We start from the raw sequence: 56,385 nt of genomic DNA, 5'->3' as shown, positions 1-56,385 counted from the left end.
TACAAGATGGAAGCATTGAATGAACATCTAACGCAATGTCACCTGTCCCTGGAGGTAAATCTAATAATAAATAATCTAATTCTCCCCATTCAACTTCTGTAAAGAAGCTTGTCAGCATTTTACCAAGCATGGGACCACGCCAGATAACTGGTGAATTATCCTCAACAAAGAATCCCATTGAGATTACTTTAACCCCTAATCTTTCTACAGGAATAATACGTTCTCCTTGTACCGTAGGACGCTGTGTAATCCCCATCATATCCGGAACGCTAAATCCGTAAATATCAGCGTCAATTAAACCTACTTTTTTTCCTAAACGTGCTAGAGATATCGCTAAATTTACAGAAACCGTTGATTTCCCTACGCCACCCTTACCACTCGCAACTGCGATAAATTGCGGAGGGTTAAGACTCGTAAGTAAGTTACCATCGTTCTTTTGCTCAGCGCGAAATGGTGCTAATTCTTCAGGAGTAAATTCAATAAAGCGAATTCCTACTGTTGCAGCACCAATTTCTTTTAGTTTTTCAACGATAGTTGATTGTAATGAAAGTTGTTCGCTCGTACCTGTTTTAGCTACAGCAACTTTTACACTAATATGCTTTTTCTCTTCTTTGATTGAAATTTCTTTAATTGCATCTGTTTCGTTTAATGATCTGTTTAAAAATGGATCTACAATTTCCCCTACTGCATCTTTTACCTGTTGTTCCGTAAGCATATTCCCACCACCATGTTAAAAGTCATTTTCCACTTTTAGTATACCATACTCTAATACATACAAGGTTACATGTTACCCTATTTTGCTTTTTCACCTGCAAAATAGCGACTTACTCCTTCATAGATAGATTCTGATACCTTTTGCTGATACTTTTCAGTTTCTAACAGCTCACGTTCAGAAGGATTGGATAAAAACCCGACTTCAACTAAGGCACCCGGTGGATCTGCATGCTTTAATAAGTAGAGAGTTTGCATGACTTTAGCTTCTCTTGTTGTGTTCTCTAGGTTTGCTTTTAGTTCATTTTGAATTAACTTCGCTACTTGTTCATTCTCTTTTAAAGAACCATGGTAAAACGTTTGAGCACCTCTCCAAGCTGGAGATGGAATAGCATTAAGATGTATGGTTAAATACAAATCTGCATTTGATTCATTAATGATATCAAGTCGCTTTTTTAAATCTTCAACCTTACGCCTGCTATATCCTTTTGTTTCTTTTTCAGCTAAATCCTTGTCTGTTTCTCGCGTCAATATCACTAAAGCACCTTGTTCTTGAAGGTAATCTCTGAGTTCAAGTGACATTTTTAACGTAATATCTTTTTCCAACGTTTCTTTTCCACCAACAGCTCCACCGTCAGGACCTCCATGACCAGGGTCAATTACAATGATTTTCCCACTTAGAGGCAAAGAGAAAGAGCCTGACGATATCTTGGTACCAAATTGATATTGAATGATAAATGCAATAACAACAAACGCTAATAGCCCGCTTATAATTTTTACTTTAGACAAAAAATCCCCTCCCATTCCCACATACCTATTTACTTCTATATGGGACAAGGGGGCAATTTATGATTATTTTTTAACTAAGGCGAAGACGATGTCTACGAATACCCGTTTCGTATCCTTCATTCCACCACTCTTCTACATAAGACTGGCACAGATAATAAAGGCTGTCCTTAGAAACTTCATTTGAAGCGGAACATAGTACTTCAAATAGCGTGTCTGCTAACAGCTTCTCTTCATTTACACTGCGCAGCTTTGATTGTTCTGCTGTTTCTCCCCAAGTGAAAAACTTACTTGTTCTTGCTCCTAGCAAAAACGATTCAATAGCAATATCCATACAGTACTCTTCAACGTGGTATTCGCTCATCACATGCCACTGAAAAATAGGTCGGAATGTTTTATCAGCTTTTCTGTGTAGTTCCTCAATGGACAAATCTCGTAAGATTTTGCGCTCATACTTCATTTCTTTTTCGTATCGCTTCTCTTTAAACGTGTTCGCTTCATACATAAATATGCAAGACTCCTTTTTCTCATATTGTCTACACAACCTGTAATCTCATTCATTAAAAGCTAAGACAATATAAAAAAACCCTCGGTCTTTGAGACCAAGGGTTGAAACGATAATAGAAATTAACGTTTTGAGAACTGAGGTGCACGACGAGCGCCTTTAAGACCGTATTTTTTACGTTCTTTCATACGAGCGTCACGAGTTAATAGGCCAGCGCGTTTTAATGTTACGCGGTATTCTGGATCAGCTTCTAATAAAGCACGAGAAATACCGTGACGGATAGCACCAGCTTGACCTGCGTAACCTCCACCATCAACGTTTACAAATACGTCATAGTTACCTACAGTTTCAGTTAAAGCAAGTGGTTGCTTTACTACTTCACGTAGTGCAGCGAATGGGATGTACTCTTCGATTTCACGACCGTTAATTACAACGCGACCGTTACCTGGTACTAAACGTACACGAGCAACAGAGCTTTTACGACGACCAGTTCCATAATATTGTACCTGTGCCAAGATAATAACCTCCTTATTAATTATCCGCGAAGTTCGTAAACTTCTGGTTTTTGAGCTTCATGTGGATGTGTGTTACCAGCATATACATGAAGTTTTTTGAACATTTGACGACCTAAGCTACCTTTTGGAAGCATGCCTTTGATTGCTAATTCAAGCATTTTTTCAGAGTAGTTAGTACGCATTTCTAATGCTGTACGTTGCTTTAAACCACCTGGGTGCATGCTGTGACGGTAGTAAATCTTGTCAGTTAATTTCTTACCTGTTAATTCGATTTTCTCAGCATTGATAAGGATAACGTTATCACCAGTATCAACGTGTGGTGTAAAAGTTGGTTTATGTTTACCGCGTAAGATAGATGCTACTTCACTAGCAAGACGACCTAAAGTTTTACCTTCAGCATCAACAACATACCATTTACGCTCTACTTCGTTTGCTTTCGCCATGAAAGTTGTACGCATGAGTTTCCCTCCTAATTTTCATCAATAATAAAATTATTTCAACCTTATATTTCAACACGATTAATTTCCGGGGCTAACCGTGGGGTTAAAATACATACCATATGATATATTATATGTTTACACTACTAATGTCAAGAAAATGTTACACCAGGTTTAGTTGTCATAGAAAACTTGCCACAAATAGAGCCCTTCCGCCGGAGCTGTTTTCCCCGCTAAAGGCCGTGATTTGCTCTCTAATACTGCTTTTATATCAACAGGATCTATTTTACCTTGTCCTACATCTAACAATGTACCAACAAGAATACGTACCATATTGTATAAGAAGCCATTTCCCTTAAACGTAAGTACAAGTTGGTTACCCTCTTCGACCAAATCTATATTATAGATTGTCCGCACCTTATCTTCCACTTCTGTTTTTGCAGAACAAAAACTCGTAAAATCATGAGTGCCGATGAGATAATGACTTGCTTCTTTCATCTTCATGTAATCAAGCTTATAAGGATAGTGGTATGCATAATAACGAGTGAAAGGATTGCGATTTTCCTGCCTATCAATATAATAACGATACTCTTTCGCCTTCACATTGAAACGAGCGTGAAACTCAGAATCGACTTCACTTACATACTTAATTACAATATCATCTGGGAGCATTGAATTCAATGCTTTTTTCCACTTATTGAGTGGAATATTTAGGTCTGTATCAAAGTGAATAACTTGACCTTCAGCATGAACCTGTGCATCCGTTCGACCAGATGCATAAATGGTTATTTTCCTTTTATGCATCTGTGTTAAAACCTTCTCTATTTCACTTTGAACTGTTCTTTTCTCCGGCTGTACCTGATACCCAGCAAAAAGAGAACCATCATACGCCACGATACATTTTAAGCGTTTCATTTTTTTCACCAAACCAGTTTAATTTCGAATAAATAATAGACCCACGGCTAAACAAACGAGCGTAATCAGCATAATGGTATCAGCTGCTCTCCAGGTTAGCTGTCGATACTTTGTACGCCCTTCTCCCCCTCTATATCCTCTAGCCTCCATTGCAATGGCTAGCTCTTCAGCTCGCTTAAACGAGCCAATAAAAAGTGGGACAAGCAACGGAACTACTGCTTTTAGTCGATCCATAATAGGTCCGCTACTAAAGTCGACACCACGAGCTGTTTGAGCCTTAATAATTTTATCTGTTTCATCCATTAAAGTAGGAATAAAGCGTAATGATATAGACATCATTAATGCTAGTTCATGAACAGGGAATTTTAGCTTCTTTAAAGGGCCTAGTAAACTCTCAATACCATCTGTTACTTGAATTGGCGTTGTTGTTAACGTCAGCAAAGTGGTAATTAAGATTAAAAATAAAAAGCGCAGAGATATTAATAAACCTTGAATAACTCCACCTTGATGGACAGATAAGAAGCCTAATTCAAGCAAGACAGGTCCTTCTTTAGTCATAATGATATGCAAGATAAACGTAATAATAATAATCCATATAACCGGCTTTAAGCCTCGTAGGATAAATGAAAATGGAACCTTGCTCATAAAGACCAACAGGGCTGTATAGGCTCCTAGTAACACATAACCACCTGCATTATTAGCGAGGAAAACGATTAGGATATAAGCAAATACGAGTAAAAGCTTAGCTCGAGGGTCCATTCTATGAACAACTGACTCCCCCGGGACATACTTCCCTATAATCATGGAATTCATCATGGCTTCTCACCCTTTAACATTAATCCTTGTACCTGCTGAATAACCTCTTGAAAAGTGAGGGGAACCTGATTATCTCTACGCTTGAATTTTTCTTGTAGCTTTAAGGAGAAACGAAGCGTCTCGGGAACCTGTAGTCCGTATTCATTTAATTTCTCATATTGACTGAATACTTCTTTAGGCGTACCTTTAATAGCAATAGTTCCTTTATTCATAACCAAGACTTCATCTGCATACATTGCAGCATCTTCCATGCTATGAGTAACCAGAATTGTTGTAAGGCCCTTTTCTTTATGAAGCGTATAAAGCATATCCATAATCTCTTTTCGACCTCTTGGATCTAAACCTGCTGTTGGTTCATCTAAAACAAGAACTTCAGGTTCCATTGCTAAAATTCCAGCAATAGCTACCCTTCTCATTTGCCCTCCACTCAAATCAAATGGAGAACGCTGCAACATATCTTGTGATAGGCCTACTAATTCAATTAGCTCTCTTGCTTTTTTCTGTGAATCTTCCAAGCTTGCTCCGTAATTCATTGGCCCAAAGCATATATCCTTCTCAATTGTTTCTTCAAACAGCTGATGCTCTGGAAACTGAAAAACGACTCCTACCTTTTGACGAATCGGCTTTAATTGCTTTTCCTTACGGTTAGATTCTATGGTACGAGCTCCGATTGTAATGGAGCCAGACGTAGGCTTTAAGAGAGCATTTAGATGCTGAATAACCGTTGATTTACCAGAACCCGTATGCCCGATTACTGCTAGAAACGTCCCAGATTTAATAGTGAGGTTTAAATCATGGAGCGCCATGCGTTCAAAAGGAGTATTTAGTTGATAACGATGCTCTACGTCTTTGAATATAATGTCCATAGTTCGTTCACCAAGTCCTCATCCGTTAAATGAATTTTTGATAGCGGAATGCCTAAAGATGCAATCTTTTCACTTAGCTTCACTGAAAATGGTAAGTCCAAGCCAATTCTCGTTAACTCAGAGCCTAAAGCAAAAATTTCCCTAGGTTCTCCACTCGCAAAAACTTTTCCTTTGTTTAAAACAATTACACGATCAGCCATAGCTACCTCATCTAAATCATGAGTAATGGAAATAACCGTGAGTTTTTTTTCTTCTTTTAATTTTCGAACAGTTTCAAGTACTTCGGTTCTACCTATCGGATCTAACATTGAAGTAGCTTCATCTAAAACAATAATATCTGGCTGGACTGCTATAATACCTGCAATAGCCACACGCTGCTTTTGGCCTCCAGATAAGGAATGTGGCTCTTGATTAACATAATCGCTCATATTGACGAGCTGAAGAGCTTCAGGAATACGCTGAGCCATTACCTCGTATGGAATACCGTTATTCTCTAAGCCAAATGCAATATCGTCTTGTACAGTAGAGCCTACAAATTGGTTATCAGGGTTTTGAAACACCATTCCAATCTGTTTACGAATTTCCCAGATAGTATCAGCATCAAGAAACGTATCCATCACTTTAACACATCCAGATTCCGGAAGAATCAAACCATTTAAAATTTTTGCCAGCGTTGATTTACCCGAGCCATTATGCCCCGCAATTGCCAACCATTCACCTTTATAAGCAGAGAAACTAATTTGATCGAGTGTTAGATCATCATTTGACTCATAGCGAAAACATAAATTCTTTACTTCAAGTGATGTCTCTTTCAACGTAACGATCCCTCTAATCTTTACTCTTCATATAAAAAGGTTGAAGAGTTAATGGTATAAAAAAAGGGCAACGACTAGTTTCAAACTGTCTCGCCCTTTTCCACATGTATAAATTATTAAACTAATTCAATGATAACGACTGGAGCACCGTCACCACGGCGTGGTCCAACTTTTAAGATACGAGTGTAACCGCCTTGGCGATCTTCATATCGAGTAGCGATATCGCTGAATAGTTTTTGTAATGCGCTTTGGTTAGCTTCTTCGTTAGCTACTTCATTACGGATGTAAGCTGCAGCTTGACGACGAGCATGTAAATCTCCACGTTTACCTAAAGTAATCATTTTTTCAACAGTTGAACGTAACTCTTTAGCGCGAGCTTCAGTAGTTTCGATACGCTCGTTGATGATTAAATCAGTTGTTAAATCACGAAGAAGCGCCTTACGTTGTGCGCTTGTACGACCTAATTTACGGTAAGACATGTGAGGTCCCCTCCTTTGTTAAGTAGTTAAACAGATTAGTAAGATATCAATCGTCTTTACGTAAGCCTAAGCCTAGCTCTTCAAGTTTAGCTTTCACTTCTTCTAAAGATTTGCGGCCTAAGTTACGAACTTTCATCATATCTTCTTCTGTTTTGTTAGCAAGCTCTTGTACAGTGTTAATGCCTGCACGTTTTAAGCAGTTATAAGATCGAACAGATAAATCTAGTTCCTCGATAGTCATCTCAAGAACTTTTTCTTTCTGATCTTCTTCTTTTTCTACCATAATCTCTGCTTTTTGGGCTTCATCAGTTAAGTTAACAAAGATGTTTAAGTGCTCAGTTAAGATCTTTGCACCTAAAGCTACTGCTTTTTCTGGCTCGATGCTTCCATCAGTCCATACATCAAGTGTTAACTTATCATAATTCGTCATTTGCCCCACACGAGTATTTTCTACATAATACGAAACACGCGTAACAGGAGTATAAATAGAATCAATTGGAAGAACTCCAATTGGTTGGTCTTCACGCTTGTTTGCATCGGCAGGATTATAACCTCGACCAGTGCGAGCAGTTAGTCTCATACGGAAATGAGCATCTGATTCAAGTGTAGCAATATGAAGATCTGGATTTAGAACTTCAATATCACTATCTGCTTGAATATCAGCAGCCGTGACAGTACCAGGACCTTTAACATCAATCTCAAGAGTTTTCTCTTCATCAGAGTAAATCTTTAACGCCAATTTCTTAACGTTTAAAATGATGTTTGTTACATCTTCAACAACCCCAGGGACTGTTGAGAATTCATGTAATACACCTTCAATTTGAATAGATGTTACAGCTGCACCAGGGAGTGAGGATAATAGGATACGACGTAAGGAGTTACCCAAAGTAGTACCATATCCACGCTCAAGTGGTTCGACGACGAATTTACCGTACTTTCTATCATCGCTGATTTCTACCGTTTCGATTTTTGGCTTTTCAATCTCTATCATAATAAACCCTCCTTCAAAACGTCGAAACCTCGGCTAGACTGAGTCTTCTCAAGGCCTAACCGAAATTCCCTATTAGACAGTTCCCGAATGTGCACAACAAATGAAAAAACATTTCGTTGCATGAATAAATTCTATACCATCATCATTATCGACAATTGTACAGAATCTATACATATTAATTATACACGACGACGTTTTGGCGGACGGCATCCGTTATGAGGAACAGGAGTAACATCTTTAATAGCTGTTACTTCTAAACCTGCAGCTTGAAGAGCACGGATAGCAGCTTCACGACCTGCACCAGGTCCTTTTACTGTTACTTCTAAAGTTTTCATACCATTGTCCATTGATACTTTAGCAGCTGTTTCAGCAGCCATTTGAGCAGCAAATGGAGTAGATTTACGAGAACCTCTGAAGCCAAGTGCACCTGCACTAGACCAAGCGATCGCATTACCGTGAACATCTGTAATAGTTACGATAGTGTTGTTGAACGTAGAACGAATGTGAGCAACACCAGATTCAATATTCTTTTTCACGCGACGTTTACGTGTATTAGTTTTACGTGCCATCTGTTAATGACCTCCCTTACTAATTATTTCTTCTTGTTCGCTACAGTACGGCGTGGGCCTTTACGTGTACGAGCATTGTTTTTACTGTTTTGACCACGAACTGGTAAACTACGACGGTGGCGGATACCACGGTATGAACCAATCTCAATTAAACGTTTGATGTTTAAAGAAACTTCACGACGAAGATCGCCTTCTACTTTATAGCTATCTAAAATATCACGAATTTTACCTAATTCTTCTTCTGTTAAGTCACGAACGCGAGTATCTTCAGAAACTCCAGCTTCAGCTAGAACTTTTTCAGCAGTTGGACGACCAATACCGAAAATGTATGTTAAAGAAACGACTACGCGTTTGTCACGAGGAATATCAACACCAGCAATACGTGCCATGTGAACAGTGCACCTCCTTATGATTAACCTTGTTTTTGTTTATGCTTAGGGTTTTCACAAATTACCATTACTTTCCCTTTTCTGCGGATTACTTTACATTTTTCGCAGATCGGCTTTACCGATGGTCTGACTTTCATGTTTCATACCTCCTTGATAGTACGGAGTGCATAGGTTTTATTTGAAACGGTACGTAATTCTACCGCGAGTTAAATCGTATGGTGATAATTCTACAGTTACTTTGTCACCAGGTAAAATGCGAATGAAGTGCATACGAATCTTACCAGATACATGAGCAAGTACTGTATGACCATTTTCTAATTCTACCTTGAACATTGCATTAGGTAAAGTCTCTAGGACTGTACCTTCTACTTCAATTACATCGTCTTTTGCCATTAAAGTGCTCTCCTTTCTTTGCAACAGTAACAAGCTATCATTAATTGACTTAAAAAGAACCTGTTCTGAACATCCGGAGATCGTAATCATTAAATTCAAGATGGATCACGTTTGTAATATACATCTTTACCATTTTAACAGCAATTCAGACGAAAAACGAGCATCGTGAATTTAGATAATTACTGTTTAACTGTCCAGTGCATCTAGCGAGGAATGGATAGAGATAACCTTAACTACCAACTACAGCGTTGTTAGAATTTCATATCCCGTCTCAGTGATTGCAATTGTATGTTCGAAATGCGCACACATCTTTCCGTCGACTGTTACAACAGTCCAGTTATCAGATAATGTTTTGACATATCGAGTTCCAGCGTTCACCATTGGCTCTACTGCCAACACCATGCCTGGACGTAGACGCGGTCCTTTATTTGGTGGACCATAATGTGGAATCTGCGGATCCTCATGTAAATCTTGGCCAACACCATGACCAACATATTCTCTTACAATTGAAAAGTTTTGAGATTCTGCATACGTTTGAATAGCATGTGAAATATTCGATAATCGATCGCCGGGCTTAGCTTGCTCTAAGCCTTTATAAAGAGATTGCTCTGTGACATCTAGAAGCCGTTGATTTTCTTCTGAAATCTTTCCAACTCCGTACGTCCAAGCAGAATCACCGTGATAGCCATTGTATTTAGCACCAATATCAATGCTGATGATATCTCCTTCTTGCAGCTTTCTGTTTCCTGGAATACCATGAACTAATTCTTCGTTTACAGAAGCACAAATACTACCGCGAAAACCATTATACCCTTTAAAAGACGGAATTGCATCATGTTGACGAATAAATTTTTCAGCAATTGCATCCAATTCTTCCGTCGTAATACCAGGTTGAATATGTTTTTTTAACTCTTGATGAGTTAAAGCTACAATTTTCCCTGCTTCACGCATGATTGCAATTTCACGCGGCGTCTTGCAAATGATCATTGCTTGACTCCCCGAGTAAATTACGGATGTCGTCAAATACAACGTTAATGTCTTGATTACCATTAATATTGCGTAAATAACCTTTTTCTTCATAGAAATGAAGTAATGGTTTTGATTGTTCAACGTTAACTGAGAGTCTAGTTGAAACAGTTTCCTCATTATCATCTGCACGCTGGTACAGCTCTCCCTCACACTTGTCACAAACGCCTTCTTTAGCAGGAGGGTTGAATACAAGGTGGTAAGTAGCTCCACAGTCTTTACAAATGCGACGCCCTGTAAGGCGTTCCATAAGGATACTTTCATCTACATCAATATTAATAACATAATCAATCTTTTTGTTTAATTCTTCTAAGATTGTTTCAAGAGCGTCTGCCTGTGCTACTGTTCTTGGGAATCCATCAAGTAAAAAGCCATTTTCACAATCTTGTTTGTTTAAACGTTCACGAACAATACCGATTGTTACTTCATCTGGTACAAGATTACCTTGATCCATAAATGATTTAGCTTTTAAGCCTAGAGGCGTTCCTTCTTTAATTGCAGCTCGGAACATATCTCCTGTTGAGATATGAGGGATATCGTAATGCTCAACGATCTGTTCTGCTTGAGTACCTTTCCCAGCACCAGGAAGGCCCATTAACACTAAATTCATTTTTTGCTTCCCCCTCAGTATCTATCTGTTTAATGGGAAAGCAAGCTGCTTCCCACTAAACCCTTTATTTAATAAACCCTTTATAATGTCGTTTCACTAATTGACTCTCAAGCTGTTTCATTGTCTCAAGAGCTACACCGACAACGATTAACAAACTAGTACCACCAATCTGTGCAGACTGAGGTAAATTTGCAACCTGGATAAAAATCACTGGTAGTACAGCAATTAACGCAAGGAAAATTGAACCGATTAATGTTAAGCGGTACAACACTTTTGTTAAATATTCTTGTGTGCTTTTACCAGGGCGAATACCTGGAATGTATCCACCTTGCTTCTTCAAGTTTTCTGCTACTTGCTCTGGGTTAACCTGAACAAATGTGTAGAAATATGAGAAAGCAATGATTAACGCAACATATACTATCATACCAATTGGCTGAGTATAGTCAAACGTCTTTTGAATCCAATCTGTCACATCATTCGGACCGAAGAATGATGCAATCGTTGGTGGAGTAATAATGAATGAAACTGCAAAGATAACAGGAATAACCCCAGCAGCATTTACTTTTAACGGTAAATGTGTGGACTGACCACCCGTAGGATTACGACCGGCTGAACCCTTTGCATATTGAATAGGTATTTTTCGTAAAGCTTGTTGGAAATAAATAACACCAACTACAATAGCTAATACAGCAAGTGCAATTAAAACAACTGTCACAATACGAATAAATAACTGATCCCCAACATCTTCGAATTGCTGAGCGTAGATCTGGTTGAGTGTTGTAGGGATCCCAGCAGCGATACCAGCAAAGATAATGATGGAAATACCATTACCGACGCCTTTCGCTGTAATCTGTTCGCCTAACCACATTAAGAACGCTGTTCCTGCCGTTAGTACGACAGCAATTAAAAGATAAGTAGCGACTCCGGGATTAGCAATTAATTGCCCACCCGACATATTGTTAAATCCTATAGACATACCTAATGCCTGGATAAATCCAAGCACAATTGTTCCGTAACGAGTTACTTGGGCAAGTTTACGACGCCCAACCTCTCCTTGCTTTGACCATTCTGTAAACTTAGGTACAACATCCATCTGCAATAATTGAACGATGATGGATGCTGTAATATAAGGCATAATGCCCATTGCAAGTATAGAGAAGTTTTGAAGAGCCCCACCGCCAAATGTATTTAGAACTCCAAATACATTTAACTCGTCTTGCAACTTCAGTACATCCGTATTAACACTAGGTACAGGAATAAAAGTACCAATTCGGAAAATAACTAACATTAACAATGTGAAAAAGATTTTTTGTCTAATTTCACGTACGCGCATTAAATTGGAGATTGTTTGAAACATTATTAGATCACCTCTGCAGTTCCGCCAGCAGCTTCAATAGCTTCTTTAGCAGATGAGGAGAACTTAGCAGCTTTAACAGTTAGCTTAGTAGATAATGTACCGTTACCAAGCACTTTAATACCAGCCTTCTCTTTGCTTACTAAACCAGTTTCAATTAATAGTTCTGGTGTTACTTCAGTTCCATCTTCAAAACGATTTAAAGCTTCAAGGTTAACGATCGCATACTCTTTGCGATTGATGTTAGTGAAGCCACGTTTTGGAAGACGACGAAATAAAGGCGTTTGACCACCTTCGAATCCAGGTCTTACGCCACCGCCAGAACGAGCGTTTTGCCCTTTGTGACCTTTACCTGAAGTCTTTCCGTTACCTGAACCAGTACCACGACCTACACGGTTACGCACTTTACGTGAACCTGCAGCTGGTTGTAATTCATGAAGTTTCATTCCGGAGCACCTCCTTAGAGTGACAATTTATAATTATTGCTCTTTTACTGTAACAAGGTGAGCTACTTTGTTAATCATACCGCGAATTGCAGGATTATCGTCTTGAACGACAGTTTGGTTTACTTTACGTAAGCCAAGTGTACGAACAGTTACACGTTGATCTTCTGGACGACCAATTACGCTACGAGTGAGGGTAATTGCTAATTTGTTTGCCATTCTGTGTCCCTCCTTATCCTAACAGTTCTTCTACAGACTTACCACGTAGTTTTGCAACTTCTTCTGCACGTTTTAGGTTAGCTAAACCGTTAAGAGTTGCACGTACCATGTTAATTGGAGTATTTGAACCTAAAGATTTAGATAGAATATCACTTACGCCAGCTAATTCTAATACCGCACGAACTGGACCACCAGCGATAACTCCCGTACCTTCAGAAGCAGGTTTCAAGAAAATTTGACCTGCACCAAATTGTCCAAGGATTTCGTGTGGAATTGTAGTACCAACCATAGGTACAGTGATTAAGTTTTTCTTCGCATCTTCAATTGCTTTACGGATTGCATCTGGTACCTCTTGTGCTTTACCAGTACCAAATCCAACATGACCGTTTTTGTCACCAACTACTACTAAAGCAGCAAAGCGGAAACGACGTCCACCTTTAACAACTTTAGCTACGCGGTTAACGGTAACAACACGTTCTTCAAGCTCTAATTTATTTGGATCAATACGACGCATGATTTTCCCTCCTTTTACAATTAGAATTGTAATCCAGCTTCACGAGCAGCGTCAGCTAAAGCTTTTACGCGACCATGATATAAATAACCGCCACGATCGAATACCACTTCTTTCACGCCATTTTCTACTGCGCGTTTAGCAACTAATTCGCCAACTTTTGTAGCAGCTTCAACGTTACTAGTACTTTCTAAAGAAAGATCTTTATCTAAAGTAGACGCACTAGCGATTGTTACTGAATTTAAATCGTCAATGACTTGTGCATAAATATGTTGGTTAGAACGGTACACGTTTAAACGTGGACGAGTTGCAGTACCAGACAATTTAGCACGAACACGAGCATGTCTTTTCTTACGAACTTTGTTCTTATCTTGCTTCGTGATCATTTCGGTCACTCCTTTCTTTTACCTAACTGGCATTACTTCTTAGCAGTTTTACCTTCTTTACGACGAACATATTCACCTTCATAACGAATACCTTTACCTTTGTAAGGCTCTGGTGGGCGAACGTCACGGATATTTGCAGCTAATGCACCTACACGCTCTTTATCGATACCTTTAATAACAATTTTAGTTTGAGAAGGAACCTCAACTTCGATACCTTGCTCTGGAGTGATCTCAACTGGATGAGAGTATCCAACACTCAATACTAATTTGCTACCAGATTTTTGCGCACGGTAACCAACACCGACTAATTCTAAACCACGTTCGAAACCATTTGTAACACCTTCAACCATGTTACCTATTAGGCTACGAGTAGTTCCGTGAAGAGCACGGTGCTCCTTGTTGTCGCTAGGACGAGTTACAACTAATACGTTATCTTCAACTTTGATTTCAATCTCAGGGTGGAATGTACGAGTCAATTCACCCTTTGGCCCTTTTACAGTTACAGTGTTGTTTTCGTTTGTAACTGTAACACTTGCAGGAAGTTCTAAAGGCTTTTTACCAACACGTGACATAACTTACACCTCCATTCACTTTAAAAACTTATTACCAAACGTATGCTAATACTTCTCCACCTGTTTGTTTTTGACGAGCTTCTTTGTCAGTTAAAACACCTTGAGAAGTAGAAACGATTGCAATTCCTAAACCGTTAAGTACACGAGGTACTTCGTTTGTTTTTGCATAAACACGTAGACCAGGTTTACTGATACGTTTTAAGCCTGTAATTACACGCTCATTGTTTGCACCGTATTTTAAGAAGATACGGATGATACCTTGTTTGTTATCTTCGATGTATTCTACATCACGCACAAAACCCTCACGCTTAAGGATTTCTGCAATTTGCTTCTTAATGTTAGAAGCAGGAACTTCGATTTTTTCATGACGAACCATGTTCGCATTGCGGATACGAGTTAGTAAATCTGCAATAGGATCAGTCATTACCATATTAATTTACCTCCTTCCCAAACTTGGGTTTTACCAACTAGCTTTTTTAACACCAGGAATTTGACCTTTATAAGCAAGCTCACGGAAACAAATACGGCAAAGCTTGAATTTACGTAGTACTGAGTGTGGACGTCCACAACGTTCGCAACGTGTGTACTCTTGTACTTTGAACTTCTGCTGGCGTTTTTGCTTCGCAATCATTGATTTTTTAGCCACATTTTCGCCTCCTCTGCTTAACGTTGGCAGTTATTACTTCTGGAATGGCATACCGAACTGAGTTAAAAGCTCACGAGCTTCTTCATCAGTGTTTGCTGTTGTAACAATAACGATATCCATACCACGAACTTTGCTCACTTTATCATAATCGATCTCTGGGAAGATCAATTGCTCTTTAACACCTAATGTGTAGTTTCCACGACCATCAAATGCTTTTTTAGATACTCCACGGAAATCACGTACACGTGGAAGTGAAACTGAAACTAATTTATCGAAGAACTCATACATGCGCTCGCCGCGTAAAGTTACTTTAGCACCGATTGGCATACCTTCACGTAGACGGAAACCTGCAATAGATTTCTTAGCACGAGTTACGATAGGTTTTTGACCAGTGATGTCAGCTAATTCTTCAACAGCGTTATCTAAAGCTTTTGAGTTAGAAACAGCCTCACCGATACCCATGTTAATAACGATCTTTTCGATCTTTGGCACTTGCATTACAGATTCATAATTAAACTTGCTCACTAGAGCAGGTGTAATTTCTTTTGTAAATTTCTCTTTAAGACGGTTCATGTGAACTATACCTCCCTTCACATTTCAATAATTATTTATCTAAAGTTTCACCAGATTTTTTTGCTACACGTACCTTTTTGCCGTCGATTACTTTGTAACCAACACGTGTTGGCTCACCAGATTTCGGATCTAATGGCATTACGTTAGATACGTGGATAGGTGCCTCTTGGCTAACGATTCCACCTTGTGGATTTACTTGAGAAGGTTTAGAGTGTTTTTTCACTACGTTTACGCCTTCTACAAGTACACGGTTTTTCTTTGGAAAAGCAGCAAGTACTTCGCCTTGTTTGCCTTTATCTTTACCAGAGATAACCACTACTTTGTCGCCCTTTTTTACATGCATCCTATTCGCACCTCCTTAAAAGGCATTTTGTTTTTATTCATTAATATATAATTAGATAACTTCTGGAGCTAAAGATACGATCTTCATGAAGTTGTTGTCACGTAATTCACGAGCAACTGGTCCAAAGATACGAGTACCACGTGGACTCTTATCGTCACGGATGATTACGCAAGCATTTTCGTCAAAACGGATATATGAACCGTCGTTACGACGAACACCGCGTTTTGTACGTACTACTACTGCTCTAACAACGTCACCTTTTTTAACAACGCCTCCTGGTGTTGCTTGTTTCACCGTACAAACGATAACATCACCAATATTAGCTGTCTTACGACCAGAACCACCTAATACTTTGATAGTAAGTACTTCACGCGCACCAGAGTTGTCTGCAACTTTTAAACGAGATTCTTGTTGAATCATGTACGAAACCTCCCTTCGGATGAATCATTCTTATCCGATCTGTCTTTCACTATTAGATAATAACAGCTTCTTCTACAACTTCTACTAGACGGAAACGTTTAGTAGCTGATAACGGACGAGTTTCCATGATTTTCACGATATCGCCCACTTTAGCTGTGTTATTCTCATCGTGAGCTTTGAACTTTTTTGAGTACTTTACACGTTTACCGTAAAGCGAATGCTTTTTGTATGTTTCTACAAGAACAGTAACAGTCTTATCCATTTTGTCAGAAACTACGCGGCCAGTGTAAACTTTACGTTGATTGCGTTCACTCATTCTGAAAGCCTCCTCTCAGACTTATTATTTATTAGCAGCGATCTCTCTTTCACGAACTACAGTCTTCATGCGAGCAATCGCTTTGCGTACTTCGCGAATACGAGTAGTATTCTCTAATTGTCCAGTCGCTAATTGGAAACGAAGGTTGAATAACTCTTCTTTTAAAGCTTTAACTTTTTGTTCAATTTCGGCAGTGGTAAGGTCACGAATTTCATTAGCTTTCATTAGATTCACCACCAATTTCTTCACGTTTTACAAACTTACACTTTACTGGTAGCTTGTGAGCTGCTAAACGTAATGCTTCACGAGCAACTTCTTCAGATACGCCTGAGATTTCAAACATTACTTTACCAGGCTTAACAACAGCTACCCAACCTTCAGGTGCACCTTTACCAGAACCCATGCGCACTTCTAGTGGTTTAGCAGTATAAGGTTTAGAAGGGAAAATTTTAATCCATACTTTACCGCCACGTTTCATGTAACGAGTCATAGCGATACGAGCAGATTCGATTTGACGGTTTGTAATCCAAGAAGCTTCTAAAGCTTGTAAACCGAACTCACCGAAGTGTACTTCAGTACCACCTTTTGCACGTCCTCGCATTTTTCCGCGGTGTTCGCGACGATATTTAACGCGTTTTGGCAATAACATTATTATTTTCCTCCTTCCTCAGATTTCTTTTTAGTAGGAAGGACTTCTCCACGATAGATCCATACTTTCACGCCAAGCTTACCGTAAGTTGTATCTGCTTCAGCATGAGCATAATCGATATCAGCGCGAAGTGTATGAAGTGGAACTGTACCTTCACTATAGTATTCAGAGCGAGCAATGTCAGCTCCGCCTAGACGACCAGATACCATTGTTTTGATACCTTGTGCACCAGCACGCATTGTGCGTTGAATTGATTGCTTTTGCGCACGACGGAATGATACACGATTTTCAAGTTGACGAGCGATGTTTTCAGCAACAAGCTTAGCATCTAAGTCAGCTCTTTTAATTTCTAAAATGTTGATGTGTACACGCTTGCCTGTTAATTGGTTAAGAGCTTTACGAAGTGCTTCAACTTCAGTACCACCTTTACCAATTACCATACCAGGTTTTGCAGTGTGGATCGTTACGTTTAAACGGTTAGCAGCACGTTCGATTTCTACTTTAGAAACAGCTGCATCGTTAAGACGTTTAGCGATATATTCACGTACTTTTAAGTCTTCATGTAATAAGTCAGCATAGTCTTTACCAGCGAACCATCTTGATTCCCAATCACGGATGATGCCGACGCGTAGACCAACTGGATTTACCTTTTGACCCATGAATTATCCCTCCTTCTTTTCTGATACCACGATTGTAATGTGGCTTGTGCGTTTGTTAATTTGGCTTGCACGACCTTGAGCACGTGGACGGAAACGTTTTAAAGTTGGACCTTCGTCAACAAAAACTTCAGAAACAACTAAGTTGTTAGCGTCCATTTCATAATTGTGTTCTGCATTGGCAATAGCAGATTTTAATAGTTTCTCAACAACCGGAGAAGCAGCCTTAGGCGTGTGAAGTAGCACTGCTAATGCTTCACCCACTTGCTTACCTCGAATTAAATCTACAACTAAACGAACTTTACGAGGAGCAATACGTACTGTTCTCGCAACAGCTTTAGCTTGCATTTAAAAGCCTCCTCTCATATTAGCGTCTTGTTTTCTTATCGTCACTTGCGTGACCTTTATAAGTACGAGTTGGTGCGAATTCACCAAGTTTATGACCTACCATATCTTCAGTTACATAAACAGGTACATGTTTACGACCGTCATATACAGCAATAGTGTGACCAATGAATTGAGGAAAAATAGTTGAACGACGAGACCAAGTCTTAACAACTTGTTTGCTGTCTGTTTCATTTAACTTCTCAATTTTATTAATTAAGTGTCCATCAACAAAAGGTCCTTTTTTTAAGCTGCGACCCATAAGTGAACCTCCCTTCGTGATTGTTCTACGGTTCGCTTGAACCGTAGCTCAATCCCGTTATTTTTTACGACGACGAACGATAAATTTATCGGATTTATTTTTCTTCTTACGAGTTTTAAATCCAAGTGTTGGTTTGCCCCATGGACTCATTGGAGACTTACGTCCGATAGGTGAACGTCCTTCACCACCACCGTGTGGGTGATCATTAGGGTTCATTACAGAACCACGAACAGTTGGACGGATACCTAACCAACGAGAACGACCAGCTTTACCAATGTTGATTAGTTCGTGTTGTTCATTACCTACTTGACCTACAGTAGCGCGGCAAGTAGCTAGGATCATGCGAACTTCACCAGAAGTTAAACGTACTAATACGTATTTACCTTCTTTACCAAGTACTTGTGCAGAAGCACCTGCTGAACGTACTAATTGTCCACCTTTACCTGGTTTTAATTCGATGTTGTGTACTACTGTACCAACAGGAATGTTTGCTAGTGGAAGAGCGTTACCTACTTTAATGTCAGCTTCAGTACCTGACATAACTTCCATACCTACTTTAAGGTTTTTAGGAGCAAGAATGTAACGTTTTTCACCATCAGCATAATTGATTAATGCGATGTTTGCTGAACGGTTTGGATCATACTCGACTGTAGCAACGCGTCCAGGTATTCCATCTTTATCACGTTTAAAGTCGATGATACGGTATTGACGTTTGTGCCCACCACCTTGGTGACGAACAGTGATTTTACCTTGGTTGTTACGACCACCTTTGCGTGTAACAGGTGCAAGTAACGATTTTTCTGGTTTGTCAGTAGTGATTTCAGCGAAATCTGAAACCGACATACCACGACGACCATTTGAGGTTGGTTTGTACTTTTTAATCGCCATCTCAATTTCCCTCCTTCTCTATTAATCTTAAGCTTCGAAGAATTCGATTTCGTTGCTTTCTTGAGTTAGCGTTACTACCGCTTTACGACGACGGTTTGTAAGACCGCTATAACGACCTACACGTTTGAATTTACCTTTGTAGTTCATGACATTTACTTTTTCAACTTTTACGTCAAAGATTCTTTCGATCGCATCTTTAACTTCAGTTTTATTAGCTTTTACATCAACTTCAAAAGTGTATTTCTTCTCAGTCATTAAGTCTGTTGAACGTTCTGTAATTACGGGGCGCTTAATAATATCACGAGGATCTTTCATTATGCAAGCACCTCCTCTACTTTTTCAACTGCGTCTTTAGTGATTACAAGCTTATCGTGATTAACAACGTCTAATACGCTTAATCCGTTAGCTGTAACAACTGTTACACCAGGAATGTTACGTGCTGAAAGTGCAACATTTTCGTTAAGATCAGCAGTTACTACTAATGCTTTGCGCTCTACTGTTAGGTTTTTAAGAACTGCTACCATCTCTTTTGTTTTTGGAGCATCAAAAGATAAAGCTTCAAGTACAACAATGCTGTTATCTTGAACTTTTGTAGATAAAGCAGACTTAATAGCTAAACGACGAACTTTTTTAGGTAATTTGTAGCTATAGCTTCTTGGAACTGGACCAAATACTACGCCACCACCACGCCATTGTGGAGAACGGATAGATCCTTGACGTGCACGACCAGTACCTTTTTGACGCCATGGCTTACGACCACCACCACGTACTTCAGAACGATTTTTTACTTTAGAAGTACCTTGACGCATCGCTGCACGTTGCATGATGATTGCATCAAAAAGTACTTTGTTATTAGGTTCGATACCGAATACGGCATCTTGTAATTCGATTTCACCAACGTTTTTACCGTCTTGGTTAAACAATGCTACTTTTGGCATTGGTTATTCCTCCTTTCTCGAAGAATTATTATTTAGATTTAACCGCAGATTTCACAGTTACTAGAGACTTTCTAGCTCCTGGCACGTTACCTTTTACTAATAAAAGGTTGCGTTCTACGTCAACTTTTACGATTGATAAGTTTTGAACTGTAATGCGCTCTCCACCCATGCGTCCTGGTAATAATTTACCTTTGAATACGCGGTTTGGAGCAACAGGACCCATTGAACCTGGGCGACGGTGGTAACGAGAACCGTGAGACATTGGTCCACGAGATTGTCCGTGGCGTTTAATAGCACCTTGGAAACCTTTACCTTTTGAAACTCCTGTTACATCGATTACATCGCCTTCTGCGAAAATATCAACCTTGACTTCTTGACCAACTTCATATTCTGAAGCGTTCACTCCGCGTAACTCACGGATGAAGCGCTTAGGAGCAGTATTAGCTTTAGAAGCGTGTCCTTTAGCAGGTTTGTTAGATAATTTCTCACGAATATCTTCAAAACCTAATTGGATTGCTTCGTAACTGTCTGTCTCAGCGTTTTTAACTTGAAGAACTACGTTTGGAGTAGCTTCAATTACTGTTACAGGGATTAAATCACCGTTTTCAGCGAATACTTGAGTCATACCGATCTTTCTTCCTAAGATTCCTTTGGCCATTAGTCACACCTCCTAAGTATGTCTTCATTCTTTATTTTAAATTAAAGTTTAATTTCGATATCTACACCAGATGGTAAATCTAAACGCATTAATGAATCAACAGTTTGTGGTGTTGGATTCACGATATCAATTAAGCGTTTATGCGTGCGCATTTCGAATTGCTCACGAGAATCTTTATATTTGTGCACAGCACGTAGAATTGTATAAACTGATTTCTCAGTTGGCAACGGAATCGGACCAGATACTGTAGCGCCAGAGCGTTTAGCAGTTTCTACGATTTTCTCAGCTGATTGATCAAGAATTCTGTGATCGTATGCTTTTAAACGAATGCGAATTTTTTCTTTTGCCATTATTTTCCCTCCTTTTTCGCCTATCTTTCTAAATAGACATTCTCCGCGGAAATTTCCCCACACTCGCCATGGCAAAGCAGCCGGGTGTGTCGGCAACCTTCCGCATCATCGCAGTCAAAGACCAACATTCTTATTGTACTAAAAATGGGTCGGTATTGCAACAGTCTTTTATATAAAATATAAAACTTTTTTTCTGTTGCGCACTTTTTTCATTATATATAAAACAAATACACAATGCAAGTGCAATCATAAATTCTCTATTTACCTTTTATGACCAAAAAAAAGAAGCAGGATTTCCTGCTTCTTTTTTAAAGAGTAAAAGATTACTCAGTGATTGTAGCTACAACGCCAGCGCCTACTGTACGTCCACCTTCACGGATTGAGAATTTAGTACCTTCTTCAATCGCGATTGGAGCGATAAGTTCAACAGTCATTTCGATGTTGTCGCCAGGCATTACCATTTCTACGCCTTCTGGTAAGTTACAAATACCAGTTACATCAGTTGTACGGAAGTAGAACTGAGGACGGTAGTTGCTGAAGAATGGAGTGTGACGTCCACCTTCTTCTTTAGAAAGAACGTATACTTCAGCTTTGAATTTAGTGTGTGGAGTGATTGTACCTGGTTTAGCTAGTACTTGTCCACGTTGGATATCTTCACGAGAAACACCGCGAAGTAAAGCACCGATGTTGTCACCAGCTTCAGCATAGTCAAGAAGCTTACGGAACATTTCTACACCAGTTACAGTAGTAGATTTTGATTCTTCAGCTAAACCGATGATGTCTACAACGTCACCAACTTTAACTTGTCCACGCTCAACACGACCAGTAGCAACTGTACCACGACCAGTGATTGAGAATACGTCCTCAACTGGCATCATGAATGGTTTTTCAGTGTCACGCTCTGGAGTTGGGATGTACTCATCAACAGCGTCCATAAGCTCGATGATTTTAGCTTCCCAATCAGCATCTCCTTCAAGAGCTTTAAGAGCAGAACCTTTGATTACCGGTACATCGTCACCTGGGAAGTCGTATTCAGAAAGAAGGTCACGTACTTCCATTTCTACTAATTCAAGTAACTCTTCATCGTCTACCATGTCACATTTGTTTAAGAATACAACTAGGTATGGAACACCTACTTGACGAGAAAGAAGGATGTGCTCACGAGTTTGTGGCATTGGGCCATCAGCAGCAGATACTACTAAGATACCGCCATCCATTTGTGCAGCACCAGTGATCATGTTTTTAACGTAGTCAGCATGTCCTGGGCAGTCAACGTGTGCATAGTGACGAGTGTCAGTTTCATACTCAACGTGTGCAGTTGAGATTGTGATTCCACGCTCGCGCTCTTCTGGAGCAGCGTCGATCATGTCATAAGCCATAGCTGCACCTTTACCGCTTTTCTTAGCAAGTACAGTAGTGATAGCAGCTGTTAAAGTTGTTTTACCATGGTCAACGTGACCAATTGTACCAATATTGGCATGTGTTTTTGAACGGTCGAATTTTTCTTTACCCATTCGTAACGCCTCCTTAATTTCTTATAATGTAAATTTATGAGGCCGTGAAAAGGAATCAACTCCACTTTCACAGCGTACATAAGTAGTTATACTTTAATAAAGAGTGAAAATCAATTATTCACCTTTATTTTTTTTAATAATTTCTTCTGAAATAGACTTTGGTACTTCTTCATAATGATCAAAGTGCATAGAGTAGTTTCCACGACCTTGAGTATTAGAACGTAATGCAGTTGCATAACCAAACATTTCAGAAAGTGGTACGAATGCGCGTACTACTTGAGCGTTTCCGCGAGCTTCCATACCTTCTACACGTCCACGACGAGAAGTGATGTCACCCATGATGTCACCTAAGTACTCATCAGGAATTACAACTTCAACTTTCATCATTGGCTCAAGAATAACTGGGTTACATTTTGAAACTGCGTTTTTAAGTGCCATAGAAGCGGCAATTTTAAACGCCATCTCACTTGAGTCAACGTCATGGTAAGAACCGTCTACTAAAGCAGCTTTAACATCGATTACTGGGTAACCTGCTAATACACCGTTTTGAAGTGCATCTTCAAGACCAGCTTGAACTGCAGGGATGTATTCACGTGGAACTACACCACCAACAATTTTGTTTTCGAATTCGAAGCCTTTACCTTCTTCGTTCGGTTCAAACTCAATCCAAACGTGACCGAATTGTCCACGACCACCAGATTGACGTGCAAATTTACCTTCAACTTTCGCAGAACCGCGGAAAGTTTCACGGTATGCTACTTGAGGAGCACCAACGTTAGCTTCTACTTTGAACTCGCGACGCATACGGTCAACGATGATATCTAAGTGAAGTTCACCCATACCAGAGATGATGATTTGACCAGTCTCTGTGTTAGTTTCCGCACGGAAAGTTGGATCTTCTTCTTGTAGTTTTTGAAGAGCAGTTGTCATCTTATCTTGGTCAGCTTTTGACTTAGGCTCAACAGATAATGAAATAACTGGCTCTGGGAACTCCATAGACTCAAGAATAACAAGATTCTTTTCATCACATAAAGTGTCACCAGTAGTAGTATCTTTCAAACCTACAGCAGCAGCGATATCTCCAGCATATACAGCTGAAATCTCTTCACGAGAGTTAGCATGCATTTGTAGGATACGTCCTACACGCTCACGCTTACCTTTTGTAGAGTTCTGTACATAAGAACCAGAGTTAAGAATTCCAGAATATACGCGGAAGAATGTTAATTTCCCTACGTATGGATCTGTCATTACTTTAAACGCTAAAGCTGAGAATGGAGCGTCGTCGCTAGATGGACGTACAACTTCTTCATCAGTATCAGGAGTGATACCTTTGATTGCTGGTACATCTGTTGGAGCTGGTAAGTAATCAATTACCGAGTTCAACATTAATTGTACACCTTTGTTTTTGAACGCTGATCCACAAAGAACTGGGTAGAATTCAACGTCACAAGTACCTTTACGGATAGCAGCTTTTAGTTCTTCAACGCTAAGCTCGCCTTCTTCAAGATACTTCATCATTAATTCTTCATCAAGTTCTGCAGCAGCTTCTACAAGTTTAGCATTATATTCTTCAGCTAATTCTTTGTATTCTTCTGGGATCTCAATTTCTTGAATATCAGTTCCTAGGTCATTACCGTAGTGGTAAGCTTTCATTTCCACTAAGTCAATGATTCCCGTGAATTGATCTTCAGCACCGATTGGCAATTGGATTGGGTGAGCATTTGCACCTAAACGATCATGAATCGTTTTAACAGAGTACAAGAAGTCAGCACCGATTTTATCCATTTTGTTTACGAATACTACACGCGGTACACCGTATGTAGTAGCCTGACGCCATACAGTTTCTGTTTGAGGCTCAACACCAGATTGAGCATCAAGAACTGCCACCGCACCATCAAGTACACGAAGTGAACGTTCAACTTCTACAGTGAAGTCTACGTGTCCAGGAGTATCGATGATGTTAACACGGTGACCTTTCCAAGAAGCAGTTGTTGCAGCAGACGTGATTGTAATACCACGCTCTTGCTCCTGCTCCATCCAGTCCATTTGTGAAGCTCCTTCATGAGTTTCACCAATTTTATGGATACGACCAGTATAATAAAGAACACGCTCAGTTGTTGTTGTTTTACCAGCATCAATATGAGCCATGATACCAATATTACGAGTGTTTTCTAAGGAGAACTCTCTTGCCATGTTAGGTATTTCTCCTTCCATATTATAATTAGTTTTTTTAATTGATTCGTTAAAAGATTACCAACGGTAGTGAGCAAACGCTTTGTTCGCTTCTGCCATTTTATGAGTATCTTCACGTTTCTTAACTGCAGCACCAGTGTTGTTAGCTGCGTCAAGGATTTCGTTAGCTAAACGCTCTTCCATCGTTTTTTCTCCACGAAGACGAGCATAGTTTACTAACCAACGAAGACCTAGAGTTGTACGACGCTCTGGACGTACTTCTACAGGAACTTGGTAGTTAGAACCCCCTACACGGCGTGCTCTAACTTCTAATACAGGCATGATGTTTTTAAGAGCTTGGTCGAATACTTCCATAGCTTCTTTACCACTGCGCTCTTGTACTAGATCGAATGCTCTATAAAGAATAGCTTGTGATTTACCGCGCTTTCCATCAAGCATCATTTTGTTGATTAAGCGTGATACAAGCTTTGAATTGTAAATTGGATCTGGTAATACGTCTCTCTTTGCAACAGGACCCTTACGTGGCATTCTAATTTCCTCCTTTCACTTATGAGAATAATTCTATTTGTTGTTTATATTATTTTTTAGCTGCTTTTGGTCGCTTAGTACCATATTTAGAACGACCTTGCATACGGCCATCCACACCAGCAGTATCTAACGCACCACGTACGATATGGTAACGTACCCCTGGTAAATCTTTTACACGTCCACCGCGGATAAGTACCACGCTGTGTTCTTGTAAATTGTGACCAATACCTGGGATATAAGCAGTAACCTCGATACCGTTAGTTAAACGTACACGAGCATATTTACGAAGAGCCGAGTTCGGTTTCTTCGGTGTCATAGTACCCACACGTGTACATACACCACGTTTTTGTGGAGAAGACTGGTTAGTTTGAGCTTTTTTAAAGCTGTTGTAACCTTTGTTTAAAGCAGGTGAGTCAGATTTTTGAACCTTGCTCACACGACCTTTACGGATTAGTTGATTAATAGTAGGCATTTGAATTTCCTCCTTTCAGCTTTTGTAAGACCACACATCCAGGTGGTTCATTTTTTAGCAAAAAACAAAGTCTTTGAACACTAGTCCAAAAACGTGTTAACTAATAATTGCAACAGCTGCCGCATCTACTTCTATTCCACAAGCTTTTCCAAGCTCTTTCATAGAGTTAACAAAACTGTAAGGGGTATTTTCTTGCACAGCAACTTTCACTACCAAGTCGGTAATGTAGGTGTCTGCATTATCCGCAAGTATAACTTCCTTTACAATTCCTTTTTTTAAAGCTTTCACTGTCTGCTTAGTTCCTACAATAATATGATCAGCCTGTGATACTTTTTCATAAGACATTATCATATCCTCCAAAGCAACAGGTAGTTTATAGGAGCACCTTTGATATAGTATCATTCCCTAGAATGGATGTCAACTGCACGATGCAGTTTTTTTAAAAAAACATCCATTCTAGAAAAATGACTACTTATTAATCGATTGTTACTGGCTCTTCAACCTGATTTTTAACTGGTTCAGCATTACGATATCTCGTCATACCAGTACCAGCAGGAACAAGTTTACCAATAATAACGTTCTCTTTAAGACCTAATAGTTCATCACGTTTTCCTTTAATAGCTGCATCTGTAAGAACACGAGTAGTTTCTTGGAATGATGCTGCTGATAAGAAGGAATCCGTTTCAAGAGATGCTTTTGTGATACCAAGTAGTACAGGTCGACCAGTAGCTGGACGATTGCCCTCTAGTAACACTTTTTCGTTAGCATCAGTGAATTGGTGAATATCTAATAGTGAACCTGGTAATACATCTGTATCTCCAGAATCCATTACTCTCACTTTACGAAGCATTTGGCGTACCATTACTTCAACGTGCTTATCACCAATTTCTACCCCTTGCATACGGTATACTTTTTGTACTTCACGTAGCAGGTATTCTTGAACAGCAGTGATATCTTTTACTTTTAATAACTCTTTCGGATCAATTGAACCTTCTGTTAACTCTTGACCACGAGCAATCTCTTGGCCTTCAGCTACCTTCAAGCGTGCACTGTAAGGAGCTGTGTAAGAGCGTGTTTCAATGTCACCTTGAACTGTAATTTCATGCTGACGGTCACGTCCTTCAGTAATTGAAGTAACGGTACCTTCGATTTCTGAAATAACAGCTTGGCCTTTAGGGTTACGAGCTTCAAAGATCTCTTGGATACGAGGTAAACCTTGAGTGATGTCATCTCCGGCAACCCCACCAGTATGGAATGTACGCATCGTTAACTGTGTACCTGGCTCACCGATTGATTGAGCAGCGATAATACCAACTGCTTCACCAACTTCAACTTCTGAACCAGTTGCCAAGTTACGTCCGTAACATTTTTTACATACTCCATGACGAGTGTTACAAGTAAACGCAGAACGAATCCATACTTCTTCAACACCAGCATTTACAATTTCTTCAGCTAGATCTTCTGTAATTAATTCATTTTCTGCTACAAGTACTTCGTTTGTTTCTGGATGAACAACAGTTTTACGTGCATAACGTCCAATTAGACGCTCATCCAGCTTTTCGATTTCCTCCGTGCCTTCTTTGATTGCAACAGCCAAGATTCCTCGGTCTGTACCGCAATCATCATCACGAACGATAACATCTTGAGCCACATCAACAAGACGGCGAGTAAGATAACCTGAGTCAGCTGTTTTAAGGGCTGTATCAGCAAGACCTTTACGCGCACCGTGAGTAGAGATAAAGTATTCTAATACTGTTAAACCTTCACGGAAACTTGATTTGATTGGTAACTCGATGATACGTCCAGACGGGTTAGCCATCAGACCACGCATACCAGCAAGCTGCGTGAAGTTAGATGCGTTACCACGGGCACCAGAGTCACTCATCATAAAGATTGGATTTCGTTTATCTAAGGATTCCATCAGCTTACCTTGGATAACGTCTTTCGCACTACTCCAAATTGAGATTACGCGATCATAACGCTCATCTTCAGTAATTAAACCACGACGGAATTGTTTTAGAACATTATCTACTTTAGCTTGCGCTTCTTGTAAGATACCTTCTTTTTCACCTAATACAACGATATCTGCTACACCAACTGTAATACCAGCTTTAGTAGAATATTTGAAACCTAAGTCTTTCATGCGATCAAGCATTTTAGACGTTTCAGTAATCTTAAAGCGTTTGAATACTTCAGCAATGATATTACCTAAGATTTTTTTCTTAAATGGTGCAATTGCAGGTTGATTTTTAATAAATTCTTTTACGTCAGCACCTTTTTCAACAAAGTATTTATCCGGTGTCTTAACTTCAAGGTTTTCTCTTGTTGGTTCGTTAATATACGGGAATGATTCCGGTAAGATTTCGTTAAATACAAGCTTACCTACAGTCGTCACTAACAATTGTTGATTTTGTGCTTCAGTAAATGTTTGGTTATTTAAAGAACCAGCGTATACACCAACACGAGTATGTAAATGTACATATCCGTTTTGGTATGCCAGCAACGCCTCATTTGTATCTTTAAATACCATACCTTCACCCACTGCGTCTTCACGCTCAAGTGTTAAGTAGTAGTTACCTAATACCATATCTTGAGATGGTGTAACAACTGGTTTACCATCTTTTGGATTCAGGATGTTTTGCGCTGCTAACATTAAGATGCGCGCTTCTGCTTGTGCTTCTGCAGATAACGGTACGTGAACGGCCATTTGGTCACCATCAAAGTCCGCATTGTATGCTGTACATACAAGTGGATGTAGACGGATTGCACGACCTTCTACTAATGTAGGTTCAAACGCTTGGATACCAAGTCTGTGAAGCGTAGGTGCACGGTTTAACAGAACTGGATGCTCTTTAATAACCGATTCTAATACGTCCCATACTTCAGGTTGAACGCGCTCGATTTTACGTTTCGCACTCTTGATGTTATGAGCTAGACCACGCTCAACTAACTCTTTCATAACAAACGGCTTAAATAGTTCTAACGCCATTTCTTTTGGTAAACCACATTGGTACATCTTTAAGTTCGGTCCTACAACGATTACAGAACGCCCAGAGTAGTCAACACGTTTACCCAGTAAGTTTTGACGGAAGCGTCCTTGCTTACCTTTTAACATATGTGAAAGAGATTTTAACGGACGGTTACCAGGACCTGTTACAGGGCGCCCACGACGACCGTTATCGATTAAAGCATCTACAGCTTCTTGAAGCATACGCTTTTCGTTTTGAACGATAATGCTAGGAGCTCCAAGATCTAGTAAACGTTTTAAGCGGTTGTTACGGTTAATTACACGACGATATAAATCATTTAGGTCAGAAGTTGCAAAACGTCCACCATCTAATTGAACCATTGGACGAAGTTCCGGTGGGATAACCGGTAAAACATCTAAGATCATCCAAGAAGGCTCATTACCAGAGTGACGGAAAGCTTCCAACACTTCTAAACGCTTAATTGCACGTGTACGACGTTGACCTTGAGCAGTTTTAAGCTCTTCTTTTAGAGCATCTACTTCTTTGTCAAGATCGATGTCTTGTAATAATTTCTTAACAGCTTCCGCACCCATCGCTGCATGGAAAGTTTTTCCGTACTTTTCACGATATGCACGATATTCTTTTTCAGATAATAGCTGTTTCTTTTCAAGCGGTGTATCACCAGCATCTGTTACAACATATGAAGCAAAATAGATAATTTCCTCTAGCGCACGAGGGGACATGTCTAAGACAAGTCCCATGCGGCTAGGGATACCTTTGAAGTACCAAATATGTGAAACAGGTGCAGCTAGTTCAATATGTCCCATACGTTCACGACGTACTTTTGCTCTTGTTACTTCTACTCCACAGCGGTCACATACTACGCCTTTGTAACGAACGCGTTTGTATTTACCACAGTGGCACTCCCAGTCCTTTTGTGGACCAAAGATGCGCTCACAAAACAAACCATCTTTTTCAGGTTTTAATGTACGATAGTTGATCGTTTCCGGTTTTTTTACCTCACCGTATGACCAAGAGCGAATTTTATCTGGCGAAGCTAGACCAATTTTCATATACTCAAAGTTATTTACATCTAGCAAGGAGCCTACCTCCCTTTTAATCTACAGGTTTTTTCCCTTAACGTGCGTATACTTTTATATGAAAGTAATTCCTTACTCTTTGATAACAGGGTCTTTTTGACCTTCAGAAATTCCTTCTGGTTCTACATCAGACATAATAGATTCGGATTGTTGTTCTTGATCATCCTCTGAATCTACAATGTCAATCTCTTGCTCATCAGCTGAAAGCATTTTTACATCCATACCTAAACTTTGTAATTCTTTAATTAATACTTTGAATGATTCAGGTATACCTGGCTCTGGAATATTTTCGCCTTTTACGATGGCTTCATATGTTTTCACACGACCAACAACATCATCCGACTTCACAGTTAGAATCTCTTGTAGCGTATAAGCAGCACCGTATGCTTCCAGCGCCCATACTTCCATCTCTCCAAAACGTTGTCCACCAAATTGCGCTTTACCACCTAATGGCTGTTGGGTAACAAGTGAATATGGTCCAGTAGAACGTGCGTGAAGCTTATCGTCTACCATGTGAGCAAGTTTAATCATGTACATAATACCTACTGATACACGATTATCGAAAGGTTCACCTGTACGACCATCGTATAATACAGTTTTCGCATCACGTGACATGCCTGCCTCTTCAATCGTCGCCCAAACATCTTCTTCACGAGCACCATCAAATACTGGAGATGCAACATGAATTCCAAGTTTACGAGCCGCCATACCTAAATGAAGCTCTAATACTTGCCCGATGTTCATACGAGAAGGTACCCCTAGTGGGTTTAACATGATATCGATTGGGGTTCCATCTGGTAAGTAAGGCATATCTTCCTCTGGTAAAATACGCGAGATTACACCTTTGTTACCGTGACGACCGGCCATTTTGTCACCTTCAGAAATTTTACGCTTCTGAACGATATATACGCGAACAAGTTGGTTTACACCTGGTGGTAACTCATCGCCATCTTCACGATTGAAGACTTTAACATCAAGGATAATTCCGCCTCCACCATGTGGTACACGTAATGAAGTATCGCGAACCTCACGTGCTTTTTCACCAAAGATTGCATGTAATAAGCGCTCTTCAGCTGTTAGTTCCGTAACACCTTTAGGCGTTACTTTACCAACTAAAAGATCACCATCTTTAACTTCGGCACCAATGCGAATGATACCACGCTCATCTAGGTTACGAAGAGCATCTTCACCCACGTTTGGAATATCACGTGTAATTTCTTCTGGTCCTAGTTTCGTATCACGAGACTCAGACTCATATTCTTCAATATGAACAGAAGTATATACATCGTCTTTTACAAGACGTTCACTCATGATAATAGCATCCTCATAGTTATATCCGTCCCAAGTCATGAAACCTACTAAAACGTTACGTCCTAATGCAAGCTCTCCTTTTTCCATAGAAGGGCCGTCAGCTAGGATTTCACCTTTTACAACTTCATCGCCAACTGAAACAATTGGACGCTGGTTGTAGCAAGTACCTTGGTTCGAACGAACAAACTTAAGAAGCTTGTATTTATCTAAGTTACCTTTAACTTTTTGCCCGTCTACCTCTTCATAACGACGAACAAAAACTTGTTTTGCTTCCACGCGCTCAACAACACCAGGGTGCTTACAGATAACTGCAGCTCCTGAGTCTTTACCAGATACATATTCCATACCTGTTCCAACAAGTGGCGCTTCTGGGTTTAACAACGGTACTGCTTGACGTTGCATGTTGGCACCCATTAATGCACGGTTTGAGTCATCATTCTCTAAGAATGGAATACAAGCTGTTGCCGCGGATACTACTTGCTTTGGTGATACGTCCATGTAATCTAAACGATCACGACGGATAACTGTATTTTCACCACGGAAACGGGCTACAATATTTTCATCTAAGAAAGAACCATCTTCACCTAAGCGTGCATTCGCTTGAGCAACTACATAGTTATCTTCTTCATCAGCAGTTAAGTAATCAATTCTTGACGTAACTTTACCTGTTTCAGGATCAATACGACGATATGGCGTTTCAATAAAGCCGAATTTATTTACTTTTGCATAAGAAGATAATGAGTTAATTAACCCAATGTTTGGTCCCTCAGGCGTTTCGATTGGACACATACGACCATAGTGAGAGTAGTGAACGTCACGAACTTCGAATCCAGCACGCTCACGAGTCAAACCACCTGGTCCTAATGCAGACAGACGGCGCTTATGTGTCAATTCAGCTAACGGGTTTGTTTGGTCCATGAACTGAGAAAGCTGAGAGCTACCAAAGAATTCTTTAATAGCAGCAATTACAGGGCGAATATTGATTAACTGTTGAGGAGTAATTGTGTTCGTGTCTTGAATAGACATTCTCTCACGAACAACACGCTCCATACGAGATAAACCAATACGGAATTGGTTTTGCAACAATTCCCCTACAGAACGAAGACGACGATTTCCTAAATGGTCGATATCATCTGTATCCCCTACTTGGTGAAGTAAATTAAAGAAGTAGCTAATTGATGCTAGAATATCAGCCGGTGTAATATTCTTTACTTCTTCTGTCACGTAAGCATTACCAGAAACTGTAATAACTTTCTCTCCATCCGGATCGTTTGGAGCATAAATCTTGATAGATTGTAACGTGACATTGTCTTCTAAAACTCCGCCAACTGGGCTATAAGTTTTGAAGTTTACTCCACTTTCAAGCATTGGAATTAAGCGATCTAATGTACGACGATCAATCATTGCACCTTTTTCAGCAATAATTTCACCCGTTTCATGATCAACTAATGTTTCTGCTAATTTTTGATTAAACAAACGATGTTTAATATGAAGCTTTTTATTAATCTTGTAACGACCAACGTTTGCTAAATCATAGCGCTTTGGATCAAAGAATCGAGATACAAGCAATGATTTTGCATTTTCTACAGTTGGTGGCTCACCTGGACGTAAGCGCTCATAGATTTCTAGTAGCGCTTTTTCTGTACTTTCCGTGTTATCTTTTTCAAGCGTGTTACGGATGTACTCATTATCTCCAATTAGATCAATAATCTCTTGGTCTGAACCAAAACCTAATGCACGTAACAGTACTGATACTGGAAGTTTACGAGTACGATCAATACGCACATAAACGACGTCTTTTGCATCAGTTTCATATTCTAACCATGCTCCACGGTTTGGAATAACAGTAGCTGTATATCCCTTTTTACCATTTTTATCTACTTTTCCACTGTAGTAGACGCTTGGTGAACGTACCAATTGTGATACGATAACGCGCTCAGCACCGTTAATAACAAACGTACCAGTTTCCGTCATCAATGGGAAATCACCCATAAACACATCTTGGTCTTTTACTTCACCTGTTTCTTTATTAATTAAACGCACCTTAACACGAAGAGGTGCTGCATAAGTTACATCACGTTCTTTAGACTCTTCTACTGAATACTTTGGCTCACCTAAGCTGTAGTCAATAAATTCTAGTGATAAATTACCAGTAAAATCATCGATTGGAGAAATATCCTGGAACATTTCTCGTAATCCTTCATCTAAAAACCATTGGTATGAAGCCGTTTGAATCTCGATTAAGTTTGGTAATTCTAGAACCTCACTGATACGAGCATAACTTCTGCGCTGGCGGTGGCGTCCATACTGAACTAGTTGACCTGTCAACTGATTCACCCCTCAAATCAAGCGTTATTATTCAAGACATATAATAAACTATTGTTTATTATTGAACAAAAGAAAAATGGTTTCTTTAAATAGAAAACCACAATTTCATAAAACGTACTATTGATTTTATTAGTTTTCCCATACATTCTCAAATTATACGTGCAATTTTATGTATAACAGAGGCCTATATGGAATATTTATATATTGGCATTTTATAATGCTAACATACTAAAAAATATTAGTCAACATTTTTTAGCACGTATGATATAATAGCCTTTTTTCTTTTCTACTACCTCTACTTCTTCAAATAGAGACTCTAGTTTCATTAAAGCGGAAGGAGCTCCCTGTTTCTTTTGAATGACGACCCATAATTCACCTTGTTCAACGAGATGGCTATATGCCCCTTCAAGAATTTCGTGTACAATTTTTTTACCAGCACGAATTGGTGGGTTCGTAAGAATAGTAGAGAAATGATCAATTTTCACATTACTATAGCAAGAGCTCTGATAAATTTGAACATTATCAATCCCATTAGCTTTTGCATTCTTTTCTGATAAAGCTAATGCGCGCTCGTTAACATCAACCATATGCACTTGCTCATCTGGATGAAGTTTAGCCATCGCTAAACCGATAGGACCATATCCACAGCCGACGTCTAGAATAGGACCTTTTACGTTATTAACCTCAAAGCTGTCAATTAGCACTCGAGAACCAAAATCAACTTCTTTTTTAGAGAAAACACCATGATCGCTAGTGAAACGAAAAGATTGTCCTCGAAGTTCAAACGAAAATGTCTCTTCATTACTGCTAGCCGATGGTGTGTTTGAAAAATAGTGTTCTGTCAACTGAACTCCTCCTTCTAAAAGGCATCCTCTAATACTATAAACGAATAGAGAAACAGAAGCAAAAAAGCTCGCTTGAATAAGCGAGCTTTTTCATATCAAATGTTAAGTAATAATTACTTAACTTCTACAGAAGCGCCAACTTCTTCAAGTTTAGCTTTTGCTTCTTCAGCTTCTTCTTTAGAAATACCTTCTTTAAGAGCTTTTGGAGCGTTATCAACGATTTCTTTAGCTTCTTTTAAGCCAAGACCAGTGATTTCACGTACTACTTTGATAACTTTGATTTTTTGGCCGCCAGCACTTTCAAGTACTAGGTCAAATTCAGTTTTCTCAGCAGCAGCTTCACCAGCAGCACCGCCAGCTACAGCTACAGGAGCAGCAGCAGTTACGCCAAATTCTTCTTCAATTGCTTTTACTAAATCGTTAAGTTCTAAAACAGTCATATTTTTAACTGCTTCAATGATTTGTTCTTGAGTCATTGTTAATTTCCTCCTTGTGATTGTGTTATATATAACAGACTAAATTATGCACCTTGTTCTTCTTTTTGATCTGCCACAGCTTTTGTAGCAAGAGCAAGGTTGCGGATTGGAGCTTGAAGAACGCTAAGTAACATAGAAAGTAAGCCTTCGCGAGATGGAAGTTCAGCAATAGCTTTAATTTCATCAACAGTTGCTACATTACCTTCGATAACACCAGCTTTAATTTCTAACGCTTCGTGTTCTTTAGCGAAGCTGTTAAGAATTTTAGCTGGAGCAATAACGTCTTCTCCACCAAATGCAATTGCGTTTGGACCAACTAGCGCTTCGTTAAGGCTGTTTAGTTCAACCTTTTCTACAGCACGGCGAGTTAAAGTGTTTTTGTATACTTTGAACTCAATTCCCGCGTCACGTAATTGCTTACGAAGTTCAGTTACTTCAGCAACATTTAACCCACGGTAGTCAACTACGATTGCTGATCCACTTGCTTTAAGCTTGTCAGCAATTTCATCAACAACTTGTTTCTTTTGTTCAATTACGTTGCTCATTTTTACACCTCCTGTAGATTTCCTTCCGTACACTCATACAAGGTGCAAATAAAACACCTCCATGACAACTAAGACATGGAGGTGTTATAAGCGAATCAGAACGTTCACTAATTTATCACACACACCTCGGTAGGAAATTAAGCCTTACAGGCACCTACTGTCTACGGTACAAATGTTATTTTTTTAACAACATTATCTATTGTAATCAGTTGGACTTAGAAAGTCAACACCAATTTATTTCCAATAATTAGTTAGCTGCGCTGAAAGTTGCGATGTCAACTTTGATACCAGGGCCCATAGTTGAAGATACAGCTAAGTTCTTCATGTATGTTCCTTTTGCAGCTGCAGGCTTAGCTTTTTGCATAGTTTCGAAGATTGTAGTGAAGTTTTCAATTAACTTGCTATCTTCGAATGATACTTTACCGATTGGTACGTGGATGTTACCAGCTTTATCAACGCGGTATTCTACTTTACCAGCTTTGATTTCATTAACAGCTTTCTCAACATCGAATGTTACAGTACCAGTTTTAGGGTTTGGCATTAAACCTTTTGGTCCTAATACACGACCAAGTTTACCAACTTCACCCATCATGTCTGGTGTAGCAACGATTACGTCAAATTCAAACCAACCTTGTTGGATTTTGTTGATGTAATCAGAATCGCCAACGTAGTCAGCTCCAGCAGCTTCTGCTTCTTTCGCTTTCTCACCTTTAGCAAATACTAATACACGTTGAGTTTTACCAGTACCATTTGGAAGTACTACTGCACCACGAATTTGTTGGTCAGCTTTCTTAGGGTCAACGCCTAAACGGAATGCTACTTCAACAGTTGCATCAAATTTAGTTGTGTTTGTTTTCTTTACTAATTCAATTGCTTCTTGAACTGAGTAAGCTTGTGTACGATCTACAAGCTTCGCAGCTTCAACGTACTTTTTACCTTTTTTAGCCATTTTGTTTTCCTCCTTATGTGGTATTAACGGAATAACCTCCCACTAATAAAGGTTGCGAAACGGAAGCTATCCCTATCTCGCAACCTTCTAACACCTAATCATTTGGGATTAGTCTTCAACTACGATTCCCATGCTACGTGCTGTACCTTCTACCATACGCATTGCAGACTCAACGTTAGCAGCGTTTAGGTCAGGCATTTTTGTTTCAGCAATCTCACGTACTTTGTCACGCTTGACTGTTGCAACTTTATTACGGTTTGGTTCACCAGAACCTGACTCAATACCAGCCGCTTTCTTAAGTAATACAGCAGCAGGTGGAGTTTTCGTAATAAATGTAAATGAACGGTCTTCAAATACCGTAATTTCAACAGGAATGATTAAACCAGCTTGATCAGCTGTGCGAGCGTTAAATTCTTTACAGAATCCCATGATGTTAACACCGGCTTGACCTAATGCAGGACCAACTGGTGGTGCTGGGTTTGCTTTACCAGCAGGAATTTGTAATTTTACAAGTTTAATTACTTTTTTAGCCACGAGACACACCTCCTTAAGTCCGTGATGTGGTAATAGGGCGATGCCCTCCCACTCCAAGTTCTTTATATATAAAATAAAGAAATAGTTGTTTTAGTCTCAAGATTGAGACATACTGACTTATGAAATATTAACATTAAAACAGATGAAATGCAAGGTTTTAAAGGTTATATTTTTTCAATTTGTGTAAACTCTAACTCAACAGGTGTTTGACGTCCGAACATATCAACATGAACTTTAATTTTGCGCTTGTCCGTATCAATTTCTTCGATTGTACCTTCAAAGTTCGCAAACGGACCTTCTTTAACTAGAACCGTTTCTTTTAACTCAAAGTCAAATTCAGCATGACTTTCATCCATACCCATTTGCTTTAAAATCATTTCTACTTCTTCTGGTAATAGAGGTGTCGGTTTAGAACCTGAACCAGCTGACCCAACGAAACCTGTTACACCAGGAGTGTTACGTACCACGTACCATGAATCATCTGTCATAATAATCTCTACTAACACATAACCTGGAAATACTTTCTTCTTCGTTATCTTTTCTTTATTGTTTTTAATTTCTCTTTCTTCTTCTTCAGGTACCACCACGCGGAAGATTTTATCTTGCATGCCCATTGTTTCTACACGCTTTTCTAAATTCGTCTTTACTTTATTCTCATACCCTGAATAAGTATGAACAACATACCAATTTTTCTCCATTTTTGAGGACGTAATGTCCTTCCCTCCCAGCTTCCTATAAAGTGTTCAAGTATCTATTGCACAGAAGATGAACTAGAACATTCACCTGTTCTAGTTCATATCATTCTCAAAACAAATTAAAAAACCCGTACCCGGGCTTTTTAAGAAGAAATCATCATTTAGTTTCATTATACCATGATTATCATTAAATTATTCAAGGGATTAAACGAATCAATGATGAGATTCCATAATCGACAACTGCGAAAAAGACGGTCATGAAAATAACTGTAGAAACAACTGTAATTGTATAGCGAACTAGTTCATTTCGTTTAGGCCAGCTGACCTTCTTCATTTCACGACCAACGTCACGCAAAAATTTCCCTACACGGTTCATGTTTGTAACCTCCATTAAAATAAAAGGGGTATTAATCTGTGCAGCTTTTTAATCTATTTTGTTTCACGATGCTGGACATGTGAGTTGCAAGATTTGCAAAACTTCTTCATCTCTAAACGAATGTTGCTTTGCTCTGTACTTTTCATCGTTGTATAGTTGCGACTACCACATTCTACACATGCCATTACAACTTTTTTACGCATTTTGTTAGCCACCTATATAAGTGATAATGTCTATAAGAAAGTATCACACACTTTCTTCCTGTGTCAATACAGGCTACGTGGTAATTTCACGGATTTCTAAGTAGCGCTCTAGCTTACGTTTAACTCGCTGCAACGCATTATCGATTGATTTTACATGGCGGTTTAGATCTTCTGAGATTTCTTGATAAGAGCGACCGTCTAAATACAATACGAGTACTTTTCTTTCTAAATCACTCAAAAGCTCTGCCATCTTTAATTCAATATCATCGAACTTTTCTCTATTAATCAAGAGTTCTTCTGGGTTCATGACCTTGGTTCCCGAAATAACATCTAGCAATGTTCGATCAGATTCCTCATCGTAAATAGGCTTGTCCAACGACACATAAGAATTTAGCGGAATATGCTTTTGTCTTGTAGCCGTTTTAATCGCTGTGATGATTTGCCTGGTAATACATAGTTCAGCAAACGCTTTAAATGAAGTAAGCTTATCTTCTCTAAAGTCACGAATAGCTTTATATAACCCTATCATGCCTTCTTGAATAATATCTTCTCTATCTGCCCCTATTAAAAAGTACGACCGTGCTTTAGCTCGAACAAAATTCTTGTACTTGTGAATCAAATACTCTAATGCATCAATGTCACCTTTATGCACAAGCTCGACAACTTCTTCATCTTCTTGTTGTTCGAAATGAGCATGAAGTTTTCTCCCATAGTTATCGCCCATATCGATCCCCCTGACCGCACAGTAGATAGAAATATTATACAGTAGCTAATTCTCCACCGTCAACAGCCTCACTTCTCGCCGCGTCTCCATTTTTCGAAAATTTCAGCAACTCCGTCAGGCAATTTAATCCTTGCCGCTGGCTTTTGCGTTTGAATGGACTTTACTTCAATTTTAATAAATCTTTCAATCTCTTGAATTTCATTATACAATTCCCGGGCGGATTTCCGTAATGCTCCTTGACCAAATATCGCCCACTGTTCAGTAAAATCTGATGTCGCAACATGAACCTGTGTCGCTACGTTATTTAAATCTTGAGCCAATTTTTCAATATACTCATCAGCTGTTTCATTTTCACGTGTAAAAACGACTTCAATTTTATAGTTATGAGCTTTCTTTTCAATTCCTTGAACCATATGTGCGTCAAATACCACAATGACACGGTAGCCTGTATAAGCTTGGTACTCAGCAAGCTTTTCAATAAGCAAATCTCGGGCTCCCGCTAAATCATGGTCACGTAGATTTCGTAAGTTAGGCCATGCACCAATCATGTTATAACCATCTACTAATAAAATATCCATTTTATCTTCCTAATGGGTGACGTTTACGATACACTTCATACATCAATAAACTTGCTGCTACTGATGCATTTAAGGATGTTACGTGACCAACCATCGGAAGCCTTACTAAAAAGTCACACTTTTCTCGAACAAGGCGACTCATTCCTTTACCTTCACTTCCAATAACTAAAGCTAGTGGCATTGTACCATCTAAGTTTCGATAGTCATCGCTTTCTTTTGCATCTGTACCAGCTACCCATACTCCTCTTTCCTTTAATTCATCAATAGTGCGAGCTAAGTTCGTTACGCGAGCAACTGGAATATGTTCAATAGCTCCAGTTGATGATTTAGCTACAGTTGATGTCAACCCCACAGATCTGCGCTTTGGAATAATAATCCCGTGAGCACCAACTGCATCTGCTGTTCTCATAATTGAACCTAAGTTGTGCGGGTCTTCTAACTCATCTAGTACTAAAAAGAAAGGATCTTCATTTTTTTGTGCTGCTTTTTCAAACAGTTCATCAATTTCAGCATATGAATACGCCGCAACTAGAGCTAATACACCTTGATGCGTGCCTTGAACCATTTGTTCAATTTTCTTTTTAGGCACATACTGGACTAATACGCCGTTTCGTTTAGCAAATTTCACAATTTCTCCCATGGACCCCCCCTGAGAGCCCTCTGCAATCCATAACTTGTTAATTTCTCTTTCTGATTTTAATGCTTCTAATACGGCATTTCGTCCGATAATATAATCCTGCTGCTGCATATTAATTTCCTCCCTCTCCTTCAAAAATGAAAGAGATTGCTTTTGTAATAATTTCCTGAGCACGCTCATGGTTACCCAATAAGTAATGATAGCCAACTAACGCTTCAAACGCTGTGCTATAGCGGTACGTTTGTACATCCGTGTTTTTAGGAACTGTGCCTGATTTTGCATTACGTCCTCTTCTTAGCACCGCTAGCTCTTCATCATCTAAGAACTCAATTTCTTTAAAATGATAGACAATCTGAGCTTGAGCTTTAGCTGAAACATATTTTTTCGCTTTGTTATGAAGCTGGTTAGGGCGCACTGTCCCTAACCCAAGCAAATGTTTCCTTACATGCAAGTCGAATACTGCATCACCCATATAAGCTAATGCTAGGCTATTCAACTGCTTTACATCTAACTTTTTTTCAGTCATTAAACAATCATCCTCTTTTCCAACGCGTTCCTTGAGCCGTGTCCTCTAAAATAATATTCTTAGCTTTTAATTCATCGCGAATCTGATCAGCTAATTTAAAGTCACGGTTTTTACGAGCATCAATTCGCTGTTGAATGAGATTTTCAATTTCCTCATCTACTAATTCTTGAGCGTCAAATGTTAAGCCTAAAGCTCCACCTAATTGGTTAAATTCATTAATGAATGCTTCAATTACTTCTTTTGATGTTGTATTTTCGAGTAGATATACATTTGCTTGCTTAGCCAGTTCGAATAGCACTGAAATAGCATTTGCTGTATTAAAGTCATCATCCATCTCTTTAATAAAGCTGTTATGAAGCTCATCAATGTTAGTTAGCCATTCTGAATTACCGTCGTTTAAGTCTGTTGCTGCCTCTAAACGGTGCTTTAAGTTCACATAAGCTGTTTGTAAACGCTCATAGCCTTTTCGAGTATTTTCAAGGATTTCTTCGTTATAATTAATTGGGTGGCGGTAATGTACTGATAGAATAAAGAATCTTAATAGTGATGGGTCGTGCTTTTGAATGATGTCGTGTACAAGTACAAAGTTTCCTAATGACTTCGACATTTTTTCGTTATCAATATTAATATAACCATTATGCAACCAATATTTCGCAAATGTCTTACCCGTCAATGCTTCAGACTGTGCAATTTCGTTTTCATGATGAGGAAACGATAAGTCCTGACCGCCGGCATGAATGTCGATTGTATCTCCTAAGTATTTACGAGCCATCGCTGAGCACTCGATATGCCAACCTGGTCTTCCTTGCCCCCATGGACTATCCCATGCAATTTCACCATCTTTTGCCGCTTTCCATAACGTAAAGTCTAACGGATCTTCTTTCTTTTCTCCAACTTCAATACGAGCACCTGATTGCAGCTCATCAATTGATTGGTGTGAGAGCTTTCCGTAACCTTCGAACTTTCTTGTGCGGTAATAAACGTCTCCATCTGACTCATATGCATAGCCTTTTTTAACTAGCTCATCAATAAAATCAATAATAATATCCATATTCTCTGTTACGCGAGGATGTATAGTCGCATGTTTGCAGCCAAGTGCTGTCGTATCCTCAAAATAAGCGTTAATAAATCGTTCTGCAATCGTTGGTACATCTTCACCCAGCTCTTTAGCTGCTCGAATTAGCTTGTCATCAACATCTGTGAAGTTTGACACATATTGTACTTCATACCCTCTAAACTCTAGATAGCGACGCACTGTATCGAATACAATGGCGGGTCTTGCATTTCCAATATGAATATAGTTATAAACAGTTGGACCACAGACATACATTTTAACCTTATTTTCCTCTAAAGGTGTAAACACTTCTTTTTGACGAGTTAATGTGTTATATAGCTTAATTGTCATGATAAATCTTCCCTTCTTTGAGCTGCTTGATTTCTTGTTGTAGTTCGCTTAATTGATGTTCAAGCTGCTTGAATCGCTCTGCATCTGGATCTGGTAAATCCTGATGATTTAAATCTTTAATACGAACTCCATTTTGAATGACGACTCGACCTGGTATTCCCACAACTGTTGAATTCTCAGGAACATCATTCAAGACAACCGACCCGGCACCAATTTTTGAGTTTTCGTTAATGGTAATGGACCCCAAAACTTTAGCACCCGTTGCAATAAGAACGTGGTCTTTAATCGTTGGATGACGTTTTCCTTTTTCTTTTCCCGTACCGCCTAAAGTTACTCCCTGATAAACCGTGACATTGTCTCCTATTTCGCAGGTCTCTCCAATTACGATTCCCATTCCGTGGTCAATAAAAAAGCGTCGTCCTATTTTTGCCCCCGGATGAATTTCAATTCCTGTAAAGAAGCGACTAATCTGTGAAATTACACGTGCTAAAAAGAACCATTTGCGTTTAAACAACGCGTGAGCTAAACGATGTGACCAAATAGCATGGAGCCCAGAATACGTTAAAACAACTTCGATGTAGCTCCTAGCAGCAGGATCTTGTTCAAATATCACCTCAATATCCTCTTTTAACATCTTTATCACCTTTTTCACCCCCCATTTTTTATAAAAAAAACGTCTCTGTGTCAACTGACACAGAGACGTTTCTTATACGCGGTTCCACTCTGCTTGAGTGCAGATACGCACTCCAACTCATCTCGTGTAACGGCGATACCCGCTCCTGCTTACTAACCTCAGTTTTCAACAGAAGTCTCTAAGGTGCATTTCAATAGGTATACGCATAGATTACTTTCAGCCGATGGTAATCCTCTCTAAAAAAGCGATAGCCTATTTACTTCTCCTTATCAACGATTTCAATATATATTAACTATATGGGTTTTAAACCAATTTGTTAACCAGAAACTTTTGCTAGACGAGCTAAAACTGTTGCTTTACCAAGTAGCGAAATAGCTTTTGGTAATTCTGGTCCATGTGTTTCACCCGTTGTAGCTACACGAATTGGCATAAATAGCTTCTTACCTTTATGACCTGTTGCTTTTTGAACAGCTTTTGTTGCTGCTTTAATCTCTTCGGGACTAAAAGTCTCCATTGCTTCAATTTCCGTTGCAAAAGCTTGCAATACCTCTGGCACCTGCTCTTCTGCAAGTACAGCTTTCGCTTCTTCATTATACTCAATTTCTGTTTTGAAGAACATTTCTGTTAGCTCCACGATTTCTGCACCGTAGCTCATTTGTTCTTGATAAAGGGCAATTAGTTCTTTTACCCACTTCGTTTGTTCTTCCGTCATTTGTTCTTCTACACGGCCAGCTTTTATGAGATGAGGAAGAGATAGATCTACAACTTCATCTAAATCAAGCTGCTTCATGTATTGATTGTTCATCCAACGAAGTTTATTCGTATCAAATAATGCTGGTGATTTAGATAAACGAGCAGGATCAAAGATTTCAATAAACTGCTCTTTTGAGAAGATTTCTTCTTCCCCTACAGGTGACCATCCAAGCATTGTAATAAAATTGAACAGAGCTTCAGGTAAGTAACCTAATTCTTTATACTGCTCGATAAATTGGATAATGGACTCGTCACGCTTACTTAGTTTGCGACGACTTTCATTTACAATTAATGTCATATGTCCAAATACAGGCGGCTCCCAACCTAACGCATTATAAATCATAATTTGCTTTGGTGTATTTGAAATATGATCATCTCCACGTAAAACGTGCGTCATTTCCATTAGATGATCATCAATAGCTACAGCATAGTTATAAGTAGGCGTGCCATCTTTTTTCACGATAACATAGTCACCGATACCGTCGGATTCAAATGCTACTTCGCCTTTAACAATATCGTTGAACTTCACTACCGTACCCGTTGGAACTCGGAAGCGGATGCTTGGCTTGCGACCTTCTGCTGCTAATTCTTTTTGCTGCTCTTCTGTTAAGTTACGGCATTTGCCTGAGTAACGTGGCATTTGACCATTTTCAGTCTGTTCTTCACGTTCTTTTTCTAATTCTTCTTCTGTACAGTAGCAATAGTAAGCTGCACCTTTTTCTAATAGTTCGTCCGTATATTTTTCGTAAATTTCTGTACGTTCGGATTGACGATACGGGCCGTATTCTCCACCGATATCAATACTTTCATCCCAATCAATGCCTAACCACTTTAGATAGCGAAGCTGGCTTTCTTCTCCACCTTCAATGTTACGCTTTTGATCTGTATCTTCAATACGAATAATGAACTTACCGTTTTGATTGCGAGCAAATAAATAATTAAATAAAGCTGTTCGTGCGTTTCCGATATGAAGGTGCCCAGTTGGACTCGGTGCATAGCGAACGCGTACTTCTTTTGACATAAGTAGGATAACCTCCAGTTTATTTTACGTAAGTATGTAATTTATTATTTTTCGACATTATTAATTTTATCACCAAATGTAATTCTGTTAAAGACTCTGGGTTATTTTTGATATACTAACACCGCGGCTTGTGAAGCAATTCCTTCTTCACGACCAGTAAAGCCTAATTTTTCTGTCGTCGTTGCTTTAACATTAATCTGTGACACTTCAGCTTCTAATAGTTCGGCAATACGCTCTCGAATTGGCTGGATGTACGGTGCCATCTTAGGTTTCTGTGCAATAATTGTACAATCTACATTGCTGAGCGCATAACCTTCTGCTTTCACTAGTTTCCACACATGTTGTAAAAGCTTAGCTGAATCTGCATCTTTAAACTCTGGATCTGTGTCCGGAAAATGCTTTCCAATATCCCCTTGAGCTATTGCTCCTAACAGTGCATCGGCAATCGTATGCAGAAGTACATCAGCATCAGAATGTCCTAGTAATCCTCTCTCATATGGGATTTCAATCCCTCCAATGATTAATGGACGTCCCGTTGCAAATTGATGAACGTCAAATCCTTGTCCAACACGTATATTCATTTCCTTCACCTCTTAGTTGTTTTGTTCCAACTTTGTTAAAATAGCTTCTGCATAAATTAAGTCTTCTGGTGTTGTTAATTTTATATTATCGTAGTCTCCTTGTACAATTGCTACTTCCTGACCTAGCTGTTCCACTAAGCTTGCATCATCTGTTCCTAGATAACCGTTTTCTTTTGCTACGTTATGAGCTCTTTGAATGGTAGACGAAAGAAAAGCTTGTGGGGTTTGAATAGACCACAAGCTAGAGCGTTCAATCGTTTCCACTACGATGTTGTTTTCTACTTTCTTAATCGTCTCTTTAACAGGAACGCCTAAAGTTGCCGCTTCTTTAACTGCCGCTTCTTCTACAAGTTTGTGGATATGGTGATGCTTCACAAATGGTCTAGCACCATCATGTATAAGAACCACATTAGACAGCTTAAGGGCTTTCAACCCATTATACACGCTATGTTGGCGCTCTTGACCACCCGACACCACTGCCGTAACTTTACGCATCGGATATTGCTCTAAAAGTGATGTAATATCCTCTAGTTCTTGGTCATTAATAACTAAAATAATGCTATTACATGTATGATCAGTTTCAAATATATTTAGCGTATGAACAAGAAGAGGTACATTTCGAATTAATAGAAATTGCTTATTTCGCCCTGCTTTCATTCGCTTACCTTGTCCTGCTGCTAAAACAATTACATCGTATTGCATGTTCCTTCTCCCTTATAGCTGAAAATTAGAGGGCTTTTTCTAAGAGCTTGGGCTTAGCAAAAATCATTCGACCAGCTGATGTTTGAAGTACGCTTGTCACAAGTACATCGATTTGCTTACCGATATAGTTTCGGCCTTCTTCTACAACAATCATTGTACCATCGTCTAAGTAGGCAATACCTTGATTGTGTTCCTTACCGTCTTTAATGACAAGTACATTCATTTCTTCTCCTGGTAAAACAATTGGTTTGACTGCGTTTGCTAAGTCATTAATATTTAAAACCCCTACATTTTGCAGTTCGCATACTTTATTTAAATTAAAATCATTTGTCACGACGAGACCCGAAGTAACTTTTGCCAACTTTACAAGTTTACTATCTACTTCTTGAATATCTTCAAAATCACCTTCGTAAATCTCTACCTTTATAGACAATTCCTTTTGAATTCGATTTAAGATATCAAGACCTCGACGACCTCTATTGCGCTTTAAAACATCTGATGAGTCTGCGATATGCTGAAGCTCTTCTAACACAAATCGAGGAATGACAATGGTTCCATCTAAAAAACCAGTTTGACATATATCTGCAATACGTCCATCAATAATAACGCTTGTATCTAAAATTTTTAAAGACTGCAAGGATTGATTATTCTCTTGCTCTTCTTCCGAACCTTTTTTCTTACCAATACGAGTAGGTATCGAAAAAACATTGACCAACTCATCTCTCTTTTTAAACCCTACTTGAAAGCCTAAGTAACCTAATAAAATACTTAAAAAGATTGGTAAAACTGTACTAACTACCTGTAGCTGAATTTTCCCAAGAAACGTACCAACTAAATAGGCAACAATTAACCCTAATATTAAGCCTAAACTCCCAAATAAAACATCTGTTACCGGTGCCTTTACAAGAGACTCTTCGATGCGGCGAATAAAGCCTACAACATAATCTACTAACCAGAATGTTATGACAAAAAAGAGAATTGCACCTAAAGGGGCGTGAATGTATGACTTGTCTAATAATGCAATATCTTTTAGACTTAATAATTCAATAAGTTCTGGGATAAGAAAGATTCCTAATGTACCACCTGTTATGATAAAAAACAATTGAACAAAACGTTTTAACACGCCATCACCTCCCTTTATCATTATAAACAGTTTACAATGATTGAAACCTTTTATTTAATTGAAAACATAATTTGTAAACAAAATGTCCCTCTATTAGTATTTTCACAATATCCTAATCAAGATTAAAAAGTCAATTAATATCCTAGAGCTGACGGTTTAGCAAGTGTTGTTCCTTCAGTCGCTTTAGTCCTTGTTGAATTTTACGAGCACGTATTTCACCGATACCCTCTACTTCATCAAGCTCCTGAACAGTTGCATCTGTAATAGCCTTGAGGTCGCCTAATTCTTCAATTAAGTTCTCGATAATAATAGACGGTAGTCGCGGAATTTTATGAAGCATTCGATATCCTCTCGGAACAACTCCCTCTTCAAAGCTCGTATAAATTGGATAACCCATTAGCCGTAAGAGAGTTTGGTCATCTAGCAATACATTATTAGATGGCTGTTGCATCTTTTCAATTACTTTTGTTGGCTCTACGCTTGTATCATACATATAATCTTTCATTAACAAAATTGCTTCTTCTTCTAAGTGAGACAACAATTCATTCATCTGCAGACGAATTAATCGCCCTTCTGTTCCTAACTCACTAATATAACTTAAAATTTCGTTTTTAATTCGCAATACCATCTCAATGCGATGCAAAGATTGTAACACGTCTGTATGAGTTACTTGTTCTTCAAACTCTAAAGCACTTAGGCTATTGATGGAATCATCTAAAACTGCTTTATATTTCTCCAACGTGCCAAGCGCTTGGTTCGCTTTTGCTAAAATAACGCTAATGTCTTTTAATACATATTGAGAAGAGCCTTTATACAGCGTAATAACATTTCGACGCTGTGAAATAGCAATAACCAGTACTCCTGATTGCTTGGCAACCCGCTCTGCTGTACGATGTCGCATACCGGTTTGCGAAGAAGGAGTAGATGGATCCGGCATTAATTGAGCATTTGCAAATAAAATTTTACTACCACTGTCATTTAAGATAAGCGCTCCATCCATTTTAGCCAACTCATATAAGTGAGCTGGTGTAAATGCACAATTAATTGAAAACCCTCCATCTACCATCTTTTTCACTTGATCATTGTACCCGATTACAATTAACCCGCCGGTCTTAGCTCTTAATACATTTTCAATACCATCGCGAAAAGGGGTTCCAGGAGCCACAAATTCTAGAATATCAGAGATTTGCTTTTGCTCTGTTATCTTTTCATCATTCATTCTTTTTAACCTCCTAACGTGTACTGTAACGCTTCTGACACAGTGGACACCCCTACTACGTCAATGCCTTCTGGTATTTTCCAACCACCTAAGTTTTTTTCAGGAACAATGATTCGCTTAAATCCTAATTTCACAGCTTCTTGCACTCGTTGTTCAATGCGAGACACTCTTCGAACCTCACCTGTTAATCCAACTTCTCCTACTACTACGTCTGTAGGGTTTGAAGGTGCATCTTTAAAACTCGATGCAATGCTAACCGCAACCGCCAAATCAATAGCTGGCTCATCTAACTTTACCCCACCTGCTACTTTTAAGTACGCATCTTGATTTTGCAACAGTAATCCTACTCGCTTTTCTAACACTGCCATAATAAGCGAGACACGGTTATGATCAAGTCCTGTAGACATTCTTCTAGGATTTCCAAAGCTTGTTGGGCTAATAAGTGCTTGTAACTCTACCAATACGGGACGAGTACCCTCCATTGAAGCCACAACGACAGAACCAGCTGCACCTTGAGATCGTTCTTCTAAAAAGATTTCAGATGGGTTGAGCACTTCCTCTAGACCACTTTCCTTCATTTCAAAAATACCCATTTCGTTTGTTGAACCAAAGCGGTTTTTTACTGCTCTTAAAATCCGGTACGTATGGTGGCGTTCTCCTTCAAAATACAAAACACTGTCTACCATATGTTCAAGTAACCTTGGACCTGCAATAGCCCCTTCTTTAGTAACATGACCTACAATAAAAATAGCTATGCCGTTTGTTTTTGCAATTCGCATTAACTCTGCTGTACACTCGCGTACTTGAGAAACACTTCCGGGCGCTGATGTAACGTCACCGTGATAAATTGTTTGAATTGAATCAATGATAACAAGTTCTGGATTCATACTTGAGATAGCTTCTGTGATTGACTCTAAGTTTGTTTCTGCATGCACATACAAATCTTCCGCTTTAATACCTAAGCGATCTGCTCTTAGCTTTGTTTGCTTTGTTGATTCCTCACCAGATATATAAAGCACCTTATGCTTGTTCATAGCTAACTGAGCTGAAGTTTGTAGCAACAAAGTTGATTTACCAATACCAGGATCTCCCCCAATTAAGACTAGTGATCCTCTAACAATCCCTCCACCTAAAACACGGTTTAGCTCGGGTGACTTTGTATATATCCTTGGTTCAGTCGTTGATTCAATACTCGTAATGGATTGAGGCTTTTGCACCTTTGTAGACGTTGCGCCAGAAAAAGCTCCTCCTCGCCTTGAAGACTTTGTCTCTTCAATTTCTTCCACCATTGAATTCCAACTGCCACAGCCAGGACACTTTCCCATCCATTTAGCCGATTCATACCCACAATGTTGACATGAAAACTTTGTTTTTCTTTTACTCATTATTTAGTATAGTCTCCTCGTTCTTTATAAAAGTCCTTGATGCTATTGTACACTATCTTTACATTGTAAATAAAAAATGGAGGCATACGTATTTTGTCGTATGCCCCACATGTTCTTAATTCTTTAGCTAATACTGCTCGGTGAAGATGACTTGACTGTAAAGTTTTCACCTTCTACATCTAACGTTACCTTTTGACCTTTTTGAATGACGCCTCTTAATAACTCCTCAGATAAACGATCTTCAACATGCTTTTGGATTGCTCGACGTAGAGGACGCGCCCCATACTCTGGGTCAAACCCTTCTTCTGCAATCTTATCAATTGCTGCCTTTGTTAATTCCAATTCAATTTCTTGTTCTTTTAAGCGTCTAGTTAATTGATCAGCCATTAGCTTTACAATTTCAGCTAGATGCGGTTTCTCTAACGAATGGAACACAATAATCTCATCAATACGGTTTAGGAACTCTGGGCGGAAAGCACGCTTCATCTCACTCATAACTTTCCCTTTCATATCCTTATAATCCTGACCCTCTGCTTCAACCGTAAATCCAAGATGCTTGTTACGTTTTAACGTATCTGCACCAACATTTGAAGTCATGATTAGAATTGTGTTTCTGAAATCTACAGTGCGACCTTTTGAATCAGTTAAGCGTCCGTCTTCTAAAACTTGTAATAAGATGTTAAATACATCCGGATGCGCTTTTTCAATTTCATCTAGTAATACAACAGAGTATGGCTTTCTTCTAACTTTCTCCGTTAACTGGCCACCCTCATCATATCCAACGTATCCTGGAGGAGAACCTACTAAGCGAGAAGTCGAGTGTTTTTCCATATACTCTGACATATCAATACGAATCATCGCATCTTCGTCACCAAACATTGATTCAGCTAAAGCACGAGCAAGCTCTGTTTTACCTACACCAGTTGGTCCTAAGAAAATAAATGAGCCTATTGGACGTTTTGGATCTTTCAAGCCTGCTCTTGCGCGACGAACAGCTTTTGCCACTGCTTTTACAGCTTCTTCTTGGCCAATGACACGAGAGTGTAAAATCTCTTCCATGTTTAGTAAACGCTCTGATTCTTCCTGAGCCAATTTCGAAACCGGCACTCCAGTCCAGCTAGATACAACCATCGCGATGTCTTCTACTGTAACAGCTGAATTCTCTTTACCTTGCTCTTGTTTCCAAGCTTTTTTAGTTTCTTCTAATTCTTCTCTTAAGCGTTGTTCTGTATCACGTAATGATGCAGCCTTTTCAAACTCCTGACTTTGGACAGAAGCATCTTTTTCATTTCGGATTGACTCTAGCTTCTGCTCTAACTCTTTCAAATTAGGCGGCGTCGTAAATGAACGTAAGCGAACTTTTGAACCAGCTTCATCAATTAAATCAATTGCTTTATCTGGTAAAAAGCGATCTGAGATATAACGGTCAGATAATTTTACTGCTTGTTCAATAGCTTCATCAGAAATTGATACGCGGTGATGAGCTTCATAACGATCTCTTAAGCCTTTTAAAATTTGGATAGATTCGTCTAGGGTTGGCTCATCAACTTGAATTGGCTGGAAACGACGCTCTAAAGCTGCATCTTTTTCAATATATTTTCGGTATTCATCTAAAGTAGTAGCACCAATACATTGTAATTCACCGCGTGCTAAGGATGGTTTTAGAATGTTTGAAGCATCAATTGCCCCTTCTGCACCACCAGCACCGATTAATGTATGCAGCTCATCAATAAATAGAATGATATTACCAGCTTGACGAATTTCATCCATTACTTTTTTCAAACGATCTTCAAATTCACCACGATATTTTGTTCCAGCAACTACGGTTCCCATATCTAGGGTCATAACGCGCTTATCTCGAAGAATCTCCGGCACTTCGTTGTTAACAATTTGCTGTGCTAATCCCTCTGCGATTGCTGTTTTACCTACACCTGGTTCACCGATAAGAACTGGGTTATTCTTTGTACGACGACTCAACACTTCAATAACACGCTGGATTTCCTTGCTACGCCCAATAACTGGATCTAGACTTCCTTCACGTGCTACCACTGTTAAATCACGAGCTAAACTATCAAGGGTTGGTGTATTTGCATTCGAAGTTCCACCACCTTGATGACTAGAAGCAGCTTCGTTACTACCTAACAGGTGCAATACTTGTTGACGAGCTTTATTTAAGCTCACTCCTAAATTATTAAGTACACGAGCAGCTACGCCTTCACCTTCACGAATTAATCCAAGTAAAATATGCTCAGTTCCCACATACGAATGACCTAATTTTCTTGCTTCATCCATTGAAAGTTCAATTACTTTTTTAGCGCGAGGTGTATAATGAATTGTTTGAGTTAACTCTTGACCTCTTCCAATAAGAGCTTCGACTTCTTTTTGAATTTTTTCTGTGCTTAACCCTAATGCAGATAATGCTTTTGCAGCAATACCTTCACCTTCACGTACAATACCTAATAAAATATGTTCAGTTCCAATATTGTTATGTCCAAGTCGTAAAGCTTCTTCTTGTGCTAACGCTAATACTTTTTGTGCACGCTCTGTAAATCTTCCAAACATCATACGGCTGTCACCCTCCACGTTTAATCTATATTTTTAATATTACTAAGGCGATCTCTAATTAAGGTAGCTCTTTTAATATCTCGTTCATGGGCATCTAACGCAGAGCCTGAATACTGTTGTAAAAAGCCTGGCTGCGTCATAATAATGAGTTCATTCAAAATATTTTTGGATATGTTTGTAATATAGCCTAAGTCAATCCCTAATCGAACATCTGACAAGCACTGAGACGCTTCTTTAGATTCAATTATGCGACTATGAGCTAATACTCCATATGAGCGATGAACGCGATCTTCTAACTCTAAATGAGACGTTTTAAATAATGCATCTCTGGCAGATCTTTCTTGAGCAATTAATTGTGTTACAACACTATTCAAGTCTGATACAATATCAGCTTCAGATTTTCCTAACGTAATTTGGTTAGAAACTTGAAAGATATTACCTAATGCTTCGCTACCCTCTCCGTAAATTCCTCTTACAACTAAACCTAATTGATTAATTGCAGGAATAATTCGATGAATTTGACGAGTCATAACCAATGCAGGTACATGCATCATAACCGAGGCACGAAGCCCTGTACCAACATTCGTTGGGCAACTCGTTAAATAGCCTCTTTGTTCATCAAAAGCGTAGTCCACGCGATTTTCAATCCAATTATCTACTTCATTAGCTCGTTCTAATGCTTCGGATAATTGAAGACCTGGAAATAAACATTGTATGCGTAAATGATCTTCTTCATTAACCATAATACTTAAATCTTCTTGCTTTGATAAATAACAAGCCCCTGAATTAGATTCAGATAATTGAGGACTGATTAAATGCTTCTCCACCAGTACTCGTTTCTCCAGTGGCTTTAACTCACTCATTTTTAGAGAAGATAATTCACACTCTTCCATTTTCCTTATTTCTTCAAACACTTGATCAAAATTGTTTACAATTTCATCAGCTTTTTCTTTTACTAACATTGTAGGAAAAAGAAAATTTGTTAAATTTCTAGCTAGACGAATTCTGCTGCTTAGTACAATATCAGAGTCCGGTGCTTCTTGTTTCATCCAAGAGCTTACGGGATTTGTGAAGAATAGTTCAGACATGCGGCTATATCTCCTTTCCCGTAGAGTTATTGATTTTTTTCTCTAATAAGCGAATTTCATCTCGAAGCTCTGCAGCTTTTTCGAATTCTTCTTTTTCAATATACTCCTTTAAATTCAATCTCAGAGCCTGTAATTCCTTTTTTAAATGAAGATTACTTCCAATTCTCTTTGGAATTTTACCATGATGTAAATAATTCCCCCCATGTAACCTCTTCAAAAACGGAACAAGTGGTTGTTCAAAGGTTTCATAGCAGTTTGAACAGCCAAACCGACCAACTTTAGAAAATTGATGATACGTCATTCCGCATGTAGGGCAACGTAGTGGTTCATTTTTAATTGTATTCGGACCTGTAGCAGAAGGTTCAAAATTTAATAGTCCTGCTAATAGACTATTAATTGAAAAGCCTTGCTGAGATGATATAGAAAATACATCCCCACTCTCTGCAGCGCATTGTTCGCAAAGGTGTGCTTCTGTCTTATTCCCATTCACTACATTCGTAAAATGAAGTGTTGCAGGTCGAATCTCACATTGCTGACAAATCATGCAACCATCTCTCCCTGTCTACATAAAATCAATTCAATTAGCGATACCTTAATGAATTCAACATAGCTTTTAGTAATTTCGCTCGAAGTTCATCACGATATGGTAGCTCAAGGTCAATAACAGATCGATGAATAACGCTAAGCATTATCTTAGCTTCTCGCTCCGTAATGACTTTTTCTCCAACTAACCTAAAAATGACGCTTTCAGCATATGACTGTGAAATTTGAGATTCGATAAGATCGATGACTTGTTGAAATAAATGAGAAGCATTATGAGTTCGGACTTTAGCAATTCTGATAAAGCCACCTCCACCTCTCTTACTTTCAACCACATAACCTCTTTCAATCGTAAAGCGCGTATTAATAACGTAATTGATTTGAGATGGAACACATTGAAACTGATCGGCAATTTCGCTACGTTTAATCTCAACAATTTCTCTGTCACTTAATTCAAGCACTTCTTTTAAATACTGTTCAATGATGTCAGAGATATTTGGCACGTTGCACCCTCCTTCTGACTTTGACTATATTTGACCTTATTAAGTTAAATATAAAAGGAAATGAAAAAAATTTCAACTATGTAGTTTGATAAGTTTTGCCTTACTTTTATGGTTTCCACTAAAATAAGGTTCAAAACGTCATTTATTGAAATTAATGAGAAATAAAAAAAGGACTAGCTATAAGCTAATCCTTTTAAATATGCCTGGCAACGTCCTACTCTCACAGGGACAAAGTCCCAACTACCATCGGCGCTAGAGAACTTAACTTCCGTGTTCGGCATGGGAACGGGTGTGACCTCTCTGCTATCGCCACCAGACATGTTTTGAGATTATTCTCTCAAAACTAGATAACATTTTTCGCTGAGTACTAAGTTTACTGTCTAGCTACAGCTCCTAATTGTTCGGTCGTTTCACTTCTGTTATTGAAACCAAAGAGCGGTTTCCCCTATCAGAAGCTCCAACGCCTTTCACAATTCAACAGTCGCCTTCGCTTTTCTAATTTGGTTAAGTCCTCGATCGATTAGTATCAGTCAGCTACACACGTCGCCGTGCTTCCACCTCTGACCTATCAACCTGATCATCTTTCAGGGATCTTACTAGCTTGCGCTATGGGAAATCTCATCTTGAGGGGGGCTTCATGCTTAGATGCTTTCAGCACTTATCCCGTCCACACATAGCTACCCAGCGATGCCTTTGGCAAGACAACTGGTACACCAGCGGTGTGTCCATCCCGGTCCTCTCGTACTAAGGACAGCTCCTCTCAAATTTCCTACGCCCACGACGGATAGGGACCGAACTGTCTCACGACGTTCTGAACCCAGCTCGCGTACCGCTTTAATGGGCGAACAGCCCAACCCTTGGGACCGACTACAGCCCCAGGATGCGATGAGCCGACATCGAGGTGCCAAACCTCCCCGTCGATGTGGACTCTTGGGGGAGATAAGCCTGTTATCCCCGGGGTAGCTTTTATCCGTTGAGCGATGGCCCTTCCATGCGGAACCACCGGATCACTAAGCCCGACTTTCGTCCCTGCTCGACTTGTAGGTCTCGCAGTCAAGCTCCCTTGTGCCTTTACACTCTACGAATGATTTCCAACCATTCTGAGGGAACCTTTGGGCGCCTCCGTTACTCTTTAGGAGGCGACCGCCCCAGTCAAACTGCCCACCTGACACTGTCTCCCAGCCCGATCAGGGCTGCGGGTTAGAATTTCAATACAACCAGGGTAGTATCCCACCGACGCCTCCACCGAAGCTAGCGCTCCGGCTTCTCAGGCTCCTACCTATCCTGTACAAGCTGTACCAAAATTCAATATCAGGCTACAGTAAAGCTCCACGGGGTCTTTCCGTCCTGTCGCGGGTAACCTGCATCTTCACAGGTACTATAATTTCACCGAGTCTCTCGTTGAGACAGTGCCCAGATCGTTACGCCTTTCGTGCGGGTCGGAACTTACCCGACAAGGAATTTCGCTACCTTAGGACCGTTATAGTTACGGCCGCCGTTTACTGGGGCTTCGATTCAGAGCTTCTCCCAAAGGATAACCCCTCCTCTTAACCTTCCAGCACCGGGCAGGCGTCAGCCCCTATACTTCGCCTTGCGGCTTCGCAGAGACCTGTGTTTTTGCTAAACAGTCGCCTGGGCCTATTCACTGCGGCTCTCTCGGGCTATACACCCTACCAGAGCACCCCTTCTCCCGAAGTTACGGGGTCATTTTGCCGAGTTCCTTAACGAGAGTTCTCTCGATCACCTTAGGATTCTCTCCTCGCCTACCTGTGTCGGTTTGCGGTACGGGCACCTCCCGCCTCGCTAGAGGCTTTTCTTGGCAGTGTGGAATCAAGAACTTCGGTACTATATTTCCCTCGTCATCACAGCTCAGCCTTATGATGAGCGGATTTACCTACTCATCAGCCTAACTGCTTGAACGCGCATATCCAGCAGCGCGCTTACTCTATCCTCCTGCGTCCCCCCATTACTC

Annotated in this window: 70 protein-coding genes, 2 rRNA genes and 2 other annotated features (2 of these 74 cut by a window edge); all 72 genes read right to left on the bottom strand. The window is 39.4% G+C overall.

Going from position 1 to position 56,385, the window contains the following annotated elements; translation table 11 throughout:
- Positions 1-715: the 5' portion of an Mrp/NBP35 family ATP-binding protein gene (locus LZP85_RS20115; RefSeq protein WP_206783130.1), read on the bottom strand. It extends 350 nt beyond the left edge of the window; 715 of the gene's 1,065 nt are visible here — the first part of the coding sequence; it begins with the start codon at positions 713-715; its stop codon lies beyond the left edge, outside the window.
- Positions 716-792: 77 nt separating this feature from the next.
- Positions 793-1,515, bottom strand: coding sequence for an N-acetylmuramoyl-L-alanine amidase CwlD (cwlD, locus tag LZP85_RS20110; RefSeq protein ID WP_224840371.1), 723 nt, complete (start codon positions 1,513-1,515; stop codon positions 793-795).
- Positions 1,516-1,570: 55 nt separating this feature from the next.
- Positions 1,571-2,002, bottom strand: a complete 432-nt coding sequence (locus tag LZP85_RS20105) for a DUF2521 family protein (protein WP_025909758.1) — start codon at positions 2,000-2,002, stop codon at positions 1,571-1,573.
- Positions 2,003-2,124: 122 nt separating this feature from the next.
- Complete coding sequence (rpsI, locus tag LZP85_RS20100; protein ID WP_025909757.1) at positions 2,125-2,517, bottom strand: 30S ribosomal protein S9; 393 nt, start codon at positions 2,515-2,517, stop codon at positions 2,125-2,127.
- A gap of 20 nt (positions 2,518-2,537) precedes the next feature.
- The gene (gene rplM, locus LZP85_RS20095; RefSeq protein WP_025909756.1) at positions 2,538-2,975 is read right to left on the bottom strand and encodes a 50S ribosomal protein L13; all 438 of its coding nucleotides are present in this window, start codon (positions 2,973-2,975) and stop codon (positions 2,538-2,540) included.
- A gap of 153 nt (positions 2,976-3,128) precedes the next feature.
- Positions 3,129-3,869 carry a tRNA pseudouridine(38-40) synthase TruA gene (gene truA / locus LZP85_RS20090; protein ID WP_025909755.1) on the bottom strand — a complete coding sequence of 247 codons (741 nt, stop codon included), beginning with the start codon at positions 3,867-3,869 and terminating at the stop codon, positions 3,129-3,131.
- Positions 3,870-3,887: 18 nt separating this feature from the next.
- Positions 3,888-4,685, bottom strand: coding sequence for an energy-coupling factor transporter transmembrane component T family protein (locus LZP85_RS20085; RefSeq protein WP_206833787.1), 798 nt, complete (start codon positions 4,683-4,685; stop codon positions 3,888-3,890).
- A complete protein-coding gene (locus LZP85_RS20080) occupies positions 4,682-5,551 on the bottom strand; it encodes an energy-coupling factor ABC transporter ATP-binding protein (protein WP_025909753.1) in 870 nt (289 codons plus the stop codon). The genes LZP85_RS20085 and LZP85_RS20080 overlap by 4 nt, the downstream gene beginning before the upstream one ends.
- Positions 5,527-6,366, bottom strand: coding sequence for an energy-coupling factor ABC transporter ATP-binding protein (locus LZP85_RS20075; RefSeq protein ID WP_025909752.1), 840 nt, complete (start codon positions 6,364-6,366; stop codon positions 5,527-5,529). The genes LZP85_RS20080 and LZP85_RS20075 overlap by 25 nt, the downstream gene beginning before the upstream one ends.
- 116 nt (positions 6,367-6,482) lie before the next feature.
- The gene (rplQ, locus tag LZP85_RS20070; protein WP_094913066.1) at positions 6,483-6,845 is read right to left on the bottom strand and encodes a 50S ribosomal protein L17; all 363 of its coding nucleotides are present in this window, start codon (positions 6,843-6,845) and stop codon (positions 6,483-6,485) included.
- Positions 6,846-6,891: 46 nt separating this feature from the next.
- On the bottom strand, positions 6,892-7,836 hold the full coding sequence (locus tag LZP85_RS20065; RefSeq protein ID WP_013054952.1) for a DNA-directed RNA polymerase subunit alpha: 945 nt from the start codon (positions 7,834-7,836) through the stop codon (positions 6,892-6,894).
- A gap of 179 nt (positions 7,837-8,015) precedes the next feature.
- The gene (gene rpsK, locus LZP85_RS20060) at positions 8,016-8,405 is read right to left on the bottom strand and encodes a 30S ribosomal protein S11 (protein ID WP_025909750.1); all 390 of its coding nucleotides are present in this window, start codon (positions 8,403-8,405) and stop codon (positions 8,016-8,018) included.
- Between the two features lie 23 nt (positions 8,406-8,428).
- On the bottom strand, positions 8,429-8,794 hold the full coding sequence (gene rpsM / locus LZP85_RS20055) for a 30S ribosomal protein S13 (RefSeq protein ID WP_025909749.1): 366 nt from the start codon (positions 8,792-8,794) through the stop codon (positions 8,429-8,431).
- A 23-nt stretch (positions 8,795-8,817) separates the two neighbouring features.
- Positions 8,818-8,931, bottom strand: coding sequence for a 50S ribosomal protein L36 (rpmJ, locus tag LZP85_RS20050; RefSeq protein ID WP_003156543.1), 114 nt, complete (start codon positions 8,929-8,931; stop codon positions 8,818-8,820).
- 37 nt (positions 8,932-8,968) lie between these two features.
- Positions 8,969-9,187 carry a translation initiation factor IF-1 gene (infA, locus tag LZP85_RS20045; protein ID WP_025909748.1) on the bottom strand — a complete coding sequence of 73 codons (219 nt, stop codon included), beginning with the start codon at positions 9,185-9,187 and terminating at the stop codon, positions 8,969-8,971.
- A gap of 240 nt (positions 9,188-9,427) precedes the next feature.
- A complete protein-coding gene (map, locus tag LZP85_RS20040; protein WP_025909747.1) occupies positions 9,428-10,174 on the bottom strand; it encodes a type I methionyl aminopeptidase in 747 nt (248 codons plus the stop codon).
- Complete coding sequence (locus tag LZP85_RS20035; RefSeq protein WP_234561907.1) at positions 10,149-10,823, bottom strand: adenylate kinase; 675 nt, start codon at positions 10,821-10,823, stop codon at positions 10,149-10,151. Before LZP85_RS20035 ends, map begins: the two co-directional genes overlap by 26 nt.
- Before the next feature lie 64 nt (positions 10,824-10,887).
- Positions 10,888-12,180: a preprotein translocase subunit SecY gene (gene secY, locus LZP85_RS20030; protein ID WP_025909745.1), complete on the bottom strand. Its 1,293-nt coding sequence runs from the start codon at positions 12,178-12,180 to the stop codon at positions 10,888-10,890.
- Between the two features lie 2 nt (positions 12,181-12,182).
- Positions 12,183-12,623 (bottom strand): 50S ribosomal protein L15, encoded by a 441-nt coding sequence (gene rplO / locus LZP85_RS20025; protein WP_025909744.1) that lies wholly within the window; start codon positions 12,621-12,623, stop codon positions 12,183-12,185.
- Between the two features lie 33 nt (positions 12,624-12,656).
- Positions 12,657-12,839, bottom strand: a complete 183-nt coding sequence (gene rpmD / locus LZP85_RS20020) for a 50S ribosomal protein L30 (protein WP_025909743.1) — start codon at positions 12,837-12,839, stop codon at positions 12,657-12,659.
- A gap of 13 nt (positions 12,840-12,852) precedes the next feature.
- Complete coding sequence (gene rpsE / locus LZP85_RS20015) at positions 12,853-13,353, bottom strand: 30S ribosomal protein S5 (protein WP_025909742.1); 501 nt, start codon at positions 13,351-13,353, stop codon at positions 12,853-12,855.
- A gap of 20 nt (positions 13,354-13,373) precedes the next feature.
- Positions 13,374-13,736, bottom strand: a complete 363-nt coding sequence (rplR, locus tag LZP85_RS20010; protein WP_025909741.1) for a 50S ribosomal protein L18 — start codon at positions 13,734-13,736, stop codon at positions 13,374-13,376.
- A gap of 32 nt (positions 13,737-13,768) precedes the next feature.
- Entirely contained in the window at positions 13,769-14,308 is a 540-nt protein-coding gene (gene rplF, locus LZP85_RS20005; protein WP_234561905.1) for a 50S ribosomal protein L6, read from the bottom strand.
- 31 nt (positions 14,309-14,339) lie between these two features.
- The gene (rpsH, locus tag LZP85_RS20000) at positions 14,340-14,738 is read right to left on the bottom strand and encodes a 30S ribosomal protein S8 (RefSeq protein ID WP_025909739.1); all 399 of its coding nucleotides are present in this window, start codon (positions 14,736-14,738) and stop codon (positions 14,340-14,342) included.
- Between the two features lie 30 nt (positions 14,739-14,768).
- Positions 14,769-14,954, bottom strand: a complete 186-nt coding sequence (locus LZP85_RS19995) for a type Z 30S ribosomal protein S14 (protein ID WP_025909738.1) — start codon at positions 14,952-14,954, stop codon at positions 14,769-14,771.
- 33 nt (positions 14,955-14,987) lie between these two features.
- Complete coding sequence (gene rplE / locus LZP85_RS19990; RefSeq protein WP_025909737.1) at positions 14,988-15,527, bottom strand: 50S ribosomal protein L5; 540 nt, start codon at positions 15,525-15,527, stop codon at positions 14,988-14,990.
- 31 nt (positions 15,528-15,558) lie between these two features.
- Positions 15,559-15,870: a 50S ribosomal protein L24 gene (gene rplX, locus LZP85_RS19985; protein WP_025909736.1), complete on the bottom strand. Its 312-nt coding sequence runs from the start codon at positions 15,868-15,870 to the stop codon at positions 15,559-15,561.
- 51 nt (positions 15,871-15,921) lie between these two features.
- On the bottom strand, positions 15,922-16,290 hold the full coding sequence (gene rplN, locus LZP85_RS19980) for a 50S ribosomal protein L14 (RefSeq protein ID WP_025909735.1): 369 nt from the start codon (positions 16,288-16,290) through the stop codon (positions 15,922-15,924).
- 52 nt (positions 16,291-16,342) lie between these two features.
- Positions 16,343-16,606, bottom strand: coding sequence for a 30S ribosomal protein S17 (rpsQ, locus tag LZP85_RS19975; protein WP_025909734.1), 264 nt, complete (start codon positions 16,604-16,606; stop codon positions 16,343-16,345).
- A gap of 24 nt (positions 16,607-16,630) precedes the next feature.
- Positions 16,631-16,831 carry a 50S ribosomal protein L29 gene (rpmC, locus tag LZP85_RS19970; protein ID WP_025909733.1) on the bottom strand — a complete coding sequence of 67 codons (201 nt, stop codon included), beginning with the start codon at positions 16,829-16,831 and terminating at the stop codon, positions 16,631-16,633.
- Positions 16,821-17,255: a 50S ribosomal protein L16 gene (rplP, locus tag LZP85_RS19965; RefSeq protein ID WP_025909732.1), complete on the bottom strand. Its 435-nt coding sequence runs from the start codon at positions 17,253-17,255 to the stop codon at positions 16,821-16,823. The genes rpmC and rplP overlap by 11 nt, the downstream gene beginning before the upstream one ends.
- Before the next feature lie 2 nt (positions 17,256-17,257).
- Positions 17,258-17,914, bottom strand: a complete 657-nt coding sequence (gene rpsC / locus LZP85_RS19960) for a 30S ribosomal protein S3 (protein WP_025909731.1) — start codon at positions 17,912-17,914, stop codon at positions 17,258-17,260.
- 3 nt (positions 17,915-17,917) lie between these two features.
- Entirely contained in the window at positions 17,918-18,259 is a 342-nt protein-coding gene (gene rplV, locus LZP85_RS19955; protein ID WP_025909730.1) for a 50S ribosomal protein L22, read from the bottom strand.
- 19 nt (positions 18,260-18,278) lie between these two features.
- Positions 18,279-18,557 (bottom strand): 30S ribosomal protein S19, encoded by a 279-nt coding sequence (rpsS, locus tag LZP85_RS19950; RefSeq protein WP_025909729.1) that lies wholly within the window; start codon positions 18,555-18,557, stop codon positions 18,279-18,281.
- 57 nt (positions 18,558-18,614) lie between these two features.
- On the bottom strand, positions 18,615-19,445 hold the full coding sequence (gene rplB / locus LZP85_RS19945) for a 50S ribosomal protein L2 (protein WP_025909728.1): 831 nt from the start codon (positions 19,443-19,445) through the stop codon (positions 18,615-18,617).
- A gap of 27 nt (positions 19,446-19,472) precedes the next feature.
- Positions 19,473-19,760 (bottom strand): 50S ribosomal protein L23, encoded by a 288-nt coding sequence (gene rplW / locus LZP85_RS19940; RefSeq protein ID WP_025909727.1) that lies wholly within the window; start codon positions 19,758-19,760, stop codon positions 19,473-19,475.
- Positions 19,760-20,383: a 50S ribosomal protein L4 gene (rplD, locus tag LZP85_RS19935; protein ID WP_025909726.1), complete on the bottom strand. Its 624-nt coding sequence runs from the start codon at positions 20,381-20,383 to the stop codon at positions 19,760-19,762. Before rplD ends, rplW begins: the two co-directional genes overlap by 1 nt.
- A gap of 28 nt (positions 20,384-20,411) precedes the next feature.
- Entirely contained in the window at positions 20,412-21,041 is a 630-nt protein-coding gene (gene rplC / locus LZP85_RS19930; RefSeq protein ID WP_025909725.1) for a 50S ribosomal protein L3, read from the bottom strand.
- 41 nt (positions 21,042-21,082) lie between these two features.
- Positions 21,083-21,391 carry a 30S ribosomal protein S10 gene (rpsJ, locus tag LZP85_RS19925; protein ID WP_061784777.1) on the bottom strand — a complete coding sequence of 103 codons (309 nt, stop codon included), beginning with the start codon at positions 21,389-21,391 and terminating at the stop codon, positions 21,083-21,085.
- Positions 21,392-21,714: 323 nt separating this feature from the next.
- Positions 21,715-22,905 carry an elongation factor Tu gene (gene tuf, locus LZP85_RS19920; protein ID WP_025909723.1) on the bottom strand — a complete coding sequence of 397 codons (1,191 nt, stop codon included), beginning with the start codon at positions 22,903-22,905 and terminating at the stop codon, positions 21,715-21,717.
- A 114-nt stretch (positions 22,906-23,019) separates the two neighbouring features.
- Positions 23,020-25,098 carry an elongation factor G gene (gene fusA / locus LZP85_RS19915; RefSeq protein ID WP_119542717.1) on the bottom strand — a complete coding sequence of 693 codons (2,079 nt, stop codon included), beginning with the start codon at positions 25,096-25,098 and terminating at the stop codon, positions 23,020-23,022.
- A 57-nt stretch (positions 25,099-25,155) separates the two neighbouring features.
- Positions 25,156-25,626, bottom strand: a complete 471-nt coding sequence (gene rpsG / locus LZP85_RS19910) for a 30S ribosomal protein S7 (protein ID WP_013054923.1) — start codon at positions 25,624-25,626, stop codon at positions 25,156-25,158.
- A 49-nt stretch (positions 25,627-25,675) separates the two neighbouring features.
- Positions 25,676-26,098 carry a 30S ribosomal protein S12 gene (gene rpsL, locus LZP85_RS19905; protein WP_025909721.1) on the bottom strand — a complete coding sequence of 141 codons (423 nt, stop codon included), beginning with the start codon at positions 26,096-26,098 and terminating at the stop codon, positions 25,676-25,678.
- Positions 26,099-26,194: 96 nt separating this feature from the next.
- Positions 26,195-26,443, bottom strand: a complete 249-nt coding sequence (locus LZP85_RS19900) for a 50S ribosomal protein L7ae-like protein (protein ID WP_025909720.1) — start codon at positions 26,441-26,443, stop codon at positions 26,195-26,197.
- Between the two features lie 130 nt (positions 26,444-26,573).
- Complete coding sequence (gene rpoC / locus LZP85_RS19895) at positions 26,574-30,167, bottom strand: DNA-directed RNA polymerase subunit beta' (protein WP_234561903.1); 3,594 nt, start codon at positions 30,165-30,167, stop codon at positions 26,574-26,576.
- Positions 30,168-30,239: 72 nt separating this feature from the next.
- Positions 30,240-33,806 carry a DNA-directed RNA polymerase subunit beta gene (rpoB, locus tag LZP85_RS19890; protein WP_119542719.1) on the bottom strand — a complete coding sequence of 1,189 codons (3,567 nt, stop codon included), beginning with the start codon at positions 33,804-33,806 and terminating at the stop codon, positions 30,240-30,242.
- 242 nt (positions 33,807-34,048) lie between these two features.
- Positions 34,049-34,651, bottom strand: coding sequence for a class I SAM-dependent methyltransferase (locus LZP85_RS19885; RefSeq protein ID WP_061784778.1), 603 nt, complete (start codon positions 34,649-34,651; stop codon positions 34,049-34,051).
- 113 nt (positions 34,652-34,764) lie between these two features.
- On the bottom strand, positions 34,765-35,127 hold the full coding sequence (gene rplL / locus LZP85_RS19880) for a 50S ribosomal protein L7/L12 (protein WP_013054917.1): 363 nt from the start codon (positions 35,125-35,127) through the stop codon (positions 34,765-34,767).
- A 44-nt stretch (positions 35,128-35,171) separates the two neighbouring features.
- The gene (rplJ, locus tag LZP85_RS19875; RefSeq protein ID WP_025909716.1) at positions 35,172-35,672 is read right to left on the bottom strand and encodes a 50S ribosomal protein L10; all 501 of its coding nucleotides are present in this window, start codon (positions 35,670-35,672) and stop codon (positions 35,172-35,174) included.
- 41 nt (positions 35,673-35,713) lie between these two features.
- Positions 35,714-35,857 (bottom strand) — a sequence feature (ribosomal protein L10 leader region).
- A gap of 62 nt (positions 35,858-35,919) precedes the next feature.
- Complete coding sequence (rplA, locus tag LZP85_RS19870) at positions 35,920-36,621, bottom strand: 50S ribosomal protein L1 (protein ID WP_025909715.1); 702 nt, start codon at positions 36,619-36,621, stop codon at positions 35,920-35,922.
- 108 nt (positions 36,622-36,729) lie between these two features.
- Positions 36,730-37,155 carry a 50S ribosomal protein L11 gene (rplK, locus tag LZP85_RS19865; RefSeq protein WP_025909714.1) on the bottom strand — a complete coding sequence of 142 codons (426 nt, stop codon included), beginning with the start codon at positions 37,153-37,155 and terminating at the stop codon, positions 36,730-36,732.
- Positions 37,156-37,319: 164 nt separating this feature from the next.
- Positions 37,320-37,853: a transcription termination/antitermination protein NusG gene (gene nusG, locus LZP85_RS19860; RefSeq protein ID WP_025909713.1), complete on the bottom strand. Its 534-nt coding sequence runs from the start codon at positions 37,851-37,853 to the stop codon at positions 37,320-37,322.
- A gap of 193 nt (positions 37,854-38,046) precedes the next feature.
- A complete protein-coding gene (gene secE / locus LZP85_RS19855; RefSeq protein WP_025909712.1) occupies positions 38,047-38,226 on the bottom strand; it encodes a preprotein translocase subunit SecE in 180 nt (59 codons plus the stop codon).
- Positions 38,227-38,279: 53 nt separating this feature from the next.
- Positions 38,280-38,429 (bottom strand): 50S ribosomal protein L33, encoded by a 150-nt coding sequence (gene rpmG / locus LZP85_RS19850; protein ID WP_025909711.1) that lies wholly within the window; start codon positions 38,427-38,429, stop codon positions 38,280-38,282.
- Positions 38,430-38,502: 73 nt separating this feature from the next.
- A complete protein-coding gene (gene sigH / locus LZP85_RS19845) occupies positions 38,503-39,153 on the bottom strand; it encodes an RNA polymerase sporulation sigma factor SigH (RefSeq protein WP_025909710.1) in 651 nt (216 codons plus the stop codon).
- Between the two features lie 68 nt (positions 39,154-39,221).
- Complete coding sequence (locus LZP85_RS19840; protein ID WP_025909709.1) at positions 39,222-39,731, bottom strand: NYN domain-containing protein; 510 nt, start codon at positions 39,729-39,731, stop codon at positions 39,222-39,224.
- A gap of 1 nt (position 39,732) precedes the next feature.
- Positions 39,733-40,479, bottom strand: a complete 747-nt coding sequence (rlmB, locus tag LZP85_RS19835) for a 23S rRNA (guanosine(2251)-2'-O)-methyltransferase RlmB (protein WP_025909708.1) — start codon at positions 40,477-40,479, stop codon at positions 39,733-39,735.
- A gap of 1 nt (position 40,480) precedes the next feature.
- Positions 40,481-40,894: a Mini-ribonuclease 3 gene (locus LZP85_RS19830; RefSeq protein ID WP_061784779.1), complete on the bottom strand. Its 414-nt coding sequence runs from the start codon at positions 40,892-40,894 to the stop codon at positions 40,481-40,483.
- A gap of 7 nt (positions 40,895-40,901) precedes the next feature.
- Complete coding sequence (gene cysS / locus LZP85_RS19825) at positions 40,902-42,299, bottom strand: cysteine--tRNA ligase (protein ID WP_078988974.1); 1,398 nt, start codon at positions 42,297-42,299, stop codon at positions 40,902-40,904.
- Positions 42,289-42,942, bottom strand: a complete 654-nt coding sequence (cysE, locus tag LZP85_RS19820) for a serine O-acetyltransferase (protein ID WP_078988975.1) — start codon at positions 42,940-42,942, stop codon at positions 42,289-42,291. Before cysE ends, cysS begins: the two co-directional genes overlap by 11 nt.
- Before the next feature lie 49 nt (positions 42,943-42,991).
- Positions 42,992-43,215, bottom strand: a binding site (T-box leader).
- Between the two features lie 34 nt (positions 43,216-43,249).
- Complete coding sequence (gltX, locus tag LZP85_RS19815) at positions 43,250-44,707, bottom strand: glutamate--tRNA ligase (protein ID WP_234561902.1); 1,458 nt, start codon at positions 44,705-44,707, stop codon at positions 43,250-43,252.
- Positions 44,708-44,808: 101 nt separating this feature from the next.
- Complete coding sequence (ispF, locus tag LZP85_RS19810) at positions 44,809-45,288, bottom strand: 2-C-methyl-D-erythritol 2,4-cyclodiphosphate synthase (RefSeq protein ID WP_025909703.1); 480 nt, start codon at positions 45,286-45,288, stop codon at positions 44,809-44,811.
- Positions 45,289-45,300: 12 nt separating this feature from the next.
- Entirely contained in the window at positions 45,301-45,990 is a 690-nt protein-coding gene (ispD, locus tag LZP85_RS19805) for a 2-C-methyl-D-erythritol 4-phosphate cytidylyltransferase (RefSeq protein WP_119542721.1), read from the bottom strand.
- 25 nt (positions 45,991-46,015) lie between these two features.
- Positions 46,016-47,113: a PIN/TRAM domain-containing protein gene (locus tag LZP85_RS19800; RefSeq protein ID WP_206783136.1), complete on the bottom strand. Its 1,098-nt coding sequence runs from the start codon at positions 47,111-47,113 to the stop codon at positions 46,016-46,018.
- A gap of 142 nt (positions 47,114-47,255) precedes the next feature.
- Positions 47,256-48,332, bottom strand: coding sequence for a DNA integrity scanning diadenylate cyclase DisA (gene disA, locus LZP85_RS19795; protein WP_078988977.1), 1,077 nt, complete (start codon positions 48,330-48,332; stop codon positions 47,256-47,258).
- Positions 48,333-48,337: 5 nt separating this feature from the next.
- The gene (gene radA, locus LZP85_RS19790; RefSeq protein ID WP_094913094.1) at positions 48,338-49,717 is read right to left on the bottom strand and encodes a DNA repair protein RadA; all 1,380 of its coding nucleotides are present in this window, start codon (positions 49,715-49,717) and stop codon (positions 48,338-48,340) included.
- A gap of 123 nt (positions 49,718-49,840) precedes the next feature.
- Complete coding sequence (gene clpC, locus LZP85_RS19785) at positions 49,841-52,282, bottom strand: ATP-dependent protease ATP-binding subunit ClpC (RefSeq protein WP_119542722.1); 2,442 nt, start codon at positions 52,280-52,282, stop codon at positions 49,841-49,843.
- A 20-nt stretch (positions 52,283-52,302) separates the two neighbouring features.
- A complete protein-coding gene (locus LZP85_RS19780; RefSeq protein WP_119542723.1) occupies positions 52,303-53,370 on the bottom strand; it encodes a protein-arginine kinase McsB in 1,068 nt (355 codons plus the stop codon).
- Positions 53,371-53,374: 4 nt separating this feature from the next.
- Positions 53,375-53,914, bottom strand: a complete 540-nt coding sequence (locus tag LZP85_RS19775; RefSeq protein ID WP_025909696.1) for a protein-arginine kinase activator protein McsA — start codon at positions 53,912-53,914, stop codon at positions 53,375-53,377.
- A gap of 37 nt (positions 53,915-53,951) precedes the next feature.
- Positions 53,952-54,413 carry a CtsR family transcriptional regulator gene (locus LZP85_RS19770; protein ID WP_061784785.1) on the bottom strand — a complete coding sequence of 154 codons (462 nt, stop codon included), beginning with the start codon at positions 54,411-54,413 and terminating at the stop codon, positions 53,952-53,954.
- A 201-nt stretch (positions 54,414-54,614) separates the two neighbouring features.
- Positions 54,615-54,730 (bottom strand): 5S ribosomal RNA (gene rrf, locus LZP85_RS19765).
- Between the two features lie 183 nt (positions 54,731-54,913).
- Positions 54,914-56,385: ribosomal RNA gene (locus LZP85_RS19760) — 23S ribosomal RNA — on the bottom strand; it runs 1,463 nt beyond the window's last position.

Source organism: Priestia flexa, assembly GCF_021441905.1.
GTDB classification, from domain to species: Bacteria; Bacillota; Bacilli; order Bacillales; family Bacillaceae_H; genus Priestia; species Priestia flexa.
Note: the sequence above shows the minus strand (reverse complement) of the source record. Positions and strands in the feature narration are given on the sequence as shown.

Bases quoted from the DNA above. Each gene is read 5' to 3' on its own strand.
- cwlD (WP_224840371.1), bottom strand. From the start codon at position 1,515: ATGGGAGGGGATTTTTTGTCTAAAGTAAAAATTATAAGCGGGCTATTA.
- LZP85_RS20105 (WP_025909758.1), bottom strand. From the start codon at position 2,002: ATGTATGAAGCGAACACGTTTAAAGAGAAGCGATACGAAAAAGAAATG.
- rplM (WP_025909756.1), bottom strand. From the start codon at position 2,975: ATGCGTACAACTTTCATGGCGAAAGCAAACGAAGTAGAGCGTAAATGG.
- truA (WP_025909755.1), bottom strand. From the start codon at position 3,869: ATGAAACGCTTAAAATGTATCGTGGCGTATGATGGTTCTCTTTTTGCT.
- LZP85_RS20085 (WP_206833787.1), bottom strand. From the start codon at position 4,685: ATGATGAATTCCATGATTATAGGGAAGTATGTCCCGGGGGAGTCAGTT.
- LZP85_RS20080 (WP_025909753.1), bottom strand. From the start codon at position 5,551: ATGGACATTATATTCAAAGACGTAGAGCATCGTTATCAACTAAATACT.
- rplQ (WP_094913066.1), bottom strand. From the start codon at position 6,845: ATGTCTTACCGTAAATTAGGTCGTACAAGCGCACAACGTAAGGCGCTT.
- LZP85_RS20065 (WP_013054952.1), bottom strand. From the start codon at position 7,836: ATGATAGAGATTGAAAAGCCAAAAATCGAAACGGTAGAAATCAGCGAT.
- rpsK (WP_025909750.1), bottom strand. From the start codon at position 8,405: ATGGCACGTAAAACTAATACACGTAAACGTCGCGTGAAAAAGAATATT.
- rpsM (WP_025909749.1), bottom strand. From the start codon at position 8,794: ATGGCACGTATTGCTGGTGTTGATATTCCTCGTGACAAACGCGTAGTC.
- rpmJ (WP_003156543.1), bottom strand. From the start codon at position 8,931: ATGAAAGTCAGACCATCGGTAAAGCCGATCTGCGAAAAATGTAAAGTA.
- infA (WP_025909748.1), bottom strand. From the start codon at position 9,187: ATGGCAAAAGACGATGTAATTGAAGTAGAAGGTACAGTCCTAGAGACT.
- map (WP_025909747.1), bottom strand. From the start codon at position 10,174: ATGATCATTTGCAAGACGCCGCGTGAAATTGCAATCATGCGTGAAGCA.
- LZP85_RS20035 (WP_234561907.1), bottom strand. From the start codon at position 10,823: ATGAATTTAGTGTTAATGGGCCTTCCTGGTGCTGGGAAAGGTACTCAA.
- secY (WP_025909745.1), bottom strand. From the start codon at position 12,180: ATGTTTCAAACAATCTCCAATTTAATGCGCGTACGTGAAATTAGACAA.
- rplO (WP_025909744.1), bottom strand. From the start codon at position 12,623: ATGAAACTTCATGAATTACAACCAGCTGCAGGTTCACGTAAAGTGCGT.
- rpmD (WP_025909743.1), bottom strand. From the start codon at position 12,839: ATGGCAAACAAATTAGCAATTACCCTCACTCGTAGCGTAATTGGTCGT.
- rpsE (WP_025909742.1), bottom strand. From the start codon at position 13,353: ATGCGTCGTATTGATCCAAATAAATTAGAGCTTGAAGAACGTGTTGTT.
- rplR (WP_025909741.1), bottom strand. From the start codon at position 13,736: ATGATCACGAAGCAAGATAAGAACAAAGTTCGTAAGAAAAGACATGCT.
- rplF (WP_234561905.1), bottom strand. From the start codon at position 14,308: ATGTCACGTGTTGGTAAAAAGCCTTTAGAACTTCCTGCAAGTGTTACA.
- rpsH (WP_025909739.1), bottom strand. From the start codon at position 14,738: ATGGTAATGACTGATCCTATTGCAGATTTACTAACTCGTATCCGCAAT.
- rplE (WP_025909737.1), bottom strand. From the start codon at position 15,527: ATGAACCGTCTTAAAGAGAAATTTACAAAAGAAATTACACCTGCTCTA.
- rplX (WP_025909736.1), bottom strand. From the start codon at position 15,870: ATGCATGTAAAAAAGGGCGACAAAGTAGTGGTTATCTCTGGTAAAGAT.
- rplN (WP_025909735.1), bottom strand. From the start codon at position 16,290: ATGATTCAACAAGAATCTCGTTTAAAAGTTGCAGACAACTCTGGTGCG.
- rpsQ (WP_025909734.1), bottom strand. From the start codon at position 16,606: ATGAGTGAACGCAATCAACGTAAAGTTTACACTGGCCGCGTAGTTTCT.
- rpmC (WP_025909733.1), bottom strand. From the start codon at position 16,831: ATGAAAGCTAATGAAATTCGTGACCTTACCACTGCCGAAATTGAACAA.
- rplP (WP_025909732.1), bottom strand. From the start codon at position 17,255: ATGTTATTGCCAAAACGCGTTAAATATCGTCGCGAACACCGCGGAAAA.
- rpsC (WP_025909731.1), bottom strand. From the start codon at position 17,914: ATGGGTCAAAAGGTAAATCCAGTTGGTCTACGCGTCGGCATCATCCGT.
- rplV (WP_025909730.1), bottom strand. From the start codon at position 18,259: ATGCAAGCTAAAGCTGTTGCGAGAACAGTACGTATTGCTCCTCGTAAA.
- rpsS (WP_025909729.1), bottom strand. From the start codon at position 18,557: ATGGGTCGCAGCTTAAAAAAAGGACCTTTTGTTGATGGACACTTAATT.
- rplB (WP_025909728.1), bottom strand. From the start codon at position 19,445: ATGGCGATTAAAAAGTACAAACCAACCTCAAATGGTCGTCGTGGTATG.
- rplW (WP_025909727.1), bottom strand. From the start codon at position 19,760: ATGAAAGATCCTCGTGATATTATTAAGCGCCCCGTAATTACAGAACGT.
- rplD (WP_025909726.1), bottom strand. From the start codon at position 20,383: ATGCCAAAAGTAGCATTGTTTAACCAAGACGGTAAAAACGTTGGTGAA.
- rplC (WP_025909725.1), bottom strand. From the start codon at position 21,041: ATGGCCAAAGGAATCTTAGGAAGAAAGATCGGTATGACTCAAGTATTC.
- rpsJ (WP_061784777.1), bottom strand. From the start codon at position 21,391: ATGGCAAAAGAAAAAATTCGCATTCGTTTAAAAGCATACGATCACAGA.
- tuf (WP_025909723.1), bottom strand. From the start codon at position 22,905: ATGGGTAAAGAAAAATTCGACCGTTCAAAAACACATGCCAATATTGGT.
- fusA (WP_119542717.1), bottom strand. From the start codon at position 25,098: ATGGCAAGAGAGTTCTCCTTAGAAAACACTCGTAATATTGGTATCATG.
- rpsG (WP_013054923.1), bottom strand. From the start codon at position 25,626: ATGCCACGTAAGGGTCCTGTTGCAAAGAGAGACGTATTACCAGATCCA.
- rpsL (WP_025909721.1), bottom strand. From the start codon at position 26,098: ATGCCTACTATTAATCAACTAATCCGTAAAGGTCGTGTGAGCAAGGTT.
- LZP85_RS19900 (WP_025909720.1), bottom strand. From the start codon at position 26,443: ATGTCTTATGAAAAAGTATCACAGGCTGATCATATTATTGTAGGAACT.
- rplL (WP_013054917.1), bottom strand. From the start codon at position 35,127: ATGACTCAAGAACAAATCATTGAAGCAGTTAAAAATATGACTGTTTTA.
- rplJ (WP_025909716.1), bottom strand. From the start codon at position 35,672: ATGAGCAACGTAATTGAACAAAAGAAACAAGTTGTTGATGAAATTGCT.
- rplA (WP_025909715.1), bottom strand. From the start codon at position 36,621: ATGGCTAAAAAAGGTAAAAAGTACGTTGAAGCTGCGAAGCTTGTAGAT.
- nusG (WP_025909713.1), bottom strand. From the start codon at position 37,853: ATGGAGAAAAATTGGTATGTTGTTCATACTTATTCAGGGTATGAGAAT.
- secE (WP_025909712.1), bottom strand. From the start codon at position 38,226: ATGAACCGTGTAGGGAAATTTTTGCGTGACGTTGGTCGTGAAATGAAG.
- rpmG (WP_025909711.1), bottom strand. From the start codon at position 38,429: ATGCGTAAAAAAGTTGTAATGGCATGTGTAGAATGTGGTAGTCGCAAC.
- sigH (WP_025909710.1), bottom strand. From the start codon at position 39,153: ATGGGCGATAACTATGGGAGAAAACTTCATGCTCATTTCGAACAACAA.
- LZP85_RS19840 (WP_025909709.1), bottom strand. From the start codon at position 39,731: ATGGATATTTTATTAGTAGATGGTTATAACATGATTGGTGCATGGCCT.
- rlmB (WP_025909708.1), bottom strand. From the start codon at position 40,479: ATGCAGCAGCAGGATTATATTATCGGACGAAATGCCGTATTAGAAGCA.
- LZP85_RS19830 (WP_061784779.1), bottom strand. From the start codon at position 40,894: ATGACTGAAAAAAAGTTAGATGTAAAGCAGTTGAATAGCCTAGCATTA.
- cysS (WP_078988974.1), bottom strand. From the start codon at position 42,299: ATGACAATTAAGCTATATAACACATTAACTCGTCAAAAAGAAGTGTTT.
- gltX (WP_234561902.1), bottom strand. From the start codon at position 44,707: ATGTCAAAAGAAGTACGCGTTCGCTATGCACCGAGTCCAACTGGGCAC.
- ispF (WP_025909703.1), bottom strand. From the start codon at position 45,288: ATGAATATACGTGTTGGACAAGGATTTGACGTTCATCAATTTGCAACG.
- ispD (WP_119542721.1), bottom strand. From the start codon at position 45,990: ATGCAATACGATGTAATTGTTTTAGCAGCAGGACAAGGTAAGCGAATG.
- disA (WP_078988977.1), bottom strand. From the start codon at position 48,332: ATGAATGATGAAAAGATAACAGAGCAAAAGCAAATCTCTGATATTCTA.
- radA (WP_094913094.1), bottom strand. From the start codon at position 49,717: ATGAGTAAAAGAAAAACAAAGTTTTCATGTCAACATTGTGGGTATGAA.
- clpC (WP_119542722.1), bottom strand. From the start codon at position 52,282: ATGATGTTTGGAAGATTTACAGAGCGTGCACAAAAAGTATTAGCGTTA.
- LZP85_RS19780 (WP_119542723.1), bottom strand. From the start codon at position 53,370: ATGTCTGAACTATTCTTCACAAATCCCGTAAGCTCTTGGATGAAACAA.
- LZP85_RS19775 (WP_025909696.1), bottom strand. From the start codon at position 53,914: ATGATTTGTCAGCAATGTGAGATTCGACCTGCAACACTTCATTTTACG.